This is a genomic window from Streptomyces sp. NPDC019531, from assembly GCF_044903305.1.
GTDB lineage: Bacteria > Actinomycetota > Actinomycetes > Streptomycetales > Streptomycetaceae > Streptomyces.
Genome location: NZ_JBJDQL010000020.1, coordinates 1 through 55521 on the forward strand (window position 1 = coordinate 1; position 55521 = coordinate 55521).

The window sequence follows — 55521 nt, forward strand, 5'->3', positions numbered from 1 at the left end:
ATACTCCCCGACCAGGGCGCGGTCCGCATCCAGGTCACGGTGGGAGCCGCCGCCGAGACCGGGGCACGACCGGTGACGGTCCACTCCCGCGCCGAAGACGCCCTAGCGGGTACCCCCTGGATCCGCCACGCCCGAGGCGAACTCGTCCCCGGCGCCCCGGCGGTACCGGAGGCCGACCCGGCCGCGACCGCTGCTCCATGGCCTCCCGCGGACGCGGTGCCGGTCGAGGTCGACGGCCTGTACGACGCGCTGGCCGGGATGGGCATCGCCTACGGCCCGCGGTTCCGGGGCGTACGGGCACTGTGGCGGCGGGGCGGCGAGTTGTTCGCCGATGTCGCGCCGGCGGAGGGCACCGGGCGTGAGGCACGCCGGTTCTCGGTGCATCCCGCGCTGCTGGACGCGGCGCTCCACCCGCTGGGGCTGGACGCGGACCGGGTGCGGCTGCCGTTCTCCTGGCAACGGGCGTTCTGCCACCAGCCCGGGGCCACGTCGTTGCGCGTCCGGCTCACGCCGACCGGGCCCGGCGCGGTGTCGGTCCTGGTGACGGATGGTGCGGGCAAGCCGGTGGCCTCGGTGGAATCGCTCGCCCTGCGTCCCGTCGAACCCGAGCAGATCGCCGCGGCACGCCGACGCCATCAGGACACCCTGCTGCGTGTCGCCTGGCAGCCCGCGGCCGGTAGCGGCCGCGCCGGGCGAAACCTGGCGGTACTCGGTGACGACCTGCCGGGCATCGCAGCCGAGCGGTATCGGGACCTGGCGGAGCTGGGGCGAGCCCTGGAGGCGGGGACACCCGTGCCGGACGCGGTGTTCGCGCCGTTCCTCCCGACATCGCAGGGCTCGGCGTCGGCCGAGACGTCACGTCTGCTGGCGCTGCTGAACGCATGGCTCGCCGACGAACGGCTGGCGCCCGCACGGCTGGTGGTGGTCACCAGCGGCGCGGTGGCGACCCGCCCCGACGAGGACGTACCCGACCTGGTCCATGCCCCGCTCTGGGGGCTGGTCCGCTCCGCACAGGCCGAGGAGCCCGACCGCTTCGTACTGCTGGACCTGGACGAACCGGACACCTCCGTACGGGCGTTGCCGACCGCGTGGAACCGTGGGGAGCCGCAGCTGGCGGTACGCGTCGGCACGGTGCTCGTGCCGCGGCTCGCCCGCGCCGCCACGGCCGTGCGCTCCCGTCCCGGACCGCTGGACCCGAACGGCACCGTGCTGGTCACCGGCGGTCTCGGCACGCTCGGCGGGCTGGTCGCCGCTCACCTGGTACGACGGCACGGTGCCCGGCACCTGCTGCTGGCCGGCCGCCGGGGCACGGACACGCCCGGTGCCACCGAACTGGTGGCACACCTCACCGCCCTGGGGGCGCGGGTGACGGCAGCCGCCTGCGACGTCGGAGACCGGGAGGCGCTGCGGCGGCTGCTGGCGGCGGCGGACCCGGCGCATCCACTGACCGGCGTGGTCCACACGGCGGGAACCCTGGACGACGGTGTCATCGGGTCGCTCGGCCCGGACTCGGTGCGGCGGGTGTTCCACCCCAAGGTCTCGGCCGCGACGCATCTGCACGAACTGACGCGGGATCACGACCTCGCGATGTTCGTGATGTTCTCCTCCGCCTCCGGTGTCCTCGGCAGCGCCGGGCAGGCCAACTACGCGGCGGCGAACACCTTCCTGGACGCCCTGGCCCACCATCGCCGGGCGAGCGGCCTGCCCGCCACGGCCGTGGCCTGGGGGCACTGGGCACAAGCCAGCGAGATGACCGGCCACATGGGGCAGGCGGACCTGGCCCGGCTGTCCCGGGCGGGCATCGCGCCCATGCCGTCGGACGCGGCGCTCGCCCTGCTCGACGCCGCCACGGCATCCCCCGAACCGCTGCTGGTGGCGGCCCGGCTGGACACCTCCGCCCTGCGGACTCCGGTCCCTCCGCTGCTGCGGGTGCTGGCCGGGGCCTCCCCCCGGCGGACCGGGACGGAGGCGCCCGGTGACCCGGCGGCACTGCGCGGCCGGCTGGCCGGGCTGCCGGAGCCGGAGCGGGAGAGCGCACTGCTGGACCTGGTGCGTACGCAGATCGCCGCGGTGCTGGGGCATGTCTCACCCACCGCCGTACCGGCCGAACGGCGCCTGCGGGACCTGGGCTTCGACTCGCTTGCCGCCGTACAGCTGCGCAACAGCCTCAGCGCGGCCACCGGATCACGGCTGCCGGCGACGGTGGTCTTCGACCACCCGAGCGCCACGGCGCTGGCCCGCCATCTCACGGTCCTGCTCTTCGGCGAGGAGCACGGCGACGACGAGACCGGCGGTGACAGGCCGGGCGGTGACAGCCCCGGGGGCGACAGGCCGGGGGGCGACGGGGCCCGCAGTGGATCCGGGGTGCCCCAAGTGACCGAGGAAACGGTGGCGAACGCGACGGACGAGGAGCTGTTCGCCCTGCTCGACAGCGATCCGTTCCTCGGCGAGGAGCGAGCGCGCGATGGCCGATGAGTGCACGCTCCGGGAACACCTGAAGCCGAACTCCCCACCCACGCCTCCAGCACCGGCGCCAACGGCTGGACGACGCCGCACCCGCAGATTCCGCACCACCTCAGAAGGGCCGATGACCATGGAGACCCTCGACACCGCACTCGCGGTGCACGCCGCAGAGCGGCCCGAGAAGCCGGCGCTCATCTGCGACGGGCGCCGCACCACGTACGGCAGCCTGGACCGGGAGAGCGAACGGGCCGCGCACGCGCTGCTCGCGTCAGGGCTGCGCAAGGGCGCCCGGGTGGGTTACCTGGGGAAGGAGTCCGAGCACTACTACGAACTCCTCTACGCCTGTGCCAAGAGCGGGGTCGTCCTGGTCCCGGTCAACTGGCGGCTGACAGCGGCCGAGGTGGACTACATCCTGCGGGACTCCGGTGCCGAACTCCTCTTCACCGAGGAGGAGTTCCTCGATGTGGCCAGGCAGGTCCATGCCGATCTCGCCGGGCTGAAGACGCTGGTCTTCCTCGACTGCCGCGCCCCCGCGGGCGTCCCCCTGGAGGAGTGGAAGGCGGCCGGCCGGGGCACCTGTCGGTCGTACCGGCCCACCGCCGACGACCCGGTCGCCCAGCTCTACACCAGCGGCACCACCGGCTACCCCAAGGGTGTCGTGCTGGCCCACCGCAGCTTCTTCGCCGTACGCGACGCGCTCGTCGGCGCCGGACTGGACTGGATCGACTGGCGGCCCGAGGACATCAGCCTGATCAGCATCCCCGGGTCCCACATCGGCGGGCTGTGGTGGGCCACGCAGGGGTTCAACGCCGGAGTCACCAACGTGACGACGCGGGTGTTCTCCAGCAAGGAGGCCACGGCGCTCATCAGGGACCTGGGCGTCACCACCACCTGCGTGGTGCCCGCGATGCTGCTGATGCTGCTGGCCGAACCGGACACGGGTCCCGCCGACTTCAAGACCCTGCGCAAGGTGGTGTACGGGGGCTCGCCGATCTCCGAGTCCCTGCTGCGGGAGTGCATGGAGGTCATGGGCTGCCAGTTCGCCCAGGTCTACGGGCTCACCGAAACCGGGAACACGGCGGTCTGCCTGCCGCCCGCGGCTCATCTGCTGGGTGGCGCACTGCTGAAGGCGGCCGGACGTCCCTACCCGGGATTCGCGGTGAAGATCGTCGACGACACGGGAGAACCCCTGCCGACCGGTGAGATCGGCGAGGTCTGCATCAAGACCCCGGGCCACATGGTCGAGTACTGGCGGCTGGCCGAGGCGACGGAGAAGACGCTGGTGGACGGCTGGATCCACACCGGCGATGCGGGCCGCCTCGACGAGGACGGCCATCTGTACATCCAGGACCGCATCAAGGACATGATCATCCGGGCCGGGGAGAACATCTACCCCGCCGAGATCGAGAACGCCGTCAGCGCGCACCCGGCGGTCGCGGACGTCGCGGTGATCGGGGTCCCGGACAGCCGCTGGGGGGAGGCCGTGCACGCGTTCGTCGCGCTGCGCCCCGGACAGCAGGCGACATCCCTGCAGCTCAAGAGCTTTCTGCGGGGGCGGATCGCCGATTTCAAGATCCCGTCGAAGTACGAGTTCATCGACAAGGTCCCCCGCACCGCCAGCGGAAAGATCCTCAGGCGCACCTTGCGGGACCGCTTCTGGGCTTCCCAGGACCGGAACGTCAACTGACGCCGATCAGGAGGAGACACGAGATGACAGAGATCACGGCGAAGCCCGCCGACCGGGCGGCCACCGGGCCCGAAACCGCCTGTGGCACCGGTGCGCGCATGCCACCACCGTCCGGGGCCGTCCCCTCGCCCCGGGGTCGCCGAATCCGGCCTTCGGCCGGGGCATCCACCACCGCATCGGCGTGAACCTGGCCCGGCTGGAGTGCGAGACGTCCCTCACCCGTGCTCTACCGCCGACTGCCGCCCGTCCTGCCGAGGACCAGCTGAACGACGTGGCACGAGCCACCGCCGGCCGGCACGCGGGCGCCGGCCACCGCCAAGACCGGGGCACCGGCGGATCGCACCGAGCCTCCGGCGGCGTACTTGGCAGATCTCCCCGTAATGGCACATCAACTGAAGTCGAGAAAGGTCAGAGCCGCCATGACAGAGAACGCAGAGGAATTCGCGAGCCCGGGAGCCCCCGCGACGCAACCAGTCTTCAAGCCCTACACCCACAAGGCGGACTTCCCCTGGGAGGAGCTGGCGCAGGACCGCTCGCGCTGCCCGGTGGTCCACTCCCAGCACCTGGACGCGGTGCAGATCAGCTCCTACAAGGCGATGCTGGAAGTCCAGCAGAAGGTGCCGGTGGCGTTCACCGCCACGTACAGCACGCTGTGGCCGCTTGAGGAGCCGCTGTCCATCGACAAGCAGGTGTTCGCCGCGGCCGACCCGCCGCGCCACACCCGCCAGCGCAAGCTGTTCGTCAAGGCGATGTCGGCCTCGCGGATCCAGAACATGCGCCCCTTCAGCGAGCGGCTGGCGGACGACCTGCTCGACGCGATCATCGCGGGGGGCAACACCTTCGACCTGGTCACCACCTACTCCCGCAAGATCAGCGAGGGCCATATCGGTGAACTCCTCGGCCTGACCGACGACATCCGCGAACACTTCCTGCACCTGTCGACCCTGTTCGAGCTGAGCACCTCGGACCCGGAGACCTACCAGACCCTGCTCCCTCAGATGGACGAGTGGCAGGCGCAGCTGGCGGAGATGGTCCGCGAGCGGCGTGCCGCGGGGCCGGACAGCGACGACCTCATCACCCAGCTGTGCTTCGCCGAGATCGACGGCGACCGGCTGGCGGAGTTCGAGGTGGCGGCGCTGATCCGGGCCATGATCCGGGCCGGCAACACCACGACGGCGGCGACGATCACCAACACCGTGGCCGCTCTGGAGCGGCATCCGGAGCAGAAGGCCAAGTACCTGGCCGACATCGAAGGGCTGACGCGGTCGCTGGTGGAGGAGGGGCTCCGCTACGACGGCCCGGTCCAGGGCCTGTGGCGCAGGTGCAAGGAGGCCACGACCATCCAGGGCTACCCGCTCGCGCCCGGGGACCGCATCTTCACCGTCACCACCGCCGCCAACCACGACCCGGAGGCCTACGACCGGTCGGAGGAGTTCATCGTCGACCGCGACTGGAAGAAGCTGCCGCCGCACATGTCCTTCGGCTGGGGCATCCACCACTGCATCGGCGTGAACCTGGCCCGGCTGGAATGCGAGACGTCCCTCTCCGCGCTCTACCGCCGACTCCCCGGACTGCGGCTGCGGCCCGGCACCGACACCCCCCAGCTTCCCGGCCCGGTCTTCCGCAACTGGCTCTCCCTGGAGATGGAGTTCACCCCGCCCGCCCTGCCGAGGACCAGCGAATGAGCAGGACCGAACGTGGCCAGGGCGGCTCCCGCCTCTCGATCGACCACTTCATGTGCGACGGCACCCGAGGCCTTTCGGGTCGGTGACCGTCGAGCGTGGCCGACCGCCTGCGGCAGACAGACTGCATCGGCAGCTCCACAGGCGGCTGCCCCACCTGCGGGCGGGGCAGGCCCGGCTGCCGGCCCGGACCTCACCGGGCTCCGGTGCTTCGTCACTTCGTGAGGCTGGAGAGGGGCTTCGGCGCCCCGGCCCTGCCGGGACCGACGTGGCAACGGGCCGAGCGGCCCAAGCACGGTCCACGTCTTGCCGGATGCGCCGTTTCCGCAGTCGCCGACGCGGAGGACGGGGCGCCGGCCATCGTCCTCCGCGTCACAACAGGCAGCCCGTGCGCCCCCGTCACCGGAGCAGCTCAGCTGGCGGGGACCGCTGCCCCCTTCGGAGACAGGTCGAGCGCGATGTCCACGAGCATGTCCTCCTGGCCGCCGACCAGGCGCCTGCGTCCGACCTCCAGCAGCAGCGTGCGGGCGTCGACGCCATAGCGTTCGGCGGCGATCTCGGCGTGGCGCAGGAAGGAGGAGTACACGCCCCCGTAGCCGAGGGTGAGCGTCTCCCGGTCGACCTGGACCGGGCGGTCCCGCAGGGGACGTACGAGGTCGTCGGCGGCGTCCTGGAGGGCGAACAGGTCGCAGCCGTGCTTCCACTCCTGGAGGTCGGCGACCGCGATGAAGGCCTCAATGGGGCAGTTGCCCGCGCCCGCACCCTGACCGGCGAGCGAGGCGTCGACGCGGGTCACGCCTTCCTCGACGGCGACGACGCTGTTGGCGACCGAGAGGGAGAGGTTCTCGTGGGCGTGGACACCGATCTCGGTTGCCGGGTCGAGGACGTCGCGGTAGGCGCGGACGCGCTCGCGCATGCCTTCCAGAGTGAGGCGGCCGCCGGAGTCGGTGACGTACACGCAGTTGGCACCGTAGGACTCCATGAGCCTGGCCTGGGCGGCGAGTTCGGCGGCCGGCGCCATATGGCTCATCATCAGGAAGCCGGCGACGTCCATGCCGAGTTCGCGGGCCTTGGCGATGTGCTGCGCGGAGATGTCGGCCTCGGTGCAGTGGGTGGCGATGCGGACCGAGCGGACACCGAGGGCGTGGGCGCGCTCCAGCTCGGCGATGGTGCCGATGCCGGGCAGGAGGAGGGTGGTGAGCACCGCGTCGGTGACGCTGTCCGCCGCGGCCTCGATCCACTCCCAGTCGGTGTGGCTGCCGGGCCCGTAGTTCACCGAGCCGCCCGCCAGGCCGTCGCCGTGTGCGACCTCGATCGCGTCGACGCCCGCCGCGTCCAGCGCGGCGGCGATCCGTCCCACGTCCGCGGGATCGATGCGGTGCCGGATGGCGTGCATGCCGTCGCGCAGGGTGACGTCCTGGATGTACAGCTTCCGGTCGACGTGGGTCGTCATCGGGCCACCTCCACGGGGGCGGTGCTGCGCCGGGCGATCGACTCGGCGACCCGCAGGGCGGCCGACGTCATGATGTCGAGGTTGCCGGCATAGGCGGGCAGGTAGTGGGCGGCGCCCTCCACTTCGAGGAACACCGACACCCGGGTGGTGACCGGACCGGCGCCGTCCGGCACGAGCGTGTGCACCGGTTCGCCGTCGGCGACCGGGGTGAACTGGACTTCCTGCTTGAGCCGGTAGCCGGGCACGTACTGGGCGACCCGCTCGGCCATCTCCTTGACGGAGGCGCGCACGGCGTCCTGATCGACGTCGCCGGTGAGGCAGAAGACGGTGTCCCGCATGATCAGTGGAGGTTCCGCCGGGTTGAGGATGATGATCGCCTTGCCGCGGGCCGCGCCGCCGACCGTCTCGATGGCGTGGGACGTGGTCTCGGTGAACTCGTCGATGTTGGCGCGCGTGCCCGGGCCCGCCGACTTCGAGGCGATGGAGGCCACGATCTCCGCGTAGTGGACCGGGGTCACCGCGGAGACGGCGGCGACCATGGGGATGGTGGCCTGCCCGCCGCAGGTGACCATGTTGAGGTTGTCCGCCCCCGCGTCGAGGTGCTCGTCGAGGTTGACGGGCGGGACGACGAACGGGCCGATGGCGGCAGGGGTGAGGTCGATGAGTTTCCTGCCGTACGGGGCGAGCTTGGCGGCGTTCGCGAGATGCGCCTTCGCCGAGGTCGCGTCGAAGACGATGTCGATCTCGTCGAAGTGGGGCAGCGCGATGAGGCCGTCGACGCCCTCGTGGGTGGTGGGCACCTTGAGGCGCGCGGCGCGGGCGAGTCCGTCGGAGGCGGGGTCGATGCCTACCATCGCTCCCATCTCCAGGGTGTCGGACAGGCGCAGTACCTTGATCATCAGGTCGGTGCCGATGTTGCCCGACCCGATGATGGCGACCTTGGTCTTCGTCGTGAGCGTCATGGGCCTCACGAACCTCTCTTCTCGGAGAACACGGCGGTGACCTCGCCGAGCGGGCCGATCTCGGCGCGGATCCGGGTGCCGGGGGGTGCCGGGACCATGGGGCCGAGAGCACCCGACAGAACGACCTGCCCGGCGCGCAGCGGCTCGCCGAAAGCCAGCGCCGTACGGGCCAGCCAGGCCAGCGCGCTCAGCGGGTCGCCGAGGCAGGCGGCGCCCGAGCCCTCGGAGACGAGCACGTCGTCGGCGTACAGCCGCATGGTCGCCTCGCGGGGCTCGAACTCGTCGAGCGTGAGCCGGTGTTCGGCCAGGACGAACAGCCCGCTGGAGGCGTTGTCCGCGACCGTGTCGGTGAGGGAGATGTCCCAGTCGGCGATACGGCTGTCCACGATCTCCAGGGCGGCGACCGCGTACTCGACCGCGGCGCGCACCCGTGCCGGGTCCGGATCCGGGTCGGCCAGGTCCTCCCTGAGGACGAAGGCGATCTCCGCCTCCGCCTTGGGCTGCAGCAGCCGCTCGGAGGGCACCTCGGGTTCGGCCGAGACGTCCATGTCGGCGAAGAGCACGCCGAAGTCGGGCTGGTCGACGCCCAGTTGCCGCTGCACGGCGGGTGAGGTCAGGCCGATCTTCCGGCCCACGACCACCGCGCCGCGCTCCAGTCGGCGGCGGGTGAGTTCCTGCTGCACGGCGTAGGCGGCGTCGAGGTCGTGCTCGCCGAGCAGGTCGCGCACGGGGGCCACGGGCCGGCCCTCGTCCAGGGCCCCGGCCAGCCGGGCGGCCGCCTGCGCCACCGCGCCGGCGTCGGCCGACGTGTGCGTCATGGCGGTCACCGTCCCTTCGCCGTGGCCACGGCGAACCCCGCGATCCACGCGGGGATCGCCTCGTAGAAGCGGGAGGTCATCTCGTACGTCCCGGAAGCCGCCGCCAGTGAGGCGAACGCCGCGATCCAGGCGCGGACTTCATGGGCGGAGCCCCCGCCCTGACGGGCCATGTCCTGGACGGTCCAGGAGTCGAACTCCGCCAGCTCGCCCTTCTCCAGGTGGTCGAGGAGCCGGTTGTCCCAGTCCGGGTTGATCGGGATCATCGCGGTCGAGCCGGCCACGTAGTCCCGCCCCGCCTGAACGACCCGTTCCTCTCCTCTGGCGCGCTGCTCGGGAGTCGGCGGCCGGCCCTCGATCAGCGCGTCCGCCACCCTGGGCGGCGCCCCGTCCAGGACCGGCACCGGCGGGTCGTGGGAGAGACCGCCGGAGGCGAGGAACAGCACCCGCCGATCCAGTTCCGCGGCCGCCTCCCCGATCGCCGTGCCCAGCGCCCTGATCCGGCCGACCGGGCCGAGCGGGGTGGCCACGCCGTTGACGAAGACGGGCACCACGGGCACCTGGTCGATGCCGCCGAAGAGCACTTCGAGGGGCTGGGCGAACCCGTGGTCGACCGTCATCCGGGCCGAGACGGTCAGGTCGACACCGCGGTCGAGGACGCCCTGGGCGAGGGCCTTGGCGGCGGCGGTGTCGACCGACAGCGGGCCTGCGGCCGTACCGAAGTCGCCGACCGCGTGGGCCTCGGTGGCCAGACAGAAGGGCGGCATCTCCTTGTAGAAGAAGCCGTTGTAGTGGTCGGGCGCGTACAGCACGACCAGCTCGGGGTCGTACGCGCGGACGAACTCGCGTGCGCTCGTCACGGCTTCGGCGACCCGCGCCAGAACCTCGGGGGCTGGGTCGTTCTTGCCGATGAGCGGCGAGTGGGACAGCCCGACGGCTGCTGCGGTCATGGCAGTTCCTTACTGCTCGGGGCTCGGCGGGTGGATGACGAGCTTGCCCGTGAGGCCACCGTCGATCATGAGTTGGAAGCCCTTGTGGATGTCCGTGAGCGGCAGCGCCCGGTCGATCACCGGGCGGACTCCGGTCGCCTCCAGCAGGCGCAGCATCGCGACCAGTTCGCCGCGGGTGCAGCCGGTCGAGCCGAGGATGCGCTGCTGGAGGTAGAAGATCCGGCCCAGGTCGGCCGGCGGATTGGTACCGCTCGTGGCGCCGGCGATGACCACCGTGCCGCCGGGCCGCAGCGACTTCAGGGAGTGCGACCAGGTCGCCTCGCCGACGGTCTCGACGACGACGTCGACGCGTTCGGGCAGCCGCTCACCCGTGGCGAGCGCCGCACGGGCGCCCCAGGCGAGGGCCTCGGCGCGCTTGTCCTCGCTGCGGCTGGTCGCGTAGACGACGGCGCCCGCGGCCACCGCCAGTTTGATCGCGGCGGAGGCGACGCCACCGCCCGCGCCCTGCACGAGCACCCGGTCACCCGCGGTGATCCGGGCCTGCGTGAAGAGCATGCGGTAGGCCGTGGTCCAGGCGACGGGCAGACAGGCGGCCTCGTCGAAGGACAGCCACGCGGGCTTCGGCACCAGGTTGCGGGTGGGGACGGTCAGATACTCCGCGAAGGCACCGTCGTGTCGCTCGGACAGCAGCGCCCGGTTCGGGTCGAGGGTCTCGTCGCCACGGCCGGCGTCCGGGTCGGCGAGCACGGGATGGACGATGACCTCGTTGCCGTCCTCGTCGTATCCGGCCGCGTCGCAGCCGAGGACGATCGGGAGGCGCTCCGGGGGGTGGCCCACTCCTCGCAGCGTCCACAGGTCGTGCATGTTCAGCGAGGAGGCCACGACGCGGACAACGGACCAGCCGGGCTTCGGTTCGGGCCTCGGTACGTCGCGCAGCACCAGCCCGGACAGCGGGTCGGTGGCGCTCTGGGAGATGGCGGTTGCAGCAAGCACAAGGTCACGTTCGCCCCGACCCGGCACCGGGCCATAGCCCGTGTGCCGCTGTGCAGCACGCCTGGTGCGCTCCGCGCACGTCACAGTGGTGCGGAAAGCGGGCAGGAACCCGTCGGCTTCCGCTCCGTGCCTAAAGGGGCTTCCCCTCCGTGCCTAAAGTGGTCGCATGTTCACAGGAAATTCCGTGGTGGCGCGCAACGTGCGCCTTCTCAGGGAGCAGCGCGGCCTGTCCCTGGCCGAGCTGGCCCGTCAGGCGGGGCTGGCGAAGCAGACGCTGTCGAAGCTTGAGCAGGGCACGGGCAATCCCACGGTGGACACGCTGTTCTCCATCGCGGCCGCGCTCGGGGTGCCGGTCACCAGGCTGGTGGCCGAGCGGGAACAGGTGATGACCGTGCAGCGGGGCGACGAGGTCCTCTGGACGCAGCACGGGGGATACGAGTCACGGGCGCTCGACCACGTGTACGGCTCCGGGGTCATCGAGAACTACCTGGTGCGCGTCGGCCGTGATCCGCACGGTGCGGGCAAGCCGTCCGAGCCGCACCCGGTGGGCACCCTGGAACACCTGTACGTGATCAGCGGCCGGGTGCGGGTGGGGCCCGCCGACAGCCCGGTGGAACTGTCGGCGGGTGACTTCGTGCGCTACCCGGGCGACCGGCCGCATGTGTACGAGTCGCTGGACGGGGAGAGCGTGGTGCACATCGTGGTGAGTGTGCCGCGCGTGCAACCCGGTACCGGCGGCACGAACATCGCACGGACTCATGGCGGCGGGCAGCACTGAGCGCCGCCCCGTCCACCGGCCCCGTGGATCCCGAGCGACGCCCCCGCACGGAGCGCCGCCCGCGGTTCGGCACACCACGTGAGGTCAGGCCACGGGCAGCCCGTCGAGGCCGGGCGGCACCGTGTGCCGTGCCTTGGCCGCGGTGATCGCACGTGCCGCCGCGTAGGCGACCCGGCGCAGGGCCGGGGCGAAGCCGGAGAGGTCGAGGCGATGGCCGGCACCCGCGACGGAGAGCGCGGCCACCGGCCGTCCCGCCGGCCCCATGATCGGTACGGCAACGCAGGTGAGGCCGAGGACGGCCTCCTGGCGGTCGTAGGCGATGCCGTCCTGGCGGATACGCCGCAGGTCGGCGCGGAAGCGGTCGGGGTCGCTGAGGGTGTACTCGGTGCGCGTCTGCAGCCCCGCAGCGATGGATGCCTCGGCGGCGTCCGGGTCGAAGGCGAGCAGGGCCTTGCCGACACCCGTGCAGTACGCGGGCAGCCGGGCGCCGATCCTGGAGGGGGAGCGGGCGGCCCGGTGGCCGTGGATCTTGTTGACGTACACGATCTCAGTGCCGCGCAGCACCGCCAGATGCACCGTCTCGTGTGTCAGCTCGTACAGATCCACGAGATGGGGCAGCACTCGCTCCTGAAGCACCTCGGGGGCCGGGCCGTAGACGTGCCTGCCGAGGTCGAAGAGCTGTGTGCCCAGTCGGTAGTTGCTGCCCACCCGTTCGACGACGTCGTTGCGCTGCAGAATGCCGAGCAGGCGGAAGGCGGTGGACTTGGTGAGCCCGGCTCGGCGGGCCAGTTCGCTGACACCGACGTCCCGGCCCTCCTCGGCGAGCGACTTGAGGAGGACCAATGCCTTGTCGACCGCGGTCTGCTGGTCGGGAACGGCGGTCGCACCGCAGGGCTGCGGAGGGTCGGCGTGCTCGGAAAGAGAGGCGGCGACGGGCATGGGGGACTCCCGGGGAAGACGCACCTGGCGACTACTGAAGTGGACGCTCGTCTAACTTAGGTGACTGATGCGAGCTTGTAAACGGCACGCCCCCAGCAGTTCCGGCCGACCCGAACGGGCGAGGACGGCCGGGGTGACGGTGATCGTTTCCGACTCCCACCGCCGTGCACAAACGGCACCGCCCGTCGTGCCGACAGCGGCACGACGGGCGGCTTCGAGGACCGTCCGGTAACCGGCTCAGAGGCCGAACTCCCGGTCACGGGTCTCGGGCAGGGCCAGTACGCAGCCCAGGCTGACCAGGCACAGCCCGCCGGCGTAGGCGCCGAGGACGAGCGGCGACTGCCAGTGGGCGTTCAGCCAGGTGGCGACCAGCGGGGCGAAGCCGCCGCCGAGGGTGTTGGCGAGGATGAAGGTCGCCGAGGCACCGGTGTAGCGCAGCCGGGCCGGGAACAGCTCGGGCAGGAACGCCGCGATGGGAGCGAACATCAGGGTGAACAGCACCAGCCCCACGGTGAAGGCCCCGGCGATCAGCACCCCGTTCCCCGTCTTCAGGGAGCCGAACATGGGCAGGGCCCACAGGACGCACCCGATCGCACCCGCCAGGATCACCGGGCGCCTGCCCACCCGGTCGGCCAGCCGTGCCGCCGGCACGGTGGCGACGGCTCCGGCCGCGGCGGCGATGCTCGTGGCGGTCAGCATCGTGGGCTGCGGAATGCCGAGTGCCTTCGGCCCGTACGACAGGCTGTATACGATCGTGAGGTAGTAGACGGCCGAGCCGCCGATCGCCGCTCCGATGCCGAGCAGCAGCCGGCCGGGGTACTCCTTGAGGAGAGCGCCGAGGGGGAAGCGCGGCGCCGGTGCGGCCGCGCCCTCGGCGGGCCGCTCGCGGAACACCGGGGACTCCGTGACCCGGCTACGGACCCACAGACCGACGACGACGAGCACGGTGCTCAGCAGGAACGGGATGCGCCAGGCCCAGTCGGCGAAGCCTCCCTTGCCCGCGAAGGCCAGTGTCGGCAGGATCACGGCGCTGGACAGCAGAAAGCCGAGCGGCGGGCCGGCCTGCGGAATCGACGCGTACAGCGCCCGCCGCCCCGGGGGCGCGTGCTCGGCCGCCAGCAGCACCGCACCACCCCACTCGCCGCCCATGCTCACGCCCTGCACCAGGCGCAGGGCGACCAGAAGGACGGGAGCGGCGAGGCCCGCGGTCTCGTACGTGGGCAGCAGCCCGACACCGACCGTGGCCACGCCCATCAGCACCAGGGAGAGGACCAGGGCCCGCTTGCGGCCTAGCCGGTCACCGATGGTGCCGAAGAGCACCACGCCGACCGGGCGGGCCAGGAAGGCGGCGGCGAAGGTCAGGAACGCGGCCAGCGTCGACAGCGTGGGGTTCCCGGAAGGGAAGAAGGCAGGGCCGAGCACGAGCGCGGCCGCCGTGCCGTACACGGCGAAGTCGTAGTACTCGATCACGGTGCCGACGAGGCTCGCCACGGCGACCCGGGACACATCGGACTTCTGCGCGGCAGGCGCCGCGGAGGGGCTGGCGGCGCCGACTTCTGCGGCGTCGCTGGTGATCTCGGACATGGAGCGGCTCTTTCCGATCGGGTCCGGATCCGGAGTGATCCAGGACACAACGGGGACTGAGCGGGGACTGTAGGGACTTGGCCGCCGGCCGGCCGACGAGTGTGCCGCTGTGCGGCACGGCGGAAGCGGAGCCCTCGAGACCGCCGGTGGCGATGGCGTGCCGCACCACGGAACAGCGGCTGGGCCGCCGTCCTCGGATGACGTCTGCTGGAGGCATGCAGCTACACGACACCTCCGTTCCGGTGTACGGCACCGCGGCTGTGGGGCCCGAGGAGATCCAGCGATGACGTCCACCCCTCTCCGCCGTCCGGCGGACCGCCTCGCCCGTGTCCCCGAGCCGTCCCTCGACGTCGGACCGTACTTCGACCTCGACCACGGCCTCGTCGACCGCACGATCTTCAGCGATCCGGCCGTCTACCGGCAGGAGCTGCGCCGGGTGTTCGCTCCCAGCTGGCTGTTCCTGGCCCACGAGAGCCAGTTCAGGAAGCCCGGAGATTTCTTCACCACGTACATGGGTGAGGACCCGGTGATCGTGGCCATGGGACGGGACCGGAAGCTGCGGGCGTTCCTCAACGCGTGCCGGCACCGCGGGATGCGGGTCTGCCGGGCCGACGCGGGCGCGACCAAGGCGTTCACGTGCAGTTACCACGGCTGGTCGTACGACATGGCCGGCAAGCTGGTCAACGTCCCCAACGGCGAGGACTACCCGGCGCACTTCGACCGTGAGCAGTGGGGCCTGACCGAGGTCGCGCAACTCGACACGTACAAGGGGCTGGTCTTCGCGACCTGGAACCCCGAGGCGCCGCCGCTGGTCGAGGCGCTGGGCCGGATGACCTGGTACATGGACGCGATGCTCGACCGCGATCCGGAGGGCACCGAGGTCGTGGGCGGGGTGCACAAGTGGGTGCTGGAGGGCAACTGGAAGCTGGCGGCCGAGCAGTTCGCCTCGGACTGGTACCACGTCAACATCTCGCACGCGTCCGCGCTGATGGTCATGTCGCCGTCCGGCAAGGGGCCGAAGACGGAGATCGTGCAGACGCCGGGACGGCAGTACACCGATGAACTCGGTCACGGCGCCGGCTTCCCGACCCACCCGAGGAGCCGCTTCGACGACCGGGTCGTGCACGGCTACTACGACTACGACAAGCTGCGCGAACGGCTCGGTGACGCCCGCGTCGAAGGGCCGATGACCACCGGCCACGCCACCGTCTTCCCCAACTTCTCCTACCTCCCGGTCAACGGCTCCGTCCGCGTCTGGCACCCCAAGGGCCCGGACAAGATGGAGGTCTGGGCCTGGACGATCGTCGACAGGTCGATGCCGGACGAGGTCAAGGACGCCCAACGGCTCTACAACCTGCGGACGTTCGGGCCCACCGGCATCTTCGAGCAGGACGACGGCGAGAACTGGAGCGAGGTCCAGGCCACCGCCCACGGCTTCATGGCCGGCTCGATGACCCTCAACTACCAGATGGGGATGGGACTTGAGGCCGACGACGGCGTCCACCCCGGCACCACCGGCCGCCTCTACAGCGACGGCGCCGCTCGCGGCCTCTACGCCCGCTGGCGCGACCTGATGAACACCCCTGCCTGGCACGAGAAAGCCGCGGAGAAGGACACCCCATGAGCACGACCAGCACCGGGATCCGGGTCGCCGCCGTAGGCGACATCGAGGAAAGCGAGGCACTGAAGGTGCCCGCCGGGACCACCGGCCACGGCGACGCCATCGCCGTCTTCCACGACGGCGGCGCCTACTACGCCCTCGACGACACCTGTTCGCACGGCCAGGCCTCCCTCTCCGAGGGCTGGATCGAGGACGGCGAGGTGGAGTGCCCGCTGCACAGCGCCCGCTTCTGCCTGAAGTCCGGCGAACCGCAGTGCATGCCCGCCACCCTCGCCCAGCGCACCCACCGCGTCGAGGTCCGCGACGGCGGTATCTGGCTGCACCCGGGGCTCGGCCCCGGTGAGGAGGCCACCGGATGAGCCTGCGCCGTATCGCCGTCGTCGGCGCGGGCCTGGCCGCCGTCTCCACCTGCGACGCGCTGCGCGCCCAGGGCTACGACGGACAGCTCGTGCTCTACTCCGCCGAGCGGGGACTGCCGTACGACCGGCCGCCGCTCAGCAAGGACGTGCTGCTCGGCAAGGCCCGGCGCGAGGACGTCCTGCTGCGGCCCGAGCAGTGGTACGAGGAGCACCGCGTCGAACTCCGCGAAGGCACCCCCGTCCGAGCGGTCCGCCCGCACGAGGGCGGTCTGGAGCTGGCAGACGGCACAAGGGCCGGCGCCGACCGGGTCGTACTGGCCACCGGTGGAACACCGCGTGCGCTGCCGGTGCCCGGGTGCGCGGACCCCGCCGTACATGTGCTGCGGACCTGGGAGGACGCCGAGCGGCTGCGGGAGAAGCTGCTGCCCGGGGCCCGGGTGACCGTGGTCGGAGCCGGGCTGATCGGGGCGGAGACCGCGGCCGTCGCGCACACCCTGGGCTGCCGGGTCACCCTGGTCGATCCGGTGCCGGTGCCGCTGGCCGCGGCCGTCGGCGGCGACATCGCGAGCGCACTGCACCTCAGGCACTCCGCCGAGGGAATCGGGGTGATCACCGCGGGAGTCGAGCGCGTCGAACGGCGCCCCGGCAGCCCCGAGGTCCTGGTGCACCTCACCGGGAACGGCGGCGTGGTGGCCGCCGACACGGTCGTGGCCGGCATCGGCATCCGCCCGGCCACGGAACTGGCCGAGGCGGCCGGACTGCGCGTGGACAACGGCGTCGTCGTCCAGGCCGGGCAGCGCACCTCGCATCCGGACGTCTTCGCCGTCGGCGACGTGGCCCGCCTCGACGGCCACCCCGTGCGGCACGAGCACTGGGAGGCCGCCCAGCGGGACGGCGAGGCCGCCGCGCGCGGCATCCTGGGGCTTGAGGCACCCGACCCGGGCGCGCCCTGGTTCTGGTCCGACCGCCACGGCTCACGGCTGGAGGCCGTCGGCACCATGGCCGACGCCGAGCGGACCGTGCTGCGCGGCACACCGGACGACGGTGCCGTCACCGCCTTCGGCCTGCGCGGCGACCGGCTGGTCGCCGCGGCCGCCATCGACCGTGCCCGCGACATCAAGGCCGCCCGGCGGATCATCGACCGCGGCGTCACGGTCGACCCCGCACGTCTGGTCGACGAGAACACCGACCTGCGTACGCTGCTGCGGCGTTGAGAGCCTGTGTCACATCCCCGGCCGGGCGCGCGGCGTCTGGTGCGTGCGGCCGGGGATGTGACACAGGCTCTGAGTCCCGGGGGTGAACCCGGCCGTGCCGCCGACCGGCACACCCGCTTCCCGAACCGCCCTCTCCGCGCTGGAATCACCCTCCAGCGCGGCCCGCAGGAGGACCCACCGATGAGCATTCACCCGCCGGAGCCGGCGGTCACCGAGACGCCGTCCGACCCGTCCGTCTCCTCCGTCTCCTACGACGAGGAGATACGGCTCCACTACGAGGTGCAGCGGCTCTACGCCACCGAGGCGCGGCTGCTCGACCAGCACCGGTACGCCGACTGGCTTGAGCTGTTCGCCGACGACCTGCACTACTGGGCGCCGGTGCGCACCAACCGGTTGCGCCGTCAGCAGGCGCTGGCCGACGGGTCGCCCGGTGAGGTGGCGATCTTCGACGAGACCAAGGCGAGCCTGGCCTGGCGGATCCGCCGCTTCGACTCCGGCATGGCCTGGTCCGAGGACCCGCCGTCCCGCACCCGGCACCTGATCACCAACGTCCTGGTCCAGGCAGCCGATGAGTCCGCTGCGCCCGGCGAATTCGTCGCCGAGTCGTCGTTCCTCTGCTACCGCAACCGGCTGGAACGCGAGGTCGACATCTACGCCGGCGGCCGCACGGACGTCCTGCGCCGCGACCCGGACGACGGCCGGCTGCTGATCGCGCGCCGCACGATCCTGCTCGACCAGAACGTCCTGCTCGCCAAGAACATCAGCACCTTCCTGTGATGACCGACCGGAGACCCACGTGAGCACTGCAGAGACTGAAGAGCCGAAGCTCGTCGAGCACACCGTTCAGACCACGCTCGGGACCATCGCCGTCAGCGAGGCGGGCGAGGGACCGGTCCTGGTCATGCTGCACGGCGGCGGACCCGGTGCCAGTGCCGTCGCCAACTACCACCACAACCTGCCCGCCCTCACCGAGCGGTTCCGGGTCGTCCTGCCCGACCAGCCCGGCTTCGGCGGCAGCTACCGGCCCACCGAGGCGGACCTGGACGCCCGCAGCATCACCGAGATCACGGTCGACGCGCTGCTCCAGACCCTGGACGCCCTCGGCATCGAGCGGTTCCATCTGCTGGGCAACAGCCTGGGCGGCGCCGCCGCCATCGCCACCGCGCTCCAAGTGCCCGAGCGGGTGGAGAAGTTGGTGCTGATGGCGCCCGGCGGGGGCTGGCTGCCGTTCGGGCCGACCCCTACCGAGGGGCAGAAGGCCATGTTCCGTTACTACAACGGCGAGGGCCCCACCCTGAAGAAGATGCGGGACTTCATCGGCGTGATGACCGCGGAACCCAAACGCTGGGCGGACACCGCGCAGGCCCGCTACGAGGCGTCCCTCGACGAGTCCCACATCGCCTTCTACCACCGCTACAACGCCGCCTTCGCCAAGCGGCACGGCATGGACCCGCTGTGGCAGCGCGTGCACAAGATCAAGGCGCCGACCCTCTTGCTCTGGGGCCGCGACGACCGCACCATCACCCTCGACGGCGCCCAGCTCATGCTCAAGCAGATCCGCGACGTCCAGCTGCACGTCTTCGGCGGTTGCGGCCACTGGGTGCAGCTGGAACGCCAGGCCGAGTTCGAGCGCCTGGTCACCGACTTCCTCAAGGAGCACTGACCCATGGGCTGGCTCGAGGGCGAGGTCGCCCTGATCACCGGCGGCGGCTCCGGCATCGGCCGCGCCGTCGCCCTGCGCTACCTCGCCGAAGGCGCGAGCGTCGCCGTCCTCGGCCGCAACGCCGCGCAGCTCCAGGACGTCGTCGAGGCCGCGGGCGACCTGGGCGAGCGGGTGCTGGTCGTGCCCGGCGACGTACGCTCCGCGGACGACCTGCACCTCGCCGTGGAGGCCACGGTCGGACGGTTCGGAAAGCTGGACATCCTCGTCCCGAACGCCGGGATCTGGGACTACCACCGCAGCGTCACCCGGCTCGACGGAAAGCAGCTCTCCGAGGCCTTCGACGAGATCTTCGGCATCAACGTCAAGGGCTACGTCCTGGCCGTCGAGGCCGCCTGGCGGGAGCTGGTCGCCGCCCGCGGGAGCATCGTGATGACCCTGTCCAACGCCTCCTTCCACACCGACGGCGGCGGCTCCCTCTACACCGCCAGCAAGCACGCCTGCCTCGGCCTGCTCCGCCAGTTCGCCTACGAGCTGGCACCCAAGGTCCGCGTCAACGGCGTCGCCGTCGGCGGCATGCGCACCCAGCTGCGCGGCCCGGAGAGCCTGGGCCTGCAGGACCGTACGCTGGCCGCGTCCTTCGCCAGGAACGAGGCGTCGGGCACCCAGCAGCCGCCGCTGATCCCGCTGTACGACTCCAGCGTCGAGCCGGAGGACTTCACCGGGCCCTACGTCCTGCTCGCCTCCCGTGAAAACAGCGGCACCGTCACCGGCGCCGTGATCCCCGCCGACGGCGGCATCGCCGTGCGCGGCTTCCGCACCGCCGCCGGCGGCGTCGGCCTCTGAACCACCGCCACCGCCCCTCGCTCGTCCCCGTCACCGACAGCCATCGAAGGAGTCGCCGCCATGGCCGCCGTCGACATCAGCCCCGCCTCGGCGCTGTACCGCAGAGCCCAGTTGCCCACCGCCAGTGCCCTCGTCTACGAGAGCCGTGAGATCTCCGCCGCCCAACTCAGCCGCACCGCGGCCGAGTTCGCCGCCGGGCTCGCCGAGCACGGGCTGCGTCGCGGCGACCGGATCGCCTACCTCGGCTTCAACAGCGTGACCTACTTCGAGACGCTCATCGCGGCGGCTCACCTCGGGGCGGTCTTCGTCCCGGTCAACTTCCGGCTCGCGGCCGACGAGGTGCATCACATCCTCGCCGACAGCGGCGCCCACACCGTGGTGGTGGAAGAGGGCCACCGCGAACTCGTCGAGTCGATCGCAGGCGACGTACCGGCCCGCCGCCACATACTGGTCGACACCGATCCCGAGTGCCCCGCGCCGGAGGCGCCCCCCGCCCTCTGGACCCCGCTGTCGGAGCTGCTCGGCCCCGACCGGCCCGCACGGGAGCCCGCCGCCCTGCACGCCGACGACCTCGCGGTGCTCATGTACACCTCCGGCACCACGGGCCGGCCCAAGGGCGTCATGCTCACCCACGGCAACCTCTGGTGGAACGCGGTCAACGTCGACAGCGTCGTCGACACCCGAGCCGACGACGTGAACCTCGCCGTCGCCCCGCTCTTCCACATCGGCGGCCTCAACGCCCTCACCCTGCGCACCCTCCTGCGCGGCGGCACCGTCGTCCTGCGCCGCGGCTTCGACCCCGCCCAGTGCCTGGAAGACCTGGTCCAGCACTGCGTGACCAGTCTCTTCGCCGTCCCGGCCATGTACGCCGCACTCGCCCGCGTGCCCGGCTTCGCGGACGCCGACCTCTGCGCCCTGCGGTCGGCGATCGTCGCGGGCGCACCCGTACCGCCGCAGCTGATCAGGGACTACGCCGACCGGGACGTACTGCTCCAGCAGGCCTGGGGGCTGACCGAGACGGCCCCCTTCGCCACCTACCTGCCGACCGGGCTCACTCTGGACAAGACCGGATCGGCCGGCACCCCCATGCCGTACACCGAGGTCTGTCTGACCCACCCCGGCACCGGCGCCAGGATCCACGATGCCGACGTACGCGGCGAGATCTGCGTCCGCGGGCCCAACGTGACCCCCGGCTACTGGAACAATCCGGACGCCACCCGCACGGCCTTCGACGACGCGGGCTGGTTCCACACCGGCGACATCGCCCACCGGGACAAGGACGGCTGCTACTACATCGTCGACCGCCTCAAGGACATGATCATCAGCGGTGGGGAGAACGTCTACCCCGCCGAGGTGGAGCGTGTCCTCGCCGCGTACCCCGGTGTCCTGGAGGCGGCCGTCATCGGTGTCCCGGACAACAAGTGGGGCGAAACCGTCCTCGCCGTGCTCACCTGCGAGCCCGGCACCGCTCCCACGGTCGAGGACGTCCGCGATTTCGCGGGCCGGCACCTGGCCCGCTACAAGCTCCCCACCAAGGTCCTGATCGCCGAGCAGTTGCCCCGCAACGCCAGTGGCAAGCTCGCCAAGGTCGAGCTCCGGCGCTGGGTCGAGCAGCAGACCGCCTCTGCTCTCTGACCTGCCCCCTCACCCCTGACCGGCCCGGGCCTGTGGGACACAGCCCGAGCCGGCCTCACACGACTGCGGAGCCCTCGTCATGGCCATCGTCCTCGATGCCGTATCGGCACCCCCCGTGCCGACCCTGGGCGGCGGATGGACACTGCGGCAGGCCGGAGATCCCGCCGGTGTCTCCCGTGCCGCGCTCTCGGTGTCCGTCCCCGACACCCGCACCACCGCCCGCACCTATGCCGCCACCTGCGACGGCGGACCGGCGATCCTCCTGGAGATCCACCGCGTCCCGCACCACACGCTGCGCGCCTGCTATCCCTTCGGGGCCCACGACCTCGCCGTCGAAGTCGTCCTCCCGGCCCCCGGCCCTTCGGGACAGGCCCCGGCCTCCCGCCTGCTGCGCGAACTCGTTCCCGCCCTCTTCGCCGCGGACCCGCGCTGCCGCCGGGTCGTCGCCGCACCGGCCGAGGACGACTCCCCGGCCCAGCGCGCCCTGGAAGCCGCCGGCTTCCGCCGGGTCACCGAGGCCGACCTGCCCGGCGGCACGGTCGTGCTGTTCACGGCCGAGCCCCCGGCCGTCGCCGGTGTGTCCACCGCTCTCGACGACATGCCCCACTGAACCGCCGCCCCGCACCGCGAGCCGGTCTCGTCGACCGGGTGGGCCCGTGGACGAGACCGGCTCTCTGTCATGGCGTCAGCCGTGCGGTGAAACGCCCGCCGTGACGCGGTCCTCGGAGAGGGCCGCCCCGGTCGACCGCGCGGAAGGGCGCTGATCCGAGCCAGCCGAGAAGGAATCCGACCGGAACCGAGACGATGGCCGGGTTGTGGAGCGGGAACACCGCGAAGTCCAGGCCGGGCAGCAGGGCGGTGGGACTTCCGGAGACCTCGGGCGACAGACACACCAGCGACACGGAGGTCACCAGCCCCCCGTACATGCTCCACATCGCACCACGGGTGGTGAAGCCCCGCCAGAACATGCTGTACAGCAGGGCGGGCGCGATCGCGGAGGCGGCCATGGCGAAGGCCAGACCGATGAGGAAGGAGACGTTGAGGCTCCGCACGTACATGGCCAGCACCGTGGCGGTCGTACCGACCACCACGGCCGCCACCCGCGTGACGAACAGCTCGCGCCGTCCGGACACGGTGCCACGGGTGATGACCGCCCCGTAGATGTCGTGGGCCAGCGAGGTCGCGGCGGAGAGAGTGACACCCGCCACGACGGCCAGCACCGTGGCGAACGCCACGCAGGCGACCAGGCTGAGCAAAAGCGAACCGCCGAGTTCCGCCGCGAGGAGGAACACGGCCGTGTTCCCGGAGGGGTTGTCCGCCACGATGGCGTCCGTGCCGACCAGTGCCGCGGCCCCGAAGCCGAGCACACCGGCGGCCACGTAGAACGCACAGGTCAGCAGGGCCGCGTACTGGACCGATCGCCGCGCGTCGCGCCGGGAGGGTACGGCGTTGATCCGCATCAGCAGATGGGGCAGTCCTACCGCTCCGATCAGCAGGGCCAGTTGCTCGCTGACCGAGTCCAGCCTCGTCGTTCCGCCGTCGCCGAAACGCAGACCCGGCTGCAGAAAGGCTTCGCCGTGGCCGCTGTGACCTGCCGCGGCACTCAACAGCGCGCCCGGGTTCCAGTCGAACCTGGCCAGCACCACCAGCGCCAGGGCTATGCCGCCACCCAGCAGCAGGACCGCTTTGAGAGTCTGAACCACGGTGGCCGCTCCCATGCCTCCCAGGACGATGTAGAGAATCATGAGAGTGCCGAGTACGGCGGCGACGCCCTGCTCCATGCCCCGTCCGGACGTGCCCAGGATTCCCACCGTGAGCGCGCTCGCTCCGACGAGTTGGGCCACCAGGTACATCAGGCAGACCAGGAGCGTGGCGACGCCCGCCGACAGATGCACCGCACGCGAGTGCAGACGACGGGCCAAACGGTCACCGATGGTGAACTGCCCCTTGCCGTGGTACGGCTCCGCGACCAGCAGGAGGACGACGACCCAGGAGACGGCGGGCCCCAGAACGGTGAGCGTGCCGTCGAAGCCGGTGAGGGCGATCAGACCGGGACTGCCCAGCAGAGCGGCCGCGGACATGACGTCTCCGAAGAGGGCGAGACCGTTGTGACCCGGTGTCAGGCGTCCGTCGCTGACGTAGAACTCCGCGACGGTCCCCCGGCGCGGGACAGCCCACACCACCAGGAACAGCGTGCAGACGAGGAAGACGGCGAAGACCGGGAGATCGGCGGTGACATGATCCGATGTCATGAGCGGTGCCCCAGCTCCTCGACGGACGTTCCCAGGCTTTCGAAGAGAGGGTCGAGCAAGGTCTCGGAATACCGGCCGTACCACAGGACCCAGACCGCGACGGCGACCAGTTGCAGCAGACCGAGGCCGAGGCCCACGTTCAGCGGCCCTGCCACCGGCAGGGCCATGAAGTCCCTGGCCGCGTTGGCTAAGGCGCTGATCAGCAGGTACAGGGCGACGACCGGCGCGCCGGCGAGGAGGGCGCGGCAACGTGCCGCACGCGCTCTGCGGGGCGCACCCGACTCCTCAAGGACCGCTGACAACGTCATCCCCGAGGCGATGGGCATGGAGCGGGCAGGATGGCGCCGAGCGAGATCCGAGGCGACGCGCGAGGCCCATGCCCGCCGTTCGCGGGGGGCATGGGCCTCGGAGTTCAGCGACCGCACGTAGCCGAGGCTGAGTGCCTCCGGGCTTCCGAACGACGCGTAGCAGTCGTTCATCGCCCGGGTCAGCTCGTCGTCGGAATACAGGCATCCGTGGTCGAGACGGCTCAGGTACAGGATGACGGCTGCGAGCAGGTCCTGTTGGGGAGGTCTGGTCTGGGGATACATGTGCGGCTCCCTGCGTAGTGGGGTCCACTGCGTGGTGCTTGGGCTGTCGCGGCACTGCGGTCCCTCGCCGCCGCGAGATACAGCTCCCCTCCGCCGACCGATGAGTCGGCCGCGGCAGGGGCTGCGCCGGGGAGTCGCGGTCAACGGCGCCCGGCCGAGCAGCCACCCGCCCCTCCGCGGCAAAGGCTGTCGAGCACCGGGAGAAGGCGCGGTGGCGTGTGCGTCACATCACACATCCTGTTGCCAACAAGGCCCCAGCGGGTGTGCCGCGATGCGGCACGACGAACCGTTCCTGTCGGCTGGGCAGAAGCGAGTCTGCTCGGCCGCGCGCCCCGAACGGTCTTGGGCGCTCCCCCACTGCCTTGAGGGCGTGGGAGGTACCCCCAGGTCCCCGGCGTACTCAACCCCGGGGCAGCGACACGGATCCCGTCCGTGGCCCGATCCCGGGAGGCCGACTCCCTGCGCGACCTGGCCATGTGGGTACCGCCAGAGTCGACGGGTCGATCGTGACGTATCACGCCAAGCCCGGCTCCGCCTCGGCGGAGGCGCTGAGATTGTTGGCGAGTTGGAGCGCGGGCGAGGCAGTGGATCCCGACGGAGGCATGCTCACGGATTCCGGCGTCGAACAGGTCCGTCTCCCCGGCGCGGGGGTATCGAATGCGACATCCCCAGGAGTTGAGCCAGCGCAGCAACTCCGAACGGTGCTCCCAAAGGTCTGTCGGTCACGGGCTTCTCTCCACGGCGTCCGAGGACGCCTCAACGGGTGGGGCGGCGACCACGGCCGCAGCCGGGCTGTCCGGTGCCGCCCCGACGGATGTCGCCCGGTCGGCACGCCGGCCGCCGAGCCTGAGGTAGAGCAGTGCGGCGCCGGTGACCGCGAGGGACCACAAGAGGTACCGGCCCGACATAAGCAGCATGATCACCACCGCCACAAGCGCGATGAGCGCCGCGGCGCGGGCCGTGCCCCGCTTCGGCAGCAGCCGCAGCGCGGCGGACACGCCGACTGCGTACACCGTGACGAACGACCCCGTGGTCAGGAGCACCAGCGGACGGGCTCCCAGGCCGGTCAGAGTCACGGTGCCGAGCGACAGCAGGGCGAGCGACGAGACGACGCTGAGGCTGCGGCGCGGCACTTCGCCGGCCGTACTGCCGCGGGTGAGCCAGGCCGGCAGCGCCCCGTCCCGGCCAAGGGCGGCGCCGAGCTTGGCGGCCCCCGCGAAGTAGGCGTTCATCGCTCCGAGGGTGAGCAGCAGCGCCGCCACCGCAGCGAGCAGCCGGGCATGGCCTCCCAGCCCCTGCGCCATGAGCTCGCCGAGCGGCGCTTCGGCGTGCGCGGCACCGGGCCCCAGCACCGCGATGACGGCGAAGGCGACCGCCAGATACAGCACGCCGACGATCACGACCGCGGCCGCCGTCGCACGCGGCAGGTCACGGCTCGGGGAGCGGAACTCCCCCGCCAGATGGGTGATCGCTTCCCAGCCGGCGAAGCTCCAGACCAGCAGAGCCGCCGCCGGCGCGATCGCCGTCCAGCCGTGCGGTGCGAAAGGCCGCAGGTTGCCGGTGCTCGCGTGCGGCAGTGAGAGGGCCACCGCCACCACCAGCAGGACCACGAGCAGTCCGGCCAGGGCGAACTGGAACCGCCCGGTCATCCGTACACCCACCGCGTTGGACGCGGTGACGACGAGCATCAGCCCGACCGCCGTCACCGTTGTGGTGGTTCTCCCGCCCCCAAGGGCTGCGGATACGTACGCGCCACCGAAGAGAGCCGCCGCGCTCGCCCCCGGCGGGACCGCGAGGTAGAAGCACCAGCCGACGACGGCCGCCGTTCGGTCACCGAACGCCAGGCGTGCGTAGTGAGAGACCCCTCCCGCGTCCGGATACCGTGCGCCCAGCGCCGCGAAGGTCGCCGCCAGCGGAGCCGACAGCAGCACGAGCGCGAGCCACGCGAACAGGGAGGCGGGCCCGGCGGCTTCGGCGGCGAGGGCGGGGAGGGCGATGACTCCGGTGCCCAGGACCGCGCCCACGTACATGGCCGTGCCCTGGACCGCGGTGAGCCCGCCTGACGGTCGGCTCGTCTTGGTTTCGCTGGTCTCGGAGCTCATGAAGAGAAGGTTCGCGAGCGTGATCAGCACGCACAAGTGGCAGAAAAGACAGGGTGCGCTAAATTTCTGCCATGCAGCGACATGTTGTGGCCGTCGCCGTCACCGACGGTGCCCCGACGCTCGAACTCGCCGTTCCGTGCGAGGTGTTCGGCATCGACCGAAGCGACCTGGTCGATCCCTGGTACGAGATGCGGCTGTGTGCGGCGCAGCCCGGCCCGCTGCGTACGGCGGCCGGACTCATCGTGCCCACCTCACACGGGCTGGACCAGCTCGCCGAGGCCGACACCGTGATCGTGGCCGCATGTTCCCGGGCCGTGCAGACAGATCCCCCCGCCGACCTGCTGCGAGCCGTACGCGGCGCTCATGAGCTGGGCCGACGCATTGTCTCCATCTGCTCCGGCGCCTATGTACTGGCCGCTGCGGGACTGCTCGACGGGCGGCGGGCCACGGCGCACTGGATGAACGCGATGGACTTCAGCCACCGCTTCCCCGACGTCGAGTTCGACCCGACCTCCCTCTACATCGAGGACGGCACGATCATCACCTCGGCCGGAACGGGATCCGCCATCGATCTCTGCCTCCACCTGGTTCGCCAGGACTTCGGCTCCGCGGTCGCCAACGAGGTGGCTCGGCGTATGGTCGTACCGCCGCACCGCGAGGGCGGACAGGCGCAGTACGCGCGCCCGCCGGTCCGGGTGCGCAAGACGAACGGCGCCCTCGCGCCCGTTTTGGAATGGGCCCGCCGGCGTCTGCACGAGCAGCTGACGGTGCCGCAGCTCGCCCGGGAGGCGGGGCTGAGCGAGCGCACCTTCGCGCGCCGGTTCCACGAGGCGCTCGGAACAACACCTCTGCAGTGGATCCTGCAGGAACGGGTCCGGCTCGCCCAGGAGTTGCTGGAGACAACTGACGACGCGGTCGAGAGCGTCGCGCAACGCACCGGCTTCGGCAGCGCCACCAACCTTCGGTACCACTTCGGCCGGCTCACCGGTGTCTCCCCGCAGTCATACCGTCACGCCTTTCGGCACCGTGCGGCGCAGCAGCGGCGCGGCGCGACGGCCTCCAGGACGCGTGCCGGATCAGGGGCTTGACGGGTCGGCAGAGAGGAGGAAATGCGTCCTTCGGCAACGCGTAACCGTGCATAACTCGCCTGTTGCGCACGGCTACTGGTGACACACCAGATCCAGCCGGCCGAACACCCGGGGCACCTGACCCCTCAGCACTCGGTCCGCGACCCGCAAAGCTCCCACCAGCCGCATGCCGTCGGGATCACGGCGCCCAGCGCGCACCCCTCTGCCGGGAGCGAACCCCTGCCGCCGCAAAGGCCCCGATCGGCCGCCCTGACGCGTGGCACGATCAGGCCATGCCACGCAGTAACAACGACAAGCACCCTTTGTACTGCTTGTACTGCGTAGCGGACGGAGACTGGCCGGAGGTCACCCTGACCGATGACGCTCAACTGAGTGCCCACTGTGGGCTGCTCCTCGCCAGCGACCTGAACCGCACCATGCGCTCCCGCAAGCTCTCGCGTCGCGGACTGGCCGACGTGGCCTGCGTCGCGCATTCCACCGTCGCCCGAGTCCTCAACGGCGACGTCCTGCCGGACATCGGCACCCTGACCCGCCTGGAGGACGCACTCCACCATCAACTCTGACCCGGCCCCGCAGCGATCCGCGCTTCGGTATCAGCCAGGCGTCAGGTGATCTGACCCGACGCGCTCCGCTGCGAAAGGCCGGCGGCGATCAGACCGACATCCGACACGACATCGCTCCACGTCCGCGACGGAACGGACATCCCGAGCCTCCGCCCCGCGCAGACGTAGACGAAGCACTGGCCAGCCCTGCACAGAAAAACGCTGGTCAAGCCCTTCACAGCGTCCCACCTCCCTACTCCGCACCTCCGCTCCGCCCCGATCCGCTACGCTGTTCACGTCAGCGGTCAGGTCGCGCCAGATGTCCGCCCGGGAAACCGTCGCGAGCACCAGCACACCTCCACTGACCAGCGGGCTTGTACACCTGGGCCGAAGATCCACTCGCTGGGTTTTCTCCAAGGTTTCTACAAGCCCCCGCCTTCGTAGCTCAGGGGATAGAGCACCGCTCTCCTAAAGCGGGTGTCGCAGGTTCGAATCCTGCCGGGGGCACCAAAGTAGTCATATTCAAACCTTCGACACCCCGAACGGGGGTGGAACGGTGAACAGAGAGACCCCCAGCAAGCGCGCTGGGGGTCTTCTCGTCGGTGGATGAGGCCGGACGCCCCAGGATCTCGCGCACCCTGGCCTGCCCCGTTGCACGATCGGCCAGGACTGTCCGCCCCGCTTCCAGGACATCGCTGTCGAGCAGGGTGTCGAACGGCTCGGCGTACTCACTACGGACACCGTCCTCATCGAGCATGAGGTGGGTGAAGAACGCTTGATTGAGCAGCCTGCGCACGAGATGGTCGGCAGCCAGGTACGCGGCGTGGCAGTCGCGGGCGAGGTTGAGTGCGCGGGTGAGGTTGGCCTCGATCTTGTCGAACTCAGCTGCCGCTGCGCTCAGCCGCTGTTCAATGGCAGCAAGCTGACTAGTGATGCGGTCCTGCTCGCCGGCGATGAGATCCAACGGCACCGCCCCGCTGTAAATCGCCTCGACCAACTTCCGTCGCTGCTCGGTGAGCTTGGTCTTCTCCGCAGACAGGTGTTTGTGCTCCTCTTGGGCTTCGTTGCGATAGGTGACCAGCTCAGCACGCAGCGCCTCCTCAACCGCGTCGCGTAGGCCAGAAGCAAGCCGGACGGTCGCCCAGTGGTCCTGGACCAGCTTCTCGACCTTTGTGACAAGGAGGGCCTTGCGAGTACATCTGGTGATCTTCTGATGTCGCCCCAGACACACGAAGTAGGGGTACACCACGCCGTGACGGTTCTTGGCGATGGTGATGATCAATCGATTGCGGCAGCTACCACAGAAGACGCTGGACTTGAGGTAGTGCGGGTGGTCCCGCTGCCGTTCGCCGACCAGGTTGGCGGCAAGGACGTCTTGCACTTTCTGCCAAGTGACAGGGTCGGTGAGGCGCTGATGGTTGCCTGGATAGGCGACACCGCGGTAGGTGACCTCTCCCTTATAGTAGGGATTGGTAAGAATGGAATGCAAGACGTTCGGCCTGATTGGGCGAGAGGCCATCTTTGGCGTCTTTCTGGTGGTGAGCCCCCTCGTCTCCAATTCGTCAGCCAGAGAGCGTAGAGTCCACACTCCTGTCGCGTAGGCAGCGAACGCCCAGGTGATCAGCTCGGCGCGCTCTGGGTCGACTTCGACGGTGCGTTCTTCGTAGCCTCCAGAGGTACGAATTCCGACATTACAGTAGCCAAGCGGAGCCTTACCTGGAGTGCCACCAGATTTAGCCTTCTGGGACATACCCTTGTGAACTTCACTGGCCAAATTGAGCGAGTAGAATTCAGCGATGGAAGACATGATTCCATGCAGCAGCATCCCGGACGGAGTTTCGTCGATATTCTCAGTGGCTGATACCAGGGTCGCCCCGGCCTTCTTGATCGCCATGGTGATCTCGACGTCATCGACACGGTTTCTTGCGAGCCGGTCCACTTTGTGCACCAGGACGTAGTCGATTCTGTTTTCGGTCAGATAGCCGAGCATCCTTTTGAGGTCAGGTCGGTCAGCAGACTTGGCCGACTCCCCGGCATCGACGAACTCTGCCACGATAAGCGCACCGAGCACCTCCGCCTTTCGTCTCAACGCTTCCCGCTGGGCAGGGATGGAGAAGCCTTCAACCTGCCCGCCTTTCTGAGCCTGCTCCTTGGTCGAGACCCGCAGGTAGGCGACGGCCACCTTCACAGTCTCGCCACTACCAGCCACGACAGCACCACTCATCGGACACCCCCTTTCTGGATCACGCGTCGATGTGTCGAGCCCTGGATGTAAAAATACTCAATCTTCAAAAAGTCCTCCTTCCTATTCATTCACTGTTGCTTTGACACCTCGGCTCCCGTTCACCCGAGGAGCCACCTCCCCAGCCTGCGTCATCTTCTCCAGCATTTGCTGAAGATACCTCTCGGCCAAGATGCACATATCCTCAGAGAGGAAATTGCCGTATCGGAGGCGCAGATAGGTGGCGAGGTCTGGCAGCTCTTCCGGTGTCACATAACCAGCCCTCGCGAACATGTCAGCCGGTGGCACATCAAGCGCAGTCGCTAACCCCCTGAGCGTTCCGGGCCGCGGAGTTGCGACCTTTCCGTGCTCGATGCGGGTCAACGCCCCGCTATCGAGGCCAATCCGTGCAGCCAGCTCCCGAATGCTCAGTTGGCGTTCTTGGCGCAGCTGCTTCACATACCCCCCGAAGCCATTATTCGTACCGTCTTCCATTCCTTTTACCCTCCATTTATTTTTGCTTTGTCTATTTTACCTCCACCGCTGCCCAAAAACAGCGCTTGTGGACTATTCCGCAACAAGGCAAAGGGGTCGTTTTCTGGAATTTTAGCAGCTCACAGATCGGCACTCGCTACGACGGCACTGGCGAGCTTCCAGGCAGGAACAGCGATGATTCGCGGTAGCCGGCGGCTTTCTTGTTCGCCGGGTAAATTTGCGCCGCTTCTTCTTCGACATTCGTCGGCTCCTGCTCTGTGATGAGCGCGCGGAACCCGTCCGTCGTAATCACCTGGAACAGCTCCGGCTGTACGGCCTTGTCCGCCTCCAGGGCGGCCTCCAGGGCCGTACGGCGGGCGCTGTCGGGCACGACCCAGACCACGGCGGGATATAGGCCGTGGCGGGCCTGGTGGGCCCCCGTGGCCGCGTAGCGCTGGTACGCCTTGGCTTTGCGGACCACGGCTGTTGGATGCTCGGTGGCCCGGTCGATCTCGAAGAACCAGTGGTCCTCGAAGTCGCCGCTGGCCGTGACGGCATACAGGTCGGGCTTGAGCCACTCGCGTGTGCCGTGCGGTGAGACGAACGAGCGCCAGCATGACGGCTCGGTCTCGACGCTGACGAGCTCGATCGAACCCTCGTCGGCGAACTCCCGGAGCGTGACGGCATGTTCGGCCACTGCCAGGGTGTGCGCGGTGAATGCCGGAGACGGCTCCACGTAACGCCGCCGCTTCGTCTCGCCGCGCATGGTCCGCAGCAGCCGCTCGCCAGTCGCACCGAGCTGCCAGACGATGCCGGACGAGCCGCTGCGTACACCCCCGATACGCCGCTCCAGCCGAGCCACCAGCCCGTGCGACTCGAGCCTTGCCAGCACGCGCATGGCGGCGCCAGCGGCTGCGGTGACCGTGGCGTGGCCGTGAGCGAAGTGGAGGCGACGGATCAGGGCGGTGGTGAGAAGCCGGTGCGCCCGCAGGGACTCCAGCACGGCCACATCCCGCTCGGAGAGCCGGAGCAACAGGCTGGCGACATCGACGGGACTCACGATGCATCTCCTGCTTCATGCCGGGCGACGTGGTACGTGCTGCGGCCCGCCCCGTGACCCCCGAGTAGGGGGTCAGTCCCATCCCGGAAGGGGAAGGGTAGGCCGGTTGAACTGGGAGAACACCGGAAAGTCAGCGACGCGAGGAGTCGGGCGAAGACACGGGCGAACACGAGGACTGCGAGGGGTATCGGCATCTTCATCGCTGCCTCCTCTTCCGGCCGATTCGTCCGGTCGCGGCAGGAGTGGCAACGGGTTCCTTCGATGTGGCCGTCGCATCGTCGCCGTCCGCTCCGCCTTCCGAGTCAGGTGTGACCGCTACAGGCTCGGGCGCGTAGTTCGCTCGAGCGATGGCTCTTACGGCTTCCGGATCACTGATCGCCGGTGGAGGTGGGAGCGTCTTCACGAGAGCCCAGCCGGAGGGAATCCCGTCCGCCACCATGTTCGAGTAAGCATGGAATCGAGGCAGCGCCATGAAGTCATCCGGCGTGAGGTCGCGGGTGAGCTTCGCGGTATCGCGGGCATCCTCGTACTCCGTGGCGAAGACGATCTTCGAGCGGGCGTTCATGTCGACCGCAGAGCGCAGCGAGGGCGGGAACTGCCCCCGGAACTGCGCCGCCAAGAACCAGCCGACCGAGAGCGACCGCGAGACCGCTAGGGCATCGGCCAAGGAGACGGGGAGGTTCAGGAATCTGGGTGCCTCGTCGACATAGACCGTGCCAGGACGCTTGTCGGCGCCCGGCTCGTTGGCGCGCTCCTGGGTGGCCTGCCAGAGGTCAGCGATGACGAGGCTGCCCAGCAGCGACGCCGTGCCTGGTCCGATGAGCCCTTCGTTCAAAGGGACGAGAACGATCTTGTTCTCACGGAACAGGTTGCGCAGCCGGAACTTCAAGCTTCGTTGGTCCAGCATGCGAATCAGAGCGGGACGCAGCAGGAACTGACGCAGCTTGTTCAGCGGCGGGGCGATCGCGGCAGCTTGGGCCTGCGGCGATTGGGCCTCGTACCAAGCCCAGAACCCGGCCAGCGCTGTGTCGCCCTGAACGCGCCCAACCATCCGGCGTCGGAAGCGGGGATCGGTGAGCAGGCGGGGAAGATCCACCAGGGTGGCCGGCTGCCCCTGAGTGCTGGCGCGCGCCAAGGTGCGCAGACAGGCCGAGAAGATGTCCGACGAGCGAGGGCCCCAGCCGTCATGGAAGACGGCCTCGAACACGGCCATAATGCCGTCGACCACGACATCGGGGTCGCGGCCCGTAACGTCCAACGGGTTGAAGCCGACCGGGGTCTCGTCGCTGGCGTTCAATTCGACGACATCCCCCATGCGATGCGTAGGGAGTCGGGCGAGGACGTCGTCGATGAGCTGGCGTTTCGGGTCGAGTACCGCAACGGGATGTCCGGCCTCGATATCCGCGAGGATCAGGTGGAGCAGGGCATTCGTCTTGCCGGAGCCGCTGGGGCCGTAGGCAACTGCATGGAACGTCTGGTCCTTCGCCGAGATACCGAGCCGCCGGTCGTCCCCGGGCGCCGCGCTCTCGCAGAAGACGCGTGGTCCGGTATGGACGTTGCTGGCCGCGCGCAGCGGTTTGGGGTGAGCCGGGGGCAGGCCGGGAAGCTCGCCCTCCCCGATCGGCCAGCCGAGCAGCCCGACGAGCTCGGGCGTGCTCAGGTGTAGCGGCCAACGCCACGGCAGTCGTGGCCCGTCCAGGTGCGCGACGTTCTCGCGAGTGAGGTCGACTCGCACCTCCGGGCTCTGGGCCGTAGCGATTGCGCCGAGCAGGCTCATGATGAACCGGCGGCGCCGGCCAGGGTCCGAACTGGCCGCGCCGAGTCGGATAGTGGCGGCGAAGCCTGCGTGGCTGTAGCGCTCCTTGAGCCGGGACCGGGTGTCAGCAGTCGCGGGGCGGTCACCGTAGGCGAGGGCCTGCACCAACGTCGAACCGGGTTCCGGGATGTTGGCGGGCACTGTGCGGGGAGAACGGCGCGGCCCGAGCACGACCTGCATGGCCATCGCCTCCCCGGCATGGAGCCGGGTCGCCAGGCTGGAGAGCAGCGCCCTGGTGGTGGCTTCCGCCGAGTCGGTGCGGAGAGGAAGCGCTGCGGGGTGGACTCGCAACCGAGCGGACACGTCCATCTCGGGGCGCGGCTGCCTTTGGCCGATGCCCGGCGAGGTGAGGAAGCTGCCGGGGATTAGGTCGGCGAGCATCCGGCGGAGCGACTGGACGTCGGTCGCCCGACAGCCGAGCAGATGGCGCACGCCGTCCGTATCGGCACGGACCTCGAGTACCACACGCGGTGCGTCGCGGTCCGAGGCCAGCCGGGTCAAGAACCCGTTGACGGCTGCTGCATCAAGTGGGCGCCGCAGGTGGAGCCGTGAGAACATGAAGTCGCTGCGGGAACGCATGGTGCTCACCTCCTCGTCTGCTCCTCATCGCCGGAAGCGGCCTCTGGCTGACCATCGCGGGTGCTCTGTTCTGCCTGGGCTTGGCGCTCGGCCTCGGCCATAGCCAGGTACAGCAGCGCTTTCCCCAACTTCCGTATGTCGGGTGGATCCCGTCGGATACCACGCACAGTCAGTCGGCGCTCTTCTCGACGAGCATTTCTGTTTCTGGTTCGTTTCTTTGGTGCCATAAAGGCAACCTCCTTTCCTAGTTACACGTGCCGGGTGCTGCCGGAAAGCAGCGCTGGTTTACCGGCACAACTTATGAACCCTCTTTGACGGTTCGTCAAGCCAGATTGTGAATAACACAACGCTTGACCTCTGTCGGGCGCCGCTGTTCTTTCTCTCACCATCTGGACCGTCTCCACCGCACGACGACGACCGCGATCCATACCCCTGCCACCACCGCCACACCGCAGAGAATCCAGGGCAGGACAGGGCGCAGAAATGCCACGGCCAGGTTGAGCGCGATAGCCGCACCCAGCACCATGAAGCAGATGCGCAGGAACCATGCGATCGGATTGCCCACGGGCAGGTCGGATTTCTGGCCGCCGCCCGTCACTCGGCCTCCTTGACTCGGTGGCTGTGCCTGGCGTCGCTCGGCACGGGATAGCCAGGGATCGAGATGTCCGAGTCGATCTGGTTGCCCCATACCGCCCAGTGGCGATTGCTTGGTGGCCGGCGGCGGGCGAAGAGCTCCAGATACGGGCCAGGTGACACCCGCTCGATCACGGCGTACTGCTCGTCCGGCTTGACGGAGTGCTCCTGGACAGGAGCGTTGATCCACGTTGGCTGTGCGCGGAACTGGACTGGCGCCTTGCCGCGGGTGGCGAAGAGCAGGTGCTCGGTGGTGTTCCTCAGATACGCGCCGAGTCCGAGCCTGAACTTGATCCACGTGAGTGGTGAACGGACTGTAAAGCCCCACGCCTCGGCCACGTCGTAGCCGTCCCTCAACGTGGCATTGGTGACCCAGAGCCACAGATGCGCGTCTGGCTCCGCGAGGTGCTGGACCGGCAACCTCTTGATGCGGTCGAGGGACATGAGCGAATAGTGACGCTCCGCACCTCGCCCACCTTTCTGCTGTACATCCCATGGTGGGTCGGCCAGGATGGTACGAAAATTCACCGTACTTGCGGATTGAACCTGCTGGTTGGTCGAGTTCGTCAAGTGATTCGTTCTCCTTTCTGATTCCCCGCGTTCAGTGCGCACGGTCTTGAAATAGCAACTCGTGTTGTTGCCGTCCTAAAATGCGGCTGACTCGGGGGTCGCGATCAGTTATGACGGGCCGGATGTCGGAGGGAAACCGTTGGCTCGGGCGAAAGTTCGCCCGAATATTCACCCGAACCAACGGCGGCTCACCTCTGTTCGCTGCTGCCGTACGTGCGGCGTTTGTGGTGCACGAACACCCGTTGCGGAATTGACATCAGCAGATGTCGGAACGGCACTTCGGATATGCCTCGACGTGGCTGCCTGGACGGTGGATGACCATGCTGGAGAACAGCGCCCGTGCCACGGCGCCGGGCGGGTCATCCCTCCTGATGCGTGTCATGGTGATGCGCTCCTCCAGCACACCTGCGGGGAGCCGAGCACCGAGGACGACCGCATGGACCTGGCCGGGGAACGCCGCCAACTCCGAGAGCACCTGCGCTGGCTCGGCGTCCATGAGGAGGAAGTCGGAGGCGACGATGAGTGTGGCCGTGTAGTCCGGATACGCCTCGGCCATCTCGGTCGCACGCCGCAGGCTCGGCTCCAACTCACTGGACCCACGCGCATCTGGTGGCAGCCGCAAGCCGGATCGCAGCGTCAGGAGGCCACGCCGGGTGATGGGCACCGGGCCAGCGTCGCCGCTGCATGGGGTGTCGAAGTGCAGGACCGCGCCGAGTTCGTGGCGGGCTCCCTTGCGGGCGACCGCCGCGAAGGCTCGGGCCGCCTCGGCGTAACGGTTTGAGAGGGGATCCGTTCCCGCGGGACTGATGACGGAGCCCGAGTCGTCGAAGATCGCGATGAGCAGCGTCGGCACTCGGGCGGGCCGCCCTGGATTGCCGAGCGCGTAGCCAAGCTCAGGCCGGCGGCCTGTACGACGCCGCGACGGTGAGCCGAGCACCTGGCTTCGCGGCAGGGGACTGATCAGGAGACGGGAGTGGATCACGCTCCACCACCTCGCCGAACCCGCCTTCCGATAATCCCGCCTTGATCGCCAACCGGGTAGCCGTGTCCGAGGGCTTGGGGGTTCCGGCGCTGTACTCGCCACGCGAGTGATTCCGCCCGCTTGCCAGCGGCTTGGCCACGTAGGTGGTACTCGTCCCGGAGCGAGCGCGCTGTTTCCTCGGCTTGCGCCTTGCCCCTGAACGCCGATGACTTGGCCAGCTTGAGGTAACGCTGCTCAGCCTTGTGAGCGCGCTTCTCCATCGCGGCAAGCAGATCGGCAACCTCGTCGGCGGCCGAGTAGCCGAGCAAGCCCGACCCGATCGCCGTGGCCGCAGCCAACAACCCGAACGTCAGCCCCGACGCGCTGCCCTCGATCCCTGCGCGCAGGGTGAAGATTCCGACAGCGAGCAGTGCCACCACCACGAGCGAGAAGCAGCCGATGAACTTCACGATGCCGTATCCCTCGTCAGTTGAGGCGAACAACTGCGCATACCGCTGCTCGTCTTCGGAGAGGGACTCGGGATCGCGACGTCTGGCCTTCGCCATGCGGATGTACTTCAGCTCCGCCCCGACCAACCCGGCGCAAGCAGCGGCCAGACCAGAGGCGAGCGACTGCCCGAACGCGATAAACGGCACATCCCCGTTGACGACGGCTGCCGACCAGACGCCAGCCGTGTCGCCGAACCAAAGAACCGGCCAGCACACCCAGTACCGGAGCTTCGCCCACGGCTCGCGTCGCGCGAATGGGGTCAGGACCCAGGCCGCATGCTGGTAGTCGGTACGGGCCTGCCGCATCTCCTGCTCCTGTACCGACAGCAGCAACTCCGTCGCCGCGGTCAGGCGATCCAGGCCCCGTGCTCGCACCTGGAACGACCGGGCTGCATGCTCACCTTCCGCCGGCCAGATCAGCTCCTGCTCGTCGGCCAGCGTGTGAAATTCATGCTCGGCGTACGTGACCCCGATCCCGGAAGGGCGAGGGTGCCCACCGACCTCGTCAAGGCGAGGGAGAACGACAGCGTCAGCTTCCGCGGACGCTGCGTCCACGAAGGCCCGCGGAAGAAGCGGTCTGGTCTTGCCGGAGCGCATCTGCCCGTTCACCGGCCCGCTGCGGCGTAGTCGGTGACGGACAGGCAGTTGGCCGCACTGCTCTTCTTGCACAAGGCGTCGTAGAAGGCGACCAAGCCCTCGACGACCGTCGACGGCGGCGGAGAGCCAGCCACCCGCCCGAGGCCAGCCACCGTTACTGAGGCTCCGGTGAGCTTCGGCACCGTCGTTCGGGCGGCCAGTGCAGCAGCCTTCTGCCCGGTGAGAGGGGCCTTGTAGAGGTCGACGCCGACGGTCTGAAACCCGTCGGTGAGGATGACGAGCCGCAGCTGGTAGCCGCCTCCGACCTGGTTGGCCCACTCACCGGCCAGCCGATACTGGGAGGAGATGTCACTGCCCTTGCCCTTGAGGCCGGCGACCGCAGGCTCGTATGCAGCCCGAATCTTGGTCATGACGTCGTCGACTACCGTAGGGACCCGCTTGAGCCGGGCGTTGTCTGTTGCGCCGCGCAGGACGAGAGGCTCGTCGAAGAGTGTGGTGGCCGCAGCACTCGAAGAACTGAAGACCACAACTCGCAAGCGACCCGAGCAGATGGCCGTCGTACGCACGATCTCCTCGACCGTCGCCAGGCGTTCCTCGGCGATGGACTTCGAGTTGCTGCTGCCGGACAGGTCAAGGTGGATGTCCGCAGCAGGCGGAGCAGAAGGGGAACACGACTTCAGGGTCCGCTTGTCCTGGGCGAGCTCGCCGTGAGGCGTGGAGCCAACGCCGCATGCGGTCATCGTGGCCACGATCGCGAGTGCACACGCAACACCGCGACTTCGGCGGGTACCGCGAGACACAGCGGTGGGGATACGGCTAGCGGCGGTCTGGGCTTTGATGTTCCTGCTGATACGCAAGGGCGCCTCCTTCGTGTGTGGAGAATTTCTGGCTGAGTTGGTGAGACCGAATGCGAGGTGGGGGCTCTGCGCCCCCACCTACCCGATGACCTATTACTTCGCGTCAGCAGAGACCCGGGCTGCCTTGTGCTTTCGCTTCCGTGCGAGGCGCAGGGAGCGGCGAGTCTTTTCCACGTTCAGGGCCGGCGCTTGGGTGGATTCCGCGATCTCGCGGGCAAGCCCCCTTTTGATACCGATTGCCTCCTCCTCCTGTCGAGCGATCTGTGCACGCTCGGCCTTGCGAATGCGCGGGGTATACCTGTTTCGAGGCATGGGTGGGCTCCTCTCTGATTCTGTGAGCGCCGCACAATTACGTGCGTGCGGAAGGTGCCAGATATCTCAGGCGGCAGCCCTGAGCGCCGCAAGGAAGCGGTTCTCGCTGGGCACACCACTACGAGACCAGGTAGCGCGATGGCATGGGTGGTATGACCCAAGAGCGACCCGTAGTTGGCCCTCGGAGCCTGCGAAATAGCAGGTCACAGCTGTCCGGGTCAGCTCTGGGCTGCTTTTGGGCCAAGCTTCGAGACATGGAAAAGCCCGCTCCACGGTGGAGCGGGCTGGGTGGGGTCGGCCAGGCGGAAATGTGTCAGTGGAGTTGAGGTTCTCCGGCTTTCCTGCCATGCAACTCAGTGAACGTACACATGGCGAAGAAGTCTGGGTCGAGAACGTGGTGCCCGTAGCTGTTCAGTCTGCCGAAAATACTGCTTACACGGCGCTCAACGATTTCGCACTCATCAGATTCATGGTTTTCCTTGACGTAATTCAGAGAGCTCTCATGTTTGAGCCACTCGTCGATGATCGCCGGAAGTGCAATCATGAACGTCGTGAAATCTCCTCGACAAGCGCGAACACCCCGCCCCGATCGGACCCAGTCGCACACGTAGTCCGCCAGGCATGGCGGGTCGTCGAGGTGCAGGTCTTCCGTTGGGGTTGTGGCTGTGAAATCTGTGAAGTCGTAAAGCGCACGCTTTGCGATGGATGCACTTGACATGTCGACCTCCTTGAGGATGAAGACCGACCCCATCTAATTTATAGCATAAATCATATCTATTTTAATAGCGAAGTCATGCGGTCGTTGGGGTGGCCTGATGCACATCGATACGATGCATGCTTCTCGAGATGCTTTCTCTGGTAACCGGCGACTCCGGTTACGCTGTCCCTCGACAGGGAAGGGCTTGGTGGGTAGCAACATGACGGACGAGACGTCACCCGAGCAGAGCGCGTTTCATAGTTTGACGCGCTTGGCAGAAGTGGGGGTGAAGTCGCCGCAGGCATTGGAACAAAGTTCGGGCCTCGAGCGACTATTCCTTGCGCTGTTGGGTGTAGACGGTCGTCTGTCATATGGAAGTCGCCGCGTTGTGCTGGAAGAACTCCTGAGCCGAGTCGCTGATGATGCAAGGAGGCGCTCACTCCGCAGAACGGCAGAGAGTCCGTTTGTCAAGCAGCGTGAAGAGTCAATTTTCCAGGTCGCGGCGGCGGGAGAGATCCTTGGGCTAACCGATGAAGAATCCTTTAAAGAGAAGTATGAAAAATGGTGTGGTTCTAAAAGCTACGAGAAAATTTCACAGGAGCTCAAGAATAAAGGCAATGAGGGTTCAAGAAGAGGAAGACAGGTCCGCGCAGGGGTATGGTTCGAACGAAGCCGCAGCTGCGTAAGGGGAATCGAAAAGGACCTTATCAAAGCCTTCGAGTCGGAGCTCGAAACGTATATTGTGGCTCATCGTAAAGAGCTCAAGGTCTTCGTGACGGACCACCTCGAGTCTGCTGTCGCAAGTTCAGTCCCGCCAGCTGGTTTTGCTACTGCGAGGGGCAGTCGGTCTCTAGCTGAAACAGCTGACGCGCTGCTCCTAGATTCAGGAGATCGAGATGTGCTGTGCACAACCCCTGAGCAGCCACCGCAATCCAACTCGAGGACAGCCTCGAACACGCTGCATGAGCTACCTAATCGCAGGGAACCGGCAGATGAAGGTGAATCGGGTCGTGAGCAAGCATCGGACTCCCGGATTCACATCTGGCGACAGACCCGCGATATAGCCGGTATCCGGAAGACTGTTGCTGTGTTCATCGCCGGAGCTCTCTTGGCGCTAACCATCGTGATCATTTCATGGTCGGTGGGGAACGGAGAATCATCGGTTTCAGGCAAGGGCCCGGAGATGCCCGCGTCAGGTAACCAAGCCTCTACGGGGAAACCTGTGCTTGATGGCCAGCCATGCCTGGCCGGTATTAAGCCAGAAGGAGACGAGCCTGAAGTGCTTGATTTCCAACTCTCAAACGGCACCACGAGTACACCTTGTTCCAAGAGTGTCCTTGTTCCCATTACCGAAAGCACTCGCAAACGGCCTCAAGTGTCCCGATACGCCATCCAGTCGGGTGCAAATACCTTTCATGCAACACTGCATGTCAGCAGCCCATTCGGAGCGTCGGTGGAGTTCAAGGCTTCCACGAACAATTCTAGCGAGACCCATACCATTTCAACGGGAGAGGAAAAAGAGGTCTCGATTCCTGTAGCGGGTGCCCAAACCGTCGAGCTGACCACCACGATCCGAGACGTGGACGGGAAAGCCGTCGGGTACGCAGTATGGGGCAATGCACAATTTTTGCCATAAATTTTGAGGCAATCAGAAAAAGATCGGCAGGAGCCCCCAATTTTAGGGCTCCTGCCTTACGCGTCTCTGCGACGCCACAGCATGCGCGGGTAAAGCCGTTACTCGCCTGAAGTCTTGCCCCGCCGGCCAGCCGGACGTTCAGCCGGAGCCGGCTGCTTCTCGCTCACCGCCGCAGCTTCGCCCTCCCCAAGCATGTCCTGGAGGGCTCGTCGTCGCTCCTGCAGTGCCTGCTCCTCCGCCTGGATGTTCTGCATAGCCTTCTCGCGGATGGTTGGATCTGAGAGGGTCTTGGCCACCCAGTCCTCCAGCGCCTCCACGCCCGCTTCGTTCAGCGTCTTGCTCGTGAGCTCGACCACCGAATCCAGCTGCTTCTTGAACGTGGGCGAAACGCGGATAGCGACAACCTTCTTCTCGTCGCCTGACGGTTGCTCGGTCATCGAGCTACCTCCTCGGTGCGTGCGGCCGGCAACCCATGCCCGGGTTGCCTCGTGAAGCCGCAGAACAGCGACGAGGGGTGCTGCTGCGGGACGCCGGAGGTGCCGACCGTCAGCCTCCCTATTTATGAGCGAAGAAGATCCGAAAGTCAATCATTTTCGGACACTTTGCGTGTATCGGGGCAAGCAGATTGATGTCGCAGATGAGCCGACTCGCTGCCACCAACTTGAGCTGGGCGCCAGCGAGTTTCTCCAGTAGCCGGGCGGCTTCGCGCCAACCTCCTGGTCCTCCTCGGGGGCGATTCCGTCGAGGTTCTATGCGACTTGCCGGTGGTGCAGCGATGCGTCGGTCGGGTCGCTACTCTCCACCCATGCATCATGCGGCGCGGGAGATGCGCTCTCCAATTCTGTCGATCCACCCATACGTGCCTGCCCTTGAGCAACACGGCGACGTCATCTGCTCTATGGCTTCGCGCGGCGACTGCGACCACATACTCGTCGCTGAGGTGCGCCCTGAGTTCAGCGACGGCACCAGCCCCCGGTGGCGGGTCTGCGGGGAGTGGTTGACCAGCCATCCGGCCGCCGTCGCCCACATCACCGCAAAGGGCTTCCAGGAGCCCATCAGCTCCTGACGGGGCCGTGCTCAGAGGCTCGTTGGGAACGGGTCCCCGCACTGGTAAGGAGCGTGCCGTCCGCGTTCGGCGGACAGCAGGATCTGGAGGCAACGGCTACGTCAGCCGATACACGGCCTGGTCCGGGTCCGGCCTCACGAGCAGGCCGTCCTCGGCGAGCTCGCGGAGGTTGTGGCGGGCTTCCTTGCCCGCTGCTTCATCGCTCGTCGGCTCATACCCGGCGAGGCGAAGAGCCAGTACGGCGCGTTTCGTGTCCCAGGTACCTCCCAACGCCTGGATCACCGCGGCGAGCGCCTGCTTGTGCGTCAGCGACTTCTCCGTCATCTCACCCTCCCCTTTGAAACCGGGCACAGCATGGCACACGGCGGCGGCGCCTACGAGGAGGCCCGGGGCTGACCGGAGACTGGCGGCGCGCACGGCCTGCGCGGGGACATGATCTTCCACGGCACGGGGTCGAGCGAGACGGACCATCGGGGGAAGACGACTGTCCCCTGCTTGATGCTGCTCCTTATATCCCCTGGTCAGCAGCCCCGATGCATCAGAAATGCGACAGGTGTGCGCCACGTCTGCTGTGGCCCCCACGCACTCGGCGGAGTTGTGTAAGGCGAGTTGGCCTGACTGCCGTGAACACCGAGACAAGGGGGATGTTCGATGAAGCTTCGCGCTGGGGTCGTGGGCCTCGGTAAACAAGCTCTGGACGATCACATACCGGGCCTGCATGCCTCGGATAGTGCCGAGCTCGTCGCCATCTGCGACGAGGACGCCGAAGTCGTACGGGAGCAGCAATACCACCACCGTGTGCAGGGCTACACCGACTTCCACGAGATGTTTAAGGCCGAGGAGTTGGACCTCGTGGTGGTGTGCGTGCCGCACCACATCGGCCGGGAGGTCATCGAGACAGCCGCCGAGCACAAGGTGCATGTGCTCAAGGAGAAACCATTCGCCACCACCATGCAGGAGGCGCGGGAGTTGGTGGACATCTGCCAGCGGACCGGCGTCCAGCTCATGGTGACGCTGCAACGACGTTTCAACCCGATCTACACCAGCTTCACCCAGCTCGCCGATCAGGTCGGAGAGCCGTTCATGGTGGACGCGCAGTACACCCTGCACATCGACGACCCGTCTGACGGCTGGCGCGGCAGGACCGCGGAGGCCGGGGGCGGCTGCATCATCGACATGGGCTACCACCTGATCGACATGATCCTCTGGTACTTCGGCCTGCCGGACCGGGTGCTCGCGGACATGTCCGTCAGCGCGCGACCCGATCGCGACTACGACGCCGAGGACACGGCGCTCATCCACTTCGCCTACGACAGCGGCCTGTACGGCTCGCTGCTGCTCTCCCGCTACATCGGCCCGAAGACCGAACAGATCCGCTTGGTCGGTTCCAAGGGCATGGTGCGCCTGGAGCGTGGGCGGCTTCAGCGGCTCAGCAACAGCGGCAAGGTCATCGAGTCATTGTCGCGCGACCAGGCATGGCCGGCCGCCGCGGCCTGCCAGATCGACTATTTCCGCCGCGTGATCGACGGCACGCGCCCCAACGTCAGCGGCCCCACCGAGAACCTCGCGCACATGGGGTTCATCGCCGCCTGCTACGAGTCCGCGCGTTCCCGTACCTACGTCAACCCCAAGGAGTTGCTGTGACCTCGCGCTTGGCCCTGCTCGGCGGGCAGCCGACGGTGGATGCGCCGATGCCGCACTTCGTCTGGCCGCCTCTCACCGAGGACACCTCCAAGGCGGTCGTCGAGCAGCTCGCTACGAGCATCTCCATCTACGACCGTTCCGGTGTCATAGCCGAGCTTGAGGATGTGCTCGCTGAGTACCACGGCGTCCGGCACGCGCTGCTCACCAGCTCGGGTACGGCTGCGCTGTACTCGATGTACGCGGCGGCTGGCATCGGCCCCAGCACCGAAGTCATCGTGCCTGCCTACACGTTCTTCGCCACCGTCACGCCGCTGCTGCACTTGGGCGCAATTCCGGTGCTGGCCGACTGTGATGAGCGGGGCAATCTCGACGCGGAGGACGTCGCTGGACGGATCACCGAGCGAACGTCGGCGATCGTGGTCACCCATATGTGGGGCATGCCGGCCAACGTGGCCGCTCTGCGCGCTGTGGCCGAGGATCATGAGGTGATGCTGCTGGAGGACGGCTCCCACGCCCACGGCGCCAGTGTGGGCGGCAAGAAGGTCGGGACGTTCGGCCGAGCCGCTGCCTTCAGCATGAACGGTCCGAAGCCTCTGTCCGCCGGCGAAGGCGGGTTCATCCTCACCGACGACGATGACCTCTACCAGCGGGCGCTGCTCCACGGGCAGTACAACAAGCGCTGCCGCAGCGAGCTGCCGCGCAAGCATCCTTTGTATCGCTACGCCGTGACCGGCATGGGCCTCAAGCACCGTATTCACCCGCTGGCCGCACGCATCGCGCTCGATCAACTGGACCACCTCGACGAGTACTTGGACGGCCGCGAGCGCGTCGCCGCCCACCTACGTGATCAACTCGACGGCGTGCCGGGGGTCGTCGTACTGCGCACGGATCGGGACGTACGCTCGTCCTGGTACGGCCTGATCCTCCAGTACCGAGGGGAGGAACTCGGCGACCTGCCCATCGAGCGGTTCCACGAGGCGCTCCAGGCCGAAGGGTGCTGCGAGGTCGACCGCCCCGGTTCCACGTGCCCGCTCAATCTGTTGCCGCTGTTCCAAGAGCCTGGACCGCTACTCCCCGAGTACGAGGGGAAGTTCAGCTACGCCCCGGGCGACTTCCCACGCGCCGAGGCGTTCCATCAGGGCATCCTGAAGCTCCCCGTCTGGCATCGGGAAGAGGACATGCACCTGGTGGAGGGCTACGTCGAGGCGTTCCGGAAAGTGACCGACAACTACCGAGAGTTGGTAGAACAGAACGATGGTTGATGCTCAGTTCCTGCAACACCTCGTTGCAGAAGCCAAAGAGGACGGCGTGCAGCAGCTCGTCGTCGGTGCAGTGGTGCAGCACGACGGCAACGTCCTACTGCTCCAGCGCCCCGCGGACGACTTCATGGGCGGCATCTTCGAGCTGCCCAGCGGCAAGGTTGAGGTCGGTGAAACGCTCGACGTAGCTCTGACTCGCGAGGTCACAGAAGAGACCGGCCTTGACGTCGCGGACATCTCCGATTACCTCGGCCACTTCGACTACACGAGCGGCAGCGGCAAGAAGAGCCGACAGTTCAACTTCGCCGTCGACGTCGTGGCCGCAGAGCCAGTGATGCTCATGGAGCACGACCACTATCAGTGGACCCCCCTCGCCGAGGAACTTCCAGTCACCGACGCGGTGAAGGGCGTGCTGGTGAAGTGCCGGGAGCTGCGCGGTCTCTGAGTCGGTGACTGTGCAGGGCTGGGTGAAGCGGTGTTTTAGATCCGGCATGTGGAATTCCATCTGAGCAGCGCATACGCTGGCCGCTCGCTCAACAACCCGGCCGGATAAAAGCCAGGGACTGTATTTCATGAAAAGAGGGATGGCCGAGTCGTAACGACTCGGCCATCCCTCTACCTGTCGCGTTCGCTTTACTTGGCGTGCGATGACGGTGCGACGATCGCCCTACTTCTTGCCGACGAGAGGGGTCAGCCACCGATTAGAAATATGTCAATAACGTCACGCACGCTCTCACCTCTGGTGATTGCAATGCCCCCTAACGCAAGCAAGGCGCCAAAGAGGAGACCGTCGATTAGCAGCAGCGCTGATATATTGGCACCTTGAAAGAAAAGATACCCACTAAAGCCTGCGACCCCGAGGCCGCAAGCAGTGATTAGTAAACCTATGACTATTCTAGTCGTCTTCATCATGTTGAAGTATTTCTGCGGTTACCCGTCGCTCACATTGAAGCGATGGGCAACCAAAACGCTGTAATTTAGCGCTACCGCCTAACCCCTTGGAGCCGTAGCCGCGGATTGCTTTAACCTGCCCGGCTTTTGGCAACGTCAAAGAGGGCCTGGCCGAGCCGCTATAGCTCAGCTTGGCATTCAAGATTTCTCTGCACATGCTGGGTAAAACTGTGGACACGGTCAACGATTAACTTCCAGCGGTTATCGAGGTACGCGGCGTCCGTTTCTATATCAAACTCAAGGGCAAACTCAGCTATGTCTACCAACTCCGGATACTCGTCAAAGAATTGACGCACATCAATCGCATTATTGCCGTATAGGATGCCACTGACAATTGTTGTAAGTGCATCTTCTCGACCAGAGACGGCTATATTAGCGATAACCACTTCTAGGGCTTTTGCGATTCCCTCTAGGGAATCTGGTTGTTTAAATTCTTTCATACTTCTACTGTTAATTAGATAATTGGTCGCGTCCTGATGTCTAATAACATCAAGACGCGACCTTACGCGGACGTTTTATCAGCGTCCGTTTTTCCATCCCTGATGAAGAATGTTTCCATTCTCATCGAATACGACGTGCCAGTGTGCGCCCTTACGGGAGCGTCGATCGGTCAAGATGACATCAGTGGTGTATTTATCCCCCTTCCACTGATACCCATTTTTCACCTCAATCCTGTGGTCGCCGTCCTCGTACTGCACATCTCGGCCTCGCTGGGAGGCCTGCTGGCGGGAACGCTGATACGCTCGGATGGCCGCTCGGCCAAACTGCTGCTTGCGCTCTTCTTCCTCCCGCTGATGCCGCTCTTCGATCTGTCGATCAAGTTCTCGCATCCTCTCAGCGTGCTTACGCTGATACTCGGGTGAGTTGGCAATGCCGTGGAGCATATGCACAACGCCAGACCAGAAACCCACAGGGTTCCCTTTCCAATCTGCGTGTCTCCACGCGGACGGAGAGTTACCCATCACAGGCACTTCCACCTGAGATAAGTAGGACTACACTTCCGAGTCCAAGAACTATTTATTACACACTTGATCTTCCTTGAGAAGAAGTAGAATTTACAACACGTTTACTTAGCAGGGGAAGAAAAGAAAAGCCCCCGTTCTGGCTGGATTGCCAGAACGGGGGTTTCCGCCATCAACCGCTGGAAGTGTGAACGGGAGGCGGAGTCATTGTAGGCTCCGCGCGAACTGAAATGCGCGAAGCGACCGCTACATACTGTGCAGCATCAAGATCATTTAGTCAATAGAAAAATCCTCGCCCAGGGCATTCTCAACAAAGGGAAGCGTGAGGACGGGGCAGATGGCGTCATGCTGAATTAGCCGCTCGGCTATAGGCTTTTTGGAATGCACCCATCAGGCATAGCGGTATCTCCGGATCCATTCGTTGGCTCTGTCGGCCGCGCCGCTTCGGCCAGCGGCTGAATCCCATTTCACGACAAGGGAGACGTCTCTCGTCATTCATGGAATGATTCCCCTGGGCTCGGCTGGATCGGCAGCTCCGCCCACACCACCTTGCCTGGCTCGGCCGGTCGCGATCCCCACCGGCTCGCCACTGTCTCGACGAGAAAGAGGCCACGGCCAGACTCGGCGTCGAAGTCGGCATCCTGCACGACGGGCGTACGGGGATCGATATCCCAGACCTCGATCACGATGGACCGCTCAAGGCCGAGCAGTCGCACACCGATGAGGTTGAGCTTCCCCAGCTGGGCCCAGTTGGGGTCCGGCGTTGTGACACCTGTCGCTTTCACCGAGTTGGTCACCAGCTCGGAGACGACGAGCAGGGCATCGTCGATGACGGGAGTCGCGCCCCACTTGACGAGCGTCGTCTCCACGAACATTCGTGAGCAGCCAACGGCGGTGAGGACTGCGGCGAGTTCGAGTTGTTCGCTGAAGCGCGGTGGTGGCATGACGGTCAGCCCTCCCCGCGAAGAGCTGCGCAGGGTGACCCGTAAACCACGTGGAACTGGTCGCCGTTGAGCATGTGCAGGTTCCTGTCGTTACCGAGGATTCAACTCGTGGACTTCAGCTCTTGCGCCCCGCTCCAGACGTTCCAGGAGGTTCGTGAGGAGCAACTCGTGCTGTGTCAGGTGGGAAAAAGACGGCATGATGACGTGGTGGGCGTTCGCCTGGCGGAGTTCCTGCGTCAGCGCGTCCCAGGTGGCGAAACAGCCGGCGACGTTCTCGTAGAAGAGACCGGCGAGCTCGAAGCCCTGGTCGTCGGCGTAGCGCCTGAGTTCGGCTTCGAGCTTCCAAGAGGTGTTGTCATCAGCGTCGGCGGTCGCGCGCAGGTAGCCGTAGGCCACCGGTCGTACATCGTTCATCGCTGCCGCCCCTGTACGACCCAGATGCGAGCGCCGGTCTCCTGCTCGATGTGCTGGCGCATGGCGTCCTGGAGGCCGGGCAGCCGCGCGAAGTGCCAGAGCGAGGGGACGAGGACATCCCTCACCTCGTGGTGCTTCAGCGCCTCGAGCATGACGTGGAACGCCGACTCGGATCGCCGGATGCATTCGGTGAACACCTGGTCGAGCGCGAACCCTTCGCGTGCGGCGTACTCGGCCAACTCGCGCTTGACGCGCTCGGTTTCGTCATCGGCCTCGTCGCTGCTGACGAGGCGCATGTACCCGTAGATCGCGGGGCGCATGGGACTCCTTCTGGCTCCTGGGGGTAGCCAGTCCGGCGGACGGCCCGGGGCCCCGGACACCGCAGAACCGGCGTAGTAGCCAGAAAAGCCCCGCTGACCTGCCAAAACCCAGAGCATGGGAGGGGCGGAAAGGGGGCAAAAATGAGGCAGGGCAGTCGTTGACCTGCGCAAATGGCGCCGCCCTGGCTATGGTGGCGAGGCCCCCGAACCCCGGAAGGGAAGAGCGATGGCGGCGAAACGCGTTCGCCTGGCCAAGCGGCGCAAAGCAGTGGGCCTCAGCCAAGAGAAGCTCGCCGAACGCCTCGGCATCGAACGGTCGACGGTCGTGCGCTGGGAGCGGGCCGAGACCGAACCGCAGCCCTGGGTGCGCCCCAAGCTCGCCGCCGTACTCAAAGTGTCCGCTGACGAACTGCAGTCGCTACTCGACGATGTGACGGTTATTCAGGCAGCGCCGAGCGAGCGCATGAACTACATGCTGGAGCACCCCTCGTCAGCCGACCTGGTGGCCGTGGCGTACCTGCACGAACGCGTCCGCCAGCTCGACGAGCGTTATGACAAGGTTCCGTCGACGGCACTTCTCGGCCCCGCCGGCCAAGTACACGGCCAGGTGAAGTTCCTGCGGGAGAACGCGGCCAACCCTCGAGTCCGCCGGGCGCTCTTCGAAGTCGAAGCCGAGTCCGCCACGTTCATGGGGCAGCTCACCTGGGACTCCAGCCAGAGACGCGACCACGAGGCACCGATCAGCTACCTCGATGAGGCAGTGCATGCCGCCCGCCAGGTGGGCGACGCCTGCACCGAGGCGTACGCAACGCTCCGCAAGAGCTATGTCGCCCTCTACGGCGAGAAGGCCCCCGCGAAAGGCGCTGCCTTTGCCGCGGCGGCGGCCGAGGTCGCCGGGCCCGCCAGCCCGTCACTCACGGGCCTCGCGCTCCTGCATGTCGCCGAAGGACATGCCATGTCCGGGGACCTCAAGGCATGCGAGGGAGCGCTGAAGAAGGCCGAGGCGCAGTTCGACCGGGTCAACGGGGACGACGTCGCCGCGGAGTACTACACGATCAACGAGTTCAACCGGCTTGCTGGTTCGTGTTTCCTGTTTCTCCGTCTGCCGGCGCGGGCCGAGCCCGTCCTGCGCACGACGGCCGGAGCGCTCGGCGCGAAGCAAAAGAGCCAGGCGATCGCGCTCGGCAACCTCACGCTCTCGCTGATCCGGCAGCGCAAGCTCGACGAGGCGGCCGTCTCACTGCACCGGACGATCGACACGGTTGAGCTGACACGCGGGGGCGGCGGTCTTAACCTGGCATTCGCCGCTGGTCGAGAGCTTCGCGAGTGGCGGCACGAGCCGTGGGTGCAGGACCTCAACGACCGCCTCTTGGCTCTCGTAGCAGCGATCTGACGGGACCGGTAGGAGCACGTGAGCAACATCGACCAGGCGAAGGAAGCCGTCCGCGACCAGGTATGGCGCCTGCTCGAACGCGAAGGCGCGGTGCCGGAAGGCTCGTACGGCAAGATCCCCGGCTTCTACGGCTCTGAGGCGACGGCCGAGCGCCTGGCCGAGCTGGACGCGTGGAAGCAGGCCCGGACGGTCAAGGCGAACCCCGACTGGGCCCAACTGCCTGTCCGTGTCCGCGCACTCAAGGACGGCAAGCTCCTCTATATGGCCGTGCCGAGAATGGCGAGCCTCCAGCCGTTCTTCCTACTCGACCCGGCGACGCTGGAGCTACCTCCCGAGCAGGCCGCCGAGAAGAAGGGGGCGGCGCAGGTTGCTCGCCGTGTCGGCGTCGAAGACATGCGCCCCATCGATGTCGTGATCTGCGGCAGCGTGGCGGTCAACCGCTCCGGGGCGCGCATTGGTAAGGGCGCCGGATTTTCCGACATCGAGGTGGCACTCCTCATCGAGGCTGGCCTTGTCACCGACGAGACGGTCATTGTCGCGCCCGTACACCAGTTGCAGGTCATCAACGAGGAGATCCCCGAGACCGAGCACGACTTCAGCGTTGACCTCATCGTCACGCCGGACGAGGTGATCGAGTGCCCGAACCGGCGCCGGCCCCGTGGGCTCGTCTGGAACGACCTCACGGCGGAGAAGATTGAAGCGATTCCGGCTCTCGCGGCGAGGGCTCGACGTGGCGGGTAGCACCTGGGGGCAGAAAGATCATAAACTGACAGGGGACGCAAGACTAGGGAACGCGTTGATCAACCTGAAGAGACTCGCGCTCCCAGTTGCCGTGCTCATCGGGGCCATCAGCCTCGCCGCTTGCGACAGCGCGGACACCAGCGGCAGCGCCCAAGTTGCCACCTACAGTGCCGGATACGACTACGGTAGCGATCTCCTCAAGGACACCTACGACGGCGAGGAGCCGGACGTCGACGAGGCCATAGGCGCCTGCGGAGACGGCGTTGACTACGAACGGGAGCGTCTCTACAGCTCGAACGGCCTCACTCCCGTACAGGGGAGTGTCCCGATCACGAGCGCGGAGACCGAAGCGTACGACGCTCTCAAGGAGAAGATCGGGAAGGATCCCGGCCGCGCCCTCGATGCGTACGAGCAGGGTTGTAGTGATGCCCTCGACGGCGAGCCCACTACCGTGTCGATATGGGACCAGGCAGCCGCCGTCACCGGGGACCCGTACGCCGCGGGATACAGCTTCGCCATGTATAAGCTGCCCGTTCTTCAGGAGGTAGCCGAAGCGGAAGGCATCGAGGATCCGGTAGAGGAAACCATCTCCGTCTGCCAGGTGAAGGTCCTCATTGCCCTCGACCAACTTCCCTTGGAGAAGCCCGAAGACCTCGACCCTTCCGAGTGGGCGAGCGCGAAGGGGATCGAGGACAGGCACCGAGAATTCATCAGGGGCTTCGAGGACGCCGCCAATGGCAAGGTTGAGCGCACGACCAGTTAGACAGCCCTATTCCTCGACATCCTGTGACGAACGTTCTTCTTGGTGCAGCACCTCCTCCATAAAGACACGAATCGTGGTCTCGTACGGCTTGTACGAGAAAGCTCCGCCGGGCGGGCGTAGCGAGATCAAGTCATGTGCCACGACGAGGAGCGAGAGCAACAGTCGGTTCACATCTGAGGACGAAACATCGGAGTGAAGGCCCTTGTTGCTCAGACTATCCAGCCTATCGACACGCTTCCCCAAGTCCTCGACGTTCGCGATGAGTAGTTCTCGTGTGGTGTCAGAGGTGACATTTTCCGCGATGTACGCCCACAGGCGGTTCCGGTACTCAGCCTGGCCGACCTTTCGCCCGTTGACCTTCTCTTCACGCGGGGGATAGAGGCAGTCGGCAAGCTTTTCCGTGAATCGCCGGCAGGACAGCGACACATGTGCCAGCTCTTCCGCTGTCTCGTGATTCTCGAACGCCTTGAGGGCAGCGTGCAGCCGTTGAGTGAGATCCGGGTCCAGGTCTGAGCAGCGCATCAGGGTCTCACCCAGCGCGGATGAGAACTGGCCATGAAGCAGTTCGTCCGCCTCACCGAGCCTGCGAAAGTGCTGCATGTTGTCGTACGGATCAAAGATGGTCTCCCGTGCCCCGGAGTCCTCCCAATAAACGGAGGGGAAGAGGCCGGAAGCTTCCCACTCGCGATATTCCACGTAATCTCGGGTATCCTCGACTTCCAACTCATACCCTCTATGAAACAAATAGAGGGAGTCTTCGAATATCCGAAACCTGCTCGGGATGCCTTTCAGGAACACCGCCCAGTGCTCCGGAATCTCCGGACGAACTTGCACAGCCCCCAGATACCATTCAGCGCCTTTTAGCCGGATATGCATGGCACGAGCGTCCGACGGAGTCAGAGATTCCACGACCATACCTGCGACATCAAATGACGCGATGTGCTCGGCAAGATCCGGCCCAAGGAAGGTACTCCAGACTGACCAGTGCTCGCCGAGAACGCTGTTTGCAGCGTCTTCGGCACTGCCCACCTCTTGGGCCAGCTGCCACAGTGGGAGAGTTCCCGTGGAAAATCGGGCATGGCGCCTATGACGTGGAACGGATTCCATGAACGCTCGCACCAGGGATTCCCTCATGGTGAGCCATCCCCACGTTCCGCCCGCCGGCGAGCTCCAACCTTCGTTGATCAGAAAGCAGACTCTCATTCGTCCCCCAACAACCGATCTCGCTGAGTGCCTCGACCTGTCCGTAGCCGGCCGCGCTTCTTTCCTGTCCGACACCACGCAGCACGGCGACACTGCCAGTCGGGCGACTTCGCTGTAGCCCATGTCCGCATAGGACCAGCGCGTTCAGCAGGCTGGCGCGACCACTCCTCCAAGCCGCCACCGGTACCGCAGGACACGCACGAACTCCGTCCCGTCCGCCAGAATGGACCACACGTCCTTGATGCTCACGCCCAGTGCGTCGGGGAACCACTCACAGATCAGGCCGTGCACCTCAGCGGCGAGCAACGGTTCGTGCTGCCTCGCCAGGACGATCGCCACCTGCTGACGAAGTGTCGGCTCTGCCGGTACGTCGAGAACGGCCTTGCGGAGACGCTCGACACCCCGTCGCTCCTGCTCCATAGCAACAGCCAGTTGACTCACGATTGCCTCAAAGACGGCCTCCACCACCCGGAGCGTTGACCTCCGACGGTCCGGCCGTTTCAGGAGGACCGCGCCCACCCCGAGGACGACGACACCAAGCAGCCACGGCGAGATGCCTATCTTGCGGCCCGTGTAGGAGATCAGGCCGACCATTCCTCGGAAGGGGAGGATGGCGGTGTTCGCGGTGAGGAGCTGATCCCAGGAGGCGTCGGCAACCTCGACGGCAGCCCCGGCCGAGTCGATCCACCGCTTCGGAGCGAACCCGGGCTTCTTGAGGTGTCTGTCGTCCGAGAACACGACGCACGGCGCGATGAGTTTGGCGAGCCTGCCTGTCGGCACGTCGTCCGGATCCGTGATCGCCAGTACCTGAGGGTCGGGAGCATCAACGTCGGACATGGTGACGAAGCGGAGTGCCGGTAGGTACTCATCTTCAAAGCGGGCACGAAGCGCTGCGAGAGGTACCGGGCTTGACGCCGCGATCGTCGGGAGGTGTTCATAGACCTCATCGAGCACGTGGTCGGCGGCGTAGAGCACCACGTCGCCACGATCGCTCATACGGAGCAGACGTGATCGCCGTCCCTCCGCCTCATTGCGACAGTCGTTGTCGATGCTTGAGAGCAGTACGTTGGTGTCGACGACGGCGACCAGATGCGGCGCGCGTGAACTGTAGGGATCAAGCGGCCGGGGTCTCGCGAGTGATGTGAGCTGATCGTCCGTCATGGATCAACGGTAGTGCTCGGGTATGACAGGTTCCACCTGGTTTCATGCAGCACGCCGAACACGGAGCTGTCAGCCGTCGGGGATGGGCGTCATCCATCGCTCGGGACTGCGGGATCACCCGGTTTTCTCGGAGCCCGCGGGCGGCGCTTTCAGCCCTCGCACCAAGTCCCCTGCATCCATGCCGAGCGCCTCGGCGATCTTCAGGATGTTGTGGAGCGACACATTGCGCTGACCGCGCTCGACCTGCCCGATGAACGTCCAGTGCATGCCGCTGTCGTCGGCAAGGCCCTCCTGGCTCTTGCCGAGTTCGTTCCTGCGGGCGCGCACCCGCGCCCCGAACGTCTCTGCTGCGTCTGAGATGGGCTGTTTTGCCATGGCGAGCCCTAGCCCATATGTCCCAAGCCTCAAGATCCAGAGACGATGTATCCCAACTCTCTGCATCCCATGACTATGTGTCCTATGCTGCTTCTCGCAACCCCGGAACGCGAGGGAGGTGACGGTCATGCTGTGCTTCAACGGCAACGGTGGTGGTGGCGGCACGAGGCGCTGACGCCCGTACCCGCGCACCCCTGGAAGCCCCGAGTTCGGCAACGCGGCTCGGGGCTTTCTGCTGGGCAAAACATTGCCCTGAACTGCAATTTCTGTATAATTGATCTTGTATATGTCGAGTCCGTTAGAACGTCTCTACAAGACCAAGCTTGCACTGCTCGCGACCGTTGCCACGGTGGTTGGCATTGCTCTGATGCTCCTCGCACACTGGGCGAACGGCAACGCTCCTTGGGACTGGCTCGACAACCTGCCCGTCATGGATATCGGCTCGGCGCTCTTCACGACCGGGCTCATCGCCATTTTCTTCGAGTACATCGACCAGGCGGACGCCGAGGCCCGCGCCAACCAACGGCTCCGGAAGGTTCTCGTCGAGGAGGCGCCCGCCATCCGTGACGCCGTGGTGGACGGCTTCGCCTTCGCCCCGGAGTCCCTGACGAACGTCGCTTCCAAGCAGACCCTCGATCGCATCGTCGAGAACACCTTGGGCATTCAGCTCGGTGACAAGGAACTTGCTGCCGACGCGTACCGGGACTTGAAGGAGCAGATCATAGGGGCACGGCAGCGCTGGGAGGACGCCCATGTCTCCGTGGCACTCGCGCCATGGAAGAAAGGGCCGGCTTCAGGCAACGGCTCGATGTTCGTCGCCACTGTCGTGTGGGAGTACCGCTTCATCCCGTCGAGTCCGGTCCTTCGCTTCTCCTGCGTCTCAGACCTCGATACCTTCCGAGAGCTTTCGGTGGACCCAACTTCCACGGCCGCCTGGTACTTCGTGCCCATACGCGACTTGGACGCTTCATCGCCTGATGCCTTCGAGCTGGTCCAGGTCGCTGTGAACGGTAAGCCGCTGAGGGCCAGGCGTAGCGTCCGCAAGGACGGCCAGGTCTTCACCTGCAATCTCGACGATGAAGTGAGTAGGAACGACGAGGTGACCATCTCTTACACCTACCGCGTCCTGGTTCAACGGCACGGTCACACATTGCACCTCGACCTTGCCCAGCCGACAAAGGACTTCCG

The 55521-nt window shown here is 67.2% G+C and carries 53 protein-coding genes, 1 tRNA gene and 1 pseudogene (1 of these 55 only partly in view); 26 read left to right on the plus strand and 29 right to left on the minus strand.

From position 1 onward, the window contains the following. From ACI2L1_RS22845 to ACI2L1_RS22855, 3 genes are all read left to right on the plus strand, one after another. A partial coding sequence (locus tag ACI2L1_RS22845; RefSeq protein ID WP_404741184.1) for a type I polyketide synthase occupies nt 1-2475 on the plus strand: 2475 nt, incomplete at its 5' end. Nucleotides 2476-2587: 112 nt separating this feature from the next. Beyond that, nucleotides 2588-4150 (plus strand): fatty acid--CoA ligase, encoded by a 1563-nt coding sequence (locus ACI2L1_RS22850; protein ID WP_404741185.1) that lies wholly within the window; start codon nt 2588-2590, stop codon nt 4148-4150. A gap of 419 nt (nt 4151-4569) precedes the next feature. Continuing rightward, complete coding sequence (locus tag ACI2L1_RS22855; protein WP_404741186.1) at nt 4570-5835, plus strand: cytochrome P450; 1266 nt, start codon at nt 4570-4572, stop codon at nt 5833-5835. A gap of 409 nt (nt 5836-6244) precedes the next feature. Here the strand turns inward: ACI2L1_RS22855 and dmpG are convergent, their stop codons facing one another. From dmpG to ACI2L1_RS22880, 5 genes are read right to left on the minus strand one after another with little or no spacing between them, the layout of a single operon-like run. Next, complete coding sequence (dmpG, locus tag ACI2L1_RS22860) at nt 6245-7285, minus strand: 4-hydroxy-2-oxovalerate aldolase (protein WP_404741187.1); 1041 nt, start codon at nt 7283-7285, stop codon at nt 6245-6247. After that, nucleotides 7282-8247: an acetaldehyde dehydrogenase (acetylating) gene (locus ACI2L1_RS22865; RefSeq protein WP_404741188.1), complete on the minus strand. Its 966-nt coding sequence runs from the start codon at nt 8245-8247 to the stop codon at nt 7282-7284. The genes dmpG and ACI2L1_RS22865 overlap by 4 nt, the downstream gene beginning before the upstream one ends. 5 nt (nt 8248-8252) lie before the next feature. Continuing rightward, complete coding sequence (locus tag ACI2L1_RS22870; protein WP_404741189.1) at nt 8253-9065, minus strand: 2-keto-4-pentenoate hydratase; 813 nt, start codon at nt 9063-9065, stop codon at nt 8253-8255. Between the two features lie 5 nt (nt 9066-9070). Then, nucleotides 9071-10012: a 3-carboxyethylcatechol 2,3-dioxygenase gene (locus ACI2L1_RS22875; protein WP_404741190.1), complete on the minus strand. Its 942-nt coding sequence runs from the start codon at nt 10010-10012 to the stop codon at nt 9071-9073. 9 nt (nt 10013-10021) lie between these two features. Next, nucleotides 10022-11005, minus strand: coding sequence for a zinc-binding dehydrogenase (locus tag ACI2L1_RS22880; protein WP_404741191.1), 984 nt, complete (start codon nt 11003-11005; stop codon nt 10022-10024). 166 nt (nt 11006-11171) lie between these two features. On the opposite strand from ACI2L1_RS22880, the gene ACI2L1_RS22885 reads away from it, so the two are divergent. Then, nucleotides 11172-11783, plus strand: coding sequence for a helix-turn-helix domain-containing protein (locus tag ACI2L1_RS22885; RefSeq protein WP_404741192.1), 612 nt, complete (start codon nt 11172-11174; stop codon nt 11781-11783). An 84-nt stretch (nt 11784-11867) separates the two neighbouring features. Here the strand turns inward: ACI2L1_RS22885 and ACI2L1_RS22890 are convergent, their stop codons facing one another. Further along, nucleotides 11868-12722: an IclR family transcriptional regulator gene (locus tag ACI2L1_RS22890; protein WP_404741193.1), complete on the minus strand. Its 855-nt coding sequence runs from the start codon at nt 12720-12722 to the stop codon at nt 11868-11870. Nucleotides 12723-12959: 237 nt separating this feature from the next. After that, a complete protein-coding gene (locus ACI2L1_RS22895) occupies nt 12960-14306 on the minus strand; it encodes an MFS transporter (RefSeq protein WP_404741194.1) in 1347 nt (448 codons plus the stop codon). Between the two features lie 283 nt (nt 14307-14589). Here ACI2L1_RS22895 and ACI2L1_RS22900 point away from each other — a divergent pair, with 283 nt between their 5' ends. The 8 genes from ACI2L1_RS22900 to ACI2L1_RS22935 all read left to right on the plus strand — a co-directional run bounded on the left by ACI2L1_RS22900 (nt 14590) and on the right by ACI2L1_RS22935 (nt 22251). Next, entirely contained in the window at nt 14590-15930 is a 1341-nt protein-coding gene (locus ACI2L1_RS22900) for an aromatic ring-hydroxylating dioxygenase subunit alpha (RefSeq protein ID WP_404741195.1), read from the plus strand. Then, a complete protein-coding gene (locus tag ACI2L1_RS22905) occupies nt 15927-16286 on the plus strand; it encodes a bifunctional 3-phenylpropionate/cinnamic acid dioxygenase ferredoxin subunit (RefSeq protein WP_404741196.1) in 360 nt (119 codons plus the stop codon). Before ACI2L1_RS22900 ends, ACI2L1_RS22905 begins: the two co-directional genes overlap by 4 nt. After that, nucleotides 16283-17500 (plus strand): NAD(P)/FAD-dependent oxidoreductase, encoded by a 1218-nt coding sequence (locus ACI2L1_RS22910; RefSeq protein ID WP_404741197.1) that lies wholly within the window; start codon nt 16283-16285, stop codon nt 17498-17500. The genes ACI2L1_RS22905 and ACI2L1_RS22910 overlap by 4 nt, the downstream gene beginning before the upstream one ends. Before the next feature lie 180 nt (nt 17501-17680). Then, nucleotides 17681-18277, plus strand: coding sequence for a 3-phenylpropionate/cinnamic acid dioxygenase subunit beta (locus tag ACI2L1_RS22915; RefSeq protein WP_404741198.1), 597 nt, complete (start codon nt 17681-17683; stop codon nt 18275-18277). Nucleotides 18278-18296: 19 nt separating this feature from the next. Further along, nucleotides 18297-19163 carry an alpha/beta fold hydrolase gene (locus ACI2L1_RS22920; protein ID WP_404741199.1) on the plus strand — a complete coding sequence of 289 codons (867 nt, stop codon included), beginning with the start codon at nt 18297-18299 and terminating at the stop codon, nt 19161-19163. Nucleotides 19164-19166: 3 nt separating this feature from the next. After that, the gene (gene hcaB, locus ACI2L1_RS22925) at nt 19167-20006 is read left to right on the plus strand and encodes a 3-(cis-5,6-dihydroxycyclohexa-1,3-dien-1-yl)propanoate dehydrogenase (RefSeq protein ID WP_404741200.1); all 840 of its coding nucleotides are present in this window, start codon (nt 19167-19169) and stop codon (nt 20004-20006) included. Between the two features lie 60 nt (nt 20007-20066). After that, complete coding sequence (locus ACI2L1_RS22930; RefSeq protein WP_404741201.1) at nt 20067-21641, plus strand: long-chain fatty acid--CoA ligase; 1575 nt, start codon at nt 20067-20069, stop codon at nt 21639-21641. A gap of 79 nt (nt 21642-21720) precedes the next feature. Next, the gene (locus ACI2L1_RS22935) at nt 21721-22251 is read left to right on the plus strand and encodes a GNAT family N-acetyltransferase (protein WP_404741202.1); all 531 of its coding nucleotides are present in this window, start codon (nt 21721-21723) and stop codon (nt 22249-22251) included. Between the two features lie 67 nt (nt 22252-22318). Here ACI2L1_RS22935 and ACI2L1_RS22940 read toward each other — a convergent pair whose 3' ends face one another. The 3 genes from ACI2L1_RS22940 to ACI2L1_RS22950 form a co-directional block, all read right to left on the minus strand. Further along, nucleotides 22319-23893 carry a cation acetate symporter gene (locus ACI2L1_RS22940; RefSeq protein WP_404741203.1) on the minus strand — a complete coding sequence of 525 codons (1575 nt, stop codon included), beginning with the start codon at nt 23891-23893 and terminating at the stop codon, nt 22319-22321. After that, on the minus strand, nt 23890-24483 hold the full coding sequence (locus tag ACI2L1_RS22945) for a DUF485 domain-containing protein (RefSeq protein ID WP_404741204.1): 594 nt from the start codon (nt 24481-24483) through the stop codon (nt 23890-23892). The genes ACI2L1_RS22940 and ACI2L1_RS22945 overlap by 4 nt, the downstream gene beginning before the upstream one ends. A gap of 722 nt (nt 24484-25205) precedes the next feature. Continuing rightward, a complete protein-coding gene (locus ACI2L1_RS22950; protein ID WP_404741205.1) occupies nt 25206-26585 on the minus strand; it encodes an APC family permease in 1380 nt (459 codons plus the stop codon). 71 nt (nt 26586-26656) lie between these two features. Here ACI2L1_RS22950 and ACI2L1_RS22955 point away from each other — a divergent pair, with 71 nt between their 5' ends. From ACI2L1_RS22955 to ACI2L1_RS22970, 4 genes are all read left to right on the plus strand, one after another. Then, nucleotides 26657-27673 carry a GlxA family transcriptional regulator gene (locus ACI2L1_RS22955; protein WP_404741206.1) on the plus strand — a complete coding sequence of 339 codons (1017 nt, stop codon included), beginning with the start codon at nt 26657-26659 and terminating at the stop codon, nt 27671-27673. Between the two features lie 272 nt (nt 27674-27945). Then, nucleotides 27946-28236, plus strand: a complete 291-nt coding sequence (locus tag ACI2L1_RS22960) for a multiprotein-bridging factor 1 family protein (RefSeq protein ID WP_404741207.1) — start codon at nt 27946-27948, stop codon at nt 28234-28236. Between the two features lie 413 nt (nt 28237-28649). After that, a tRNA-Arg gene (locus ACI2L1_RS22965) sits at nt 28650-28725 on the plus strand. Between the two features lie 250 nt (nt 28726-28975). Then, nucleotides 28976-29332: a hypothetical protein gene (locus tag ACI2L1_RS22970; protein ID WP_404741208.1), complete on the plus strand. Its 357-nt coding sequence runs from the start codon at nt 28976-28978 to the stop codon at nt 29330-29332. Nucleotides 29333-29371: 39 nt separating this feature from the next. Here ACI2L1_RS22970 and ACI2L1_RS22975 read toward each other — a convergent pair. The 10 genes and pseudogenes from ACI2L1_RS22975 to ACI2L1_RS23020 all read right to left on the minus strand — a co-directional run. Then, nucleotides 29372-30439, minus strand: a pseudogene (locus tag ACI2L1_RS22975) (recombinase family protein); the annotation flags it as partial. Between the two features lie 81 nt (nt 30440-30520). Further along, a complete protein-coding gene (locus ACI2L1_RS22980; protein ID WP_404741209.1) occupies nt 30521-30931 on the minus strand; it encodes a helix-turn-helix domain-containing protein in 411 nt (136 codons plus the stop codon). 136 nt (nt 30932-31067) lie between these two features. After that, nucleotides 31068-31970 (minus strand): replication-relaxation family protein, encoded by a 903-nt coding sequence (locus ACI2L1_RS22985; protein WP_404741210.1) that lies wholly within the window; start codon nt 31968-31970, stop codon nt 31068-31070. Between the two features lie 196 nt (nt 31971-32166). Continuing rightward, nucleotides 32167-34365, minus strand: coding sequence for a type IV secretory system conjugative DNA transfer family protein (locus tag ACI2L1_RS22990; protein WP_404741307.1), 2199 nt, complete (start codon nt 34363-34365; stop codon nt 32167-32169). Nucleotides 34366-34747: 382 nt separating this feature from the next. Further along, nucleotides 34748-34963 (minus strand): hypothetical protein, encoded by a 216-nt coding sequence (locus ACI2L1_RS22995; RefSeq protein ID WP_404741211.1) that lies wholly within the window; start codon nt 34961-34963, stop codon nt 34748-34750. Beyond that, nucleotides 34960-35526 (minus strand): MT-A70 family methyltransferase, encoded by a 567-nt coding sequence (locus tag ACI2L1_RS23000; RefSeq protein WP_404741308.1) that lies wholly within the window; start codon nt 35524-35526, stop codon nt 34960-34962. The genes ACI2L1_RS22995 and ACI2L1_RS23000 overlap by 4 nt, the downstream gene beginning before the upstream one ends. 298 nt (nt 35527-35824) lie before the next feature. After that, nucleotides 35825-36421, minus strand: coding sequence for a hypothetical protein (locus ACI2L1_RS23005; RefSeq protein WP_404741212.1), 597 nt, complete (start codon nt 36419-36421; stop codon nt 35825-35827). A 125-nt stretch (nt 36422-36546) separates the two neighbouring features. Continuing rightward, nucleotides 36547-37647 carry a hypothetical protein gene (locus ACI2L1_RS23010; RefSeq protein ID WP_404741213.1) on the minus strand — a complete coding sequence of 367 codons (1101 nt, stop codon included), beginning with the start codon at nt 37645-37647 and terminating at the stop codon, nt 36547-36549. Continuing rightward, the gene (locus ACI2L1_RS23015) at nt 37644-38384 is read right to left on the minus strand and encodes a hypothetical protein (protein WP_404741214.1); all 741 of its coding nucleotides are present in this window, start codon (nt 38382-38384) and stop codon (nt 37644-37646) included. Before ACI2L1_RS23015 ends, ACI2L1_RS23010 begins: the two co-directional genes overlap by 4 nt. Nucleotides 38385-39117: 733 nt before the next feature. Beyond that, a complete protein-coding gene (locus tag ACI2L1_RS23020; protein WP_404741215.1) occupies nt 39118-39555 on the minus strand; it encodes a hypothetical protein in 438 nt (145 codons plus the stop codon). Nucleotides 39556-39721: 166 nt separating this feature from the next. On the opposite strand from ACI2L1_RS23020, the gene ACI2L1_RS23025 reads away from it, so the two are divergent. After that, nucleotides 39722-41137 carry a hypothetical protein gene (locus ACI2L1_RS23025; protein ID WP_404741216.1) on the plus strand — a complete coding sequence of 472 codons (1416 nt, stop codon included), beginning with the start codon at nt 39722-39724 and terminating at the stop codon, nt 41135-41137. Between the two features lie 98 nt (nt 41138-41235). Here ACI2L1_RS23025 and ACI2L1_RS23030 read toward each other — a convergent pair whose 3' ends face one another. Beyond that, complete coding sequence (locus ACI2L1_RS23030; RefSeq protein ID WP_404741217.1) at nt 41236-41574, minus strand: hypothetical protein; 339 nt, start codon at nt 41572-41574, stop codon at nt 41236-41238. Nucleotides 41575-42035: 461 nt separating this feature from the next. Here ACI2L1_RS23030 and ACI2L1_RS23035 point away from each other — a divergent pair, with 461 nt between their 5' ends. Further along, the gene (locus ACI2L1_RS23035; RefSeq protein WP_404741218.1) at nt 42036-42203 is read left to right on the plus strand and encodes a hypothetical protein; all 168 of its coding nucleotides are present in this window, start codon (nt 42036-42038) and stop codon (nt 42201-42203) included. A 96-nt stretch (nt 42204-42299) separates the two neighbouring features. Here the strand turns inward: ACI2L1_RS23035 and ACI2L1_RS23040 are convergent, their stop codons facing one another. Further along, nucleotides 42300-42527 (minus strand): hypothetical protein, encoded by a 228-nt coding sequence (locus tag ACI2L1_RS23040; RefSeq protein ID WP_404741219.1) that lies wholly within the window; start codon nt 42525-42527, stop codon nt 42300-42302. Nucleotides 42528-42854: 327 nt separating this feature from the next. Here ACI2L1_RS23040 and ACI2L1_RS23045 point away from each other — a divergent pair, with 327 nt between their 5' ends. From ACI2L1_RS23045 to ACI2L1_RS23055, 3 genes are read left to right on the plus strand one after another with little or no spacing between them, the layout of a single operon-like run. Beyond that, nucleotides 42855-43847 (plus strand): Gfo/Idh/MocA family protein, encoded by a 993-nt coding sequence (locus ACI2L1_RS23045; RefSeq protein ID WP_404741220.1) that lies wholly within the window; start codon nt 42855-42857, stop codon nt 43845-43847. After that, nucleotides 43844-45109, plus strand: coding sequence for a DegT/DnrJ/EryC1/StrS family aminotransferase (locus tag ACI2L1_RS23050; protein ID WP_404741221.1), 1266 nt, complete (start codon nt 43844-43846; stop codon nt 45107-45109). Before ACI2L1_RS23045 ends, ACI2L1_RS23050 begins: the two co-directional genes overlap by 4 nt. Beyond that, nucleotides 45102-45551, plus strand: coding sequence for an NUDIX hydrolase (locus ACI2L1_RS23055; protein ID WP_404741222.1), 450 nt, complete (start codon nt 45102-45104; stop codon nt 45549-45551). The genes ACI2L1_RS23050 and ACI2L1_RS23055 overlap by 8 nt, the downstream gene beginning before the upstream one ends. A gap of 625 nt (nt 45552-46176) precedes the next feature. Here the strand turns inward: ACI2L1_RS23055 and ACI2L1_RS23060 are convergent. After that, the gene (locus ACI2L1_RS23060; protein ID WP_404741223.1) at nt 46177-46497 is read right to left on the minus strand and encodes a hypothetical protein; all 321 of its coding nucleotides are present in this window, start codon (nt 46495-46497) and stop codon (nt 46177-46179) included. A 102-nt stretch (nt 46498-46599) separates the two neighbouring features. Here ACI2L1_RS23060 and ACI2L1_RS23065 point away from each other — a divergent pair, with 102 nt between their 5' ends. Next, nucleotides 46600-46920 (plus strand): hypothetical protein, encoded by a 321-nt coding sequence (locus ACI2L1_RS23065; protein ID WP_404741224.1) that lies wholly within the window; start codon nt 46600-46602, stop codon nt 46918-46920. A 590-nt stretch (nt 46921-47510) separates the two neighbouring features. Here ACI2L1_RS23065 and ACI2L1_RS23070 read toward each other — a convergent pair. From ACI2L1_RS23070 to ACI2L1_RS23080, 3 genes are all read right to left on the minus strand, one after another. Then, entirely contained in the window at nt 47511-47963 is a 453-nt protein-coding gene (locus ACI2L1_RS23070) for an ATP-binding protein (protein WP_404741225.1), read from the minus strand. Nucleotides 47964-48053: 90 nt separating this feature from the next. After that, entirely contained in the window at nt 48054-48377 is a 324-nt protein-coding gene (locus tag ACI2L1_RS23075) for a hypothetical protein (protein WP_404741226.1), read from the minus strand. After that, on the minus strand, nt 48374-48697 hold the full coding sequence (locus ACI2L1_RS23080; protein ID WP_404741227.1) for a recombinase family protein: 324 nt from the start codon (nt 48695-48697) through the stop codon (nt 48374-48376). Before ACI2L1_RS23080 ends, ACI2L1_RS23075 begins: the two co-directional genes overlap by 4 nt. 226 nt (nt 48698-48923) lie before the next feature. Here ACI2L1_RS23080 and ACI2L1_RS23085 point away from each other — a divergent pair, with 226 nt between their 5' ends. From ACI2L1_RS23085 to ACI2L1_RS23095, 3 genes are read left to right on the plus strand one after another with little or no spacing between them, the layout of a single operon-like run. Then, nucleotides 48924-50090 carry a helix-turn-helix domain-containing protein gene (locus ACI2L1_RS23085; protein ID WP_404741228.1) on the plus strand — a complete coding sequence of 389 codons (1167 nt, stop codon included), beginning with the start codon at nt 48924-48926 and terminating at the stop codon, nt 50088-50090. A gap of 18 nt (nt 50091-50108) precedes the next feature. After that, complete coding sequence (locus ACI2L1_RS23090) at nt 50109-50831, plus strand: 5-formyltetrahydrofolate cyclo-ligase (RefSeq protein ID WP_404741229.1); 723 nt, start codon at nt 50109-50111, stop codon at nt 50829-50831. A gap of 55 nt (nt 50832-50886) precedes the next feature. Continuing rightward, complete coding sequence (locus ACI2L1_RS23095; protein ID WP_404741230.1) at nt 50887-51594, plus strand: hypothetical protein; 708 nt, start codon at nt 50887-50889, stop codon at nt 51592-51594. A 6-nt stretch (nt 51595-51600) separates the two neighbouring features. Here ACI2L1_RS23095 and ACI2L1_RS23100 read toward each other — a convergent pair whose 3' ends face one another. From ACI2L1_RS23100 to ACI2L1_RS23110, 3 genes are all read right to left on the minus strand, one after another. Further along, nucleotides 51601-52728 carry a hypothetical protein gene (locus tag ACI2L1_RS23100; RefSeq protein ID WP_404741231.1) on the minus strand — a complete coding sequence of 376 codons (1128 nt, stop codon included), beginning with the start codon at nt 52726-52728 and terminating at the stop codon, nt 51601-51603. Between the two features lie 213 nt (nt 52729-52941). Further along, nucleotides 52942-53958, minus strand: a complete 1017-nt coding sequence (locus ACI2L1_RS23105; RefSeq protein ID WP_404741232.1) for a hypothetical protein — start codon at nt 53956-53958, stop codon at nt 52942-52944. A 114-nt stretch (nt 53959-54072) separates the two neighbouring features. Then, entirely contained in the window at nt 54073-54333 is a 261-nt protein-coding gene (locus tag ACI2L1_RS23110) for a helix-turn-helix domain-containing protein (protein ID WP_404741233.1), read from the minus strand. Between the two features lie 286 nt (nt 54334-54619). On the opposite strand from ACI2L1_RS23110, the gene ACI2L1_RS23115 reads away from it, so the two are divergent. Further along, nucleotides 54620-55521, plus strand: partial view of a hypothetical protein gene (locus tag ACI2L1_RS23115; RefSeq protein ID WP_404741234.1) — the 5' portion only. The gene runs 196 nt beyond the window's last position; the window shows 902 of its 1098 coding nt (coding positions 1-902); the start codon lies at nt 54620-54622; its stop codon lies off the right edge, out of view.

Excerpts from the sequence above, each read along its gene's own strand:
- ACI2L1_RS22850 (WP_404741185.1), top strand. The coding sequence starts at position 2,588 with ATGACCATGGAGACCCTCGACACCGCACTCGCGGTGCACGCCGCAGAG.
- ACI2L1_RS22855 (WP_404741186.1), top strand. The coding sequence starts at position 4,570 with ATGACAGAGAACGCAGAGGAATTCGCGAGCCCGGGAGCCCCCGCGACG.
- dmpG (WP_404741187.1), bottom strand. The coding sequence starts at position 7,285 with ATGACGACCCACGTCGACCGGAAGCTGTACATCCAGGACGTCACCCTG.
- ACI2L1_RS22865 (WP_404741188.1), bottom strand. The coding sequence starts at position 8,247 with ATGACGCTCACGACGAAGACCAAGGTCGCCATCATCGGGTCGGGCAAC.
- ACI2L1_RS22870 (WP_404741189.1), bottom strand. The coding sequence starts at position 9,065 with ATGACGCACACGTCGGCCGACGCCGGCGCGGTGGCGCAGGCGGCCGCC.
- ACI2L1_RS22875 (WP_404741190.1), bottom strand. The coding sequence starts at position 10,012 with ATGACCGCAGCAGCCGTCGGGCTGTCCCACTCGCCGCTCATCGGCAAG.
- ACI2L1_RS22885 (WP_404741192.1), top strand. The coding sequence starts at position 11,172 with ATGTTCACAGGAAATTCCGTGGTGGCGCGCAACGTGCGCCTTCTCAGG.
- ACI2L1_RS22890 (WP_404741193.1), bottom strand. The coding sequence starts at position 12,722 with ATGCCCGTCGCCGCCTCTCTTTCCGAGCACGCCGACCCTCCGCAGCCC.
- ACI2L1_RS22895 (WP_404741194.1), bottom strand. The coding sequence starts at position 14,306 with ATGTCCGAGATCACCAGCGACGCCGCAGAAGTCGGCGCCGCCAGCCCC.
- ACI2L1_RS22900 (WP_404741195.1), top strand. The coding sequence starts at position 14,590 with ATGACGTCCACCCCTCTCCGCCGTCCGGCGGACCGCCTCGCCCGTGTC.
- ACI2L1_RS22905 (WP_404741196.1), top strand. The coding sequence starts at position 15,927 with ATGAGCACGACCAGCACCGGGATCCGGGTCGCCGCCGTAGGCGACATC.
- ACI2L1_RS22910 (WP_404741197.1), top strand. The coding sequence starts at position 16,283 with ATGAGCCTGCGCCGTATCGCCGTCGTCGGCGCGGGCCTGGCCGCCGTC.
- ACI2L1_RS22915 (WP_404741198.1), top strand. The coding sequence starts at position 17,681 with ATGAGCATTCACCCGCCGGAGCCGGCGGTCACCGAGACGCCGTCCGAC.
- hcaB (WP_404741200.1), top strand. The coding sequence starts at position 19,167 with ATGGGCTGGCTCGAGGGCGAGGTCGCCCTGATCACCGGCGGCGGCTCC.
- ACI2L1_RS22930 (WP_404741201.1), top strand. The coding sequence starts at position 20,067 with ATGGCCGCCGTCGACATCAGCCCCGCCTCGGCGCTGTACCGCAGAGCC.
- ACI2L1_RS22935 (WP_404741202.1), top strand. The coding sequence starts at position 21,721 with ATGGCCATCGTCCTCGATGCCGTATCGGCACCCCCCGTGCCGACCCTG.
- ACI2L1_RS22940 (WP_404741203.1), bottom strand. The coding sequence starts at position 23,893 with ATGACATCGGATCATGTCACCGCCGATCTCCCGGTCTTCGCCGTCTTC.
- ACI2L1_RS22945 (WP_404741204.1), bottom strand. The coding sequence starts at position 24,483 with ATGTATCCCCAGACCAGACCTCCCCAACAGGACCTGCTCGCAGCCGTC.
- ACI2L1_RS22950 (WP_404741205.1), bottom strand. The coding sequence starts at position 26,585 with ATGAGCTCCGAGACCAGCGAAACCAAGACGAGCCGACCGTCAGGCGGG.
- ACI2L1_RS22955 (WP_404741206.1), top strand. The coding sequence starts at position 26,657 with ATGCAGCGACATGTTGTGGCCGTCGCCGTCACCGACGGTGCCCCGACG.
- ACI2L1_RS22960 (WP_404741207.1), top strand. The coding sequence starts at position 27,946 with ATGCCACGCAGTAACAACGACAAGCACCCTTTGTACTGCTTGTACTGC.
- ACI2L1_RS22980 (WP_404741209.1), bottom strand. The coding sequence starts at position 30,931 with ATGGAAGACGGTACGAATAATGGCTTCGGGGGGTATGTGAAGCAGCTG.
- ACI2L1_RS22990 (WP_404741307.1), bottom strand. The coding sequence starts at position 34,365 with ATGCGTTCCCGCAGCGACTTCATGTTCTCACGGCTCCACCTGCGGCGC.
- ACI2L1_RS23020 (WP_404741215.1), bottom strand. The coding sequence starts at position 39,555 with ATGGGGTCGGTCTTCATCCTCAAGGAGGTCGACATGTCAAGTGCATCC.
- ACI2L1_RS23025 (WP_404741216.1), top strand. The coding sequence starts at position 39,722 with ATGACGGACGAGACGTCACCCGAGCAGAGCGCGTTTCATAGTTTGACG.
- ACI2L1_RS23030 (WP_404741217.1), bottom strand. The coding sequence starts at position 41,574 with ATGACCGAGCAACCGTCAGGCGACGAGAAGAAGGTTGTCGCTATCCGC.
- ACI2L1_RS23035 (WP_404741218.1), top strand. The coding sequence starts at position 42,036 with ATGGCTTCGCGCGGCGACTGCGACCACATACTCGTCGCTGAGGTGCGC.
- ACI2L1_RS23040 (WP_404741219.1), bottom strand. The coding sequence starts at position 42,527 with ATGACGGAGAAGTCGCTGACGCACAAGCAGGCGCTCGCCGCGGTGATC.
- ACI2L1_RS23045 (WP_404741220.1), top strand. The coding sequence starts at position 42,855 with ATGAAGCTTCGCGCTGGGGTCGTGGGCCTCGGTAAACAAGCTCTGGAC.
- ACI2L1_RS23055 (WP_404741222.1), top strand. The coding sequence starts at position 45,102 with ATGGTTGATGCTCAGTTCCTGCAACACCTCGTTGCAGAAGCCAAAGAG.
- ACI2L1_RS23060 (WP_404741223.1), bottom strand. The coding sequence starts at position 46,497 with ATGAAAGAATTTAAACAACCAGATTCCCTAGAGGGAATCGCAAAAGCC.
- ACI2L1_RS23065 (WP_404741224.1), top strand. The coding sequence starts at position 46,600 with ATGAAGAATGTTTCCATTCTCATCGAATACGACGTGCCAGTGTGCGCC.
- ACI2L1_RS23070 (WP_404741225.1), bottom strand. The coding sequence starts at position 47,963 with ATGCCACCACCGCGCTTCAGCGAACAACTCGAACTCGCCGCAGTCCTC.
- ACI2L1_RS23075 (WP_404741226.1), bottom strand. The coding sequence starts at position 48,377 with ATGAACGATGTACGACCGGTGGCCTACGGCTACCTGCGCGCGACCGCC.
- ACI2L1_RS23080 (WP_404741227.1), bottom strand. The coding sequence starts at position 48,697 with ATGCGCCCCGCGATCTACGGGTACATGCGCCTCGTCAGCAGCGACGAG.
- ACI2L1_RS23085 (WP_404741228.1), top strand. The coding sequence starts at position 48,924 with ATGGCGGCGAAACGCGTTCGCCTGGCCAAGCGGCGCAAAGCAGTGGGC.
- ACI2L1_RS23100 (WP_404741231.1), bottom strand. The coding sequence starts at position 52,728 with ATGAGGGAATCCCTGGTGCGAGCGTTCATGGAATCCGTTCCACGTCAT.
- ACI2L1_RS23105 (WP_404741232.1), bottom strand. The coding sequence starts at position 53,958 with ATGACGGACGATCAGCTCACATCACTCGCGAGACCCCGGCCGCTTGAT.
- ACI2L1_RS23110 (WP_404741233.1), bottom strand. The coding sequence starts at position 54,333 with ATGGCAAAACAGCCCATCTCAGACGCAGCAGAGACGTTCGGGGCGCGG.